This window comes from Micromonospora chokoriensis, assembly GCF_000718555.1.
Lineage (GTDB): Bacteria > Actinomycetota > Actinomycetes > Mycobacteriales > Micromonosporaceae > Micromonospora > Micromonospora chokoriensis_B.
In genome coordinates this window covers 1-56,377 of the sequence record NZ_JOAN01000025.1, presented here as the reverse complement: position 1 = coordinate 56,377, position 56,377 = coordinate 1, and the positions used below count along the sequence as shown (strand labels likewise).

The following is a 56,377-nucleotide window of genomic DNA, read 5'->3' as shown; positions in this document are numbered from 1 at the left end:
CCGCGTCCGACGACCCGGCGCGGTCGTCCGCTGCCCTGGTCATCTCGCCGATCGTGCGGCGGCTGGCCCGCGAGCACGGCGTCGACCTGGGTGCGGTGCGGGGCACCGGCCCCGGCGGGGTGATCCGCCGCGCCGACGTGCAGGCCGCGCTGACCGGGCCCGCCGCCAGACTCGCCGCCGTGCCGGACCCGCAGGTCGCGTCGACCCCGGCCGGGGACGGCGACGTGATCGTCCCCCTCACCGGTGTCCGCAAGGTCATCGCCGACAAGCTCTCCCGCAGCCGGCGGGAGATCCCGGAGGTGACCATCTGGGTCGACGTGGACGCCACCGGGCTGCTGGAGACCCGAGCCGCGATCAACGCGGCGACGCCCGACGCGCCGGTGAGCATCCTGGCCCTGCTGGCCCGGATCTGCCTCAGCGGGCTGCGTCGGTTCCCGCAACTCAACGCCCGGGTCGACACCGAGGCGCAGCGGATCGTCCAGTCCGCCGGGGTGCACCTCGGCATCGCCGCGCAGACCGACCGGGGTCTGCTGGTGCCGGTGCTGCGCGACGCCCAGCGGCTCACCACCGCCGAGCTGGCCGCCGAACTGGCGGCGACCACCGCCGCCGCACGGGCCGGCAGCCTGCCGCCGGCCCGGCTGACCGGCGGCACCTTCACCCTGAACAACTACGGGGTCTTCGGCGTCGACGGCTCCACGCCGATCATCAACCACCCCGAGGCCGCCCTGCTCGGCATCGGGCGGATCGTGGACAAGCCGTGGGTGGTCGACGGGCAACTCGCCGTCCGCAAGGTGACCCAGCTCAGCCTCACCTTCGACCACCGGGTCTGCGACGGCGGGGTAGCCGGTGGCTTCCTGCGGCACGTCGCCGACTGCGTGGAACGCCCGGCGTTGCTGATCGCCGCCGTCTGACGCGTACCCACGGCCCCGGCGCTGCCCGTGCGGCGCCGGGGCCGGCGCACGTCTGGGGCCTCCCGACGGTGCCCGGTTTTCCCGGCGGTGTGATCGGGCCGGGGTTTCCCGGCGGCGTGATCGGGAAGTCGGCCCCGCCGGAGCGCACCGAACGCGTCGAAGGGAGCCGACCCGTGGCGAACGAGCTGCTACTGAACTCGGTCCGGGTACGACGGCCGGCCTCGGCCGGCGCGCCGCTCTACTGCGACGCGCTGGAGTACGGGCTGACCGGCGACGGCTCGACCAACGACCAGCCGGCGCTGGCCGCCCTGGTGGACCGCCTCGGCGCCGGGTACGCCTCGGACGGGCGGGCCCGCGTCATCTACTGCCCGCCGGGCATCTACTCGATCCGGGACGCGGGCACGGTCTGGCGCAGCGGGGTGTCGCTGATCGGGGCCGGCCCGGCGGCGACCCGGTTCATGCTCAGCAACGAGGGCAACCGGGCCGACCCGACCCCGTTGGCCTTCTGGACCACCGTGCAGCACGGCGCGGACCGGGAGCGGCACATCGCCGACTGCACCTTCTCCGACTTCCAGATCGACGGCTCCGGCGTCGCCATGGCCGAGTACAACTACCTGGCCAAGGGCCTCGGCATTCAGTACATGGTCCGGGGCGTCTTCCGCAACCTCTACATCCACCACACCGCGGCCACCGGGCTGGGCTGCGACTTCCTCCAGGACTCCCTGATCGACGGCGTGGTGGTGGTCGGCTGTGGCCGACTGGACAACGGCGAGCAGATCGGCGGCGCCGGCATCGGGATCGGGATCGGCGGCTGGGGGGCGGTGGAGCGGCTGACCATCGCCAACTGCACCGCCCTGGCCAACGGCACCAACGGGATCTTCCTGGAGTTGCAGAAGGAACACTGGACGCCGCCGCGCGGCTACCGCATCATCGGCTGCCACAGTCAGGGCAACCGGTTCGGCATCTCCGACTGGGGCGCCGACGGCCTGATCGTCTCCGCCTGCACGATCACCGGCAACCTGGAGACCGGCTTCGACGTGTCGGCGCAGGGCACCTCGTCCGTGGCCGGCCGGGGTGGGCTGCTCACCGACTGCGTCATCGACGGCAACATGTACGACGGGGTCAGCATCGGCAACACCCCCGGCTCGTACACCGTCCGAGGCAATCGGCTCAGCAGCAACGGGCGGCACGGTTACCACGCGCACGACCTCGATCGCGGCTACCGGGGCCCGATCCGGGACGTGGTGATCGAGAGCAACGAGATCTGGGGAAACGGGCTGGACGGGGTGCGGATCGACCACCAGATGACCGACACGGTGCTGCTCAACAACCGGATCCGCAACAACGGGCGACAGTACGCCGAAGGCACCAGCGGCGCGGGCGACGCCGTCCGCTACGGCGAGCGGAGCCTGGTGGACCGGTCGGCCAACTGGGCGCACGACGGGCACCGGGGCAAGGTCCTGCGGGTCGGCCGATCCGTTGCCAAGGTGGCCTCCAACACCGGCGAGGAACTCACCCTCGCCCCGGTCCGCCCGGACGCGTTCAGCGGGTGGAGCGGGGATGTGCCGCCGCCGGGATGCGCGTACGAGCTGGCGGCCGCACCCCGACTGCGGGCCGGTATCACAATCGACGCGCCGTTCGACTCGGCCACCATCCGCGGCAACCGGATCTGGGACAACCACGACAACCAGACCCAGACACACGGGCTGTGGATCACCGGGCGCGGCAGCTGCGTCGACTGCCGGGTCGAGGACAACGACCTGGCCGGCAACGCCGACGAGGGGATGCGACTGGACACCCCGCCGGTGGGCGGACGGTGGCGGGACAACCACGTAGACAGCGACTGGAGCTGAGCGGCCACCCGTGCTCCGAGCGCGGAGCGCAACGGCGTGCGGCGGTGGCCGGAGAGATCCGACCACCGCCGCTGCCCTGATTGAGCTGATCAGCCAGCCAGACCGGCCACCGGGGTCGGGTCCAGCACCACCGTCGCCGAACCGGTCTGCGCCGGTACGCCCGGCTCGGTCGGCGCGTCGGTGTACTCCGCGACGAACACCGCGGTCAGGTTGTCCGCACCACTGTGCCCACCGTCGAGGAAGGTGGGGATGGTCCCGGAGCAACCCGTCGAGGTGGAGAGCGGGTGCCCGTGCTCGTCGTGCCCGAGCACGTAGGTGACCTTCACCCGGGAGCAGTCCACCGGCAGGTCATCGGTGACCTTCACCTCGTACGCGACCGTCTGCCCGAACTGGAAGGGCTGCCCGGCCACCGGGGCGACGAACTCGACGATCGGCGCGGTCGGCCCGACCACCAGCGGCAGGGTCGCCGAGGCGGACCGTCCGGTGCGGTCGGTCACCTTCAACGTCGGGGTGTACGAGCCGTTCTCCGCGAACGTCCAGGTCGCGTTCGCAGAGGTGCTGTCCACCGAGCCGTCCGCGTTGAAGTCCCACGCGTAGCTCAGCTTGTCACCATCCGGGTCGGTGGTGCCGGCGCTGGAGAACGCGACGGTCAACGGAGCCTGCCCGACGGTCGGGGTGCCGCTGATCTTCGGGATCGGCGTCCGGTTGCCCCGGACGAAGTCGATCCGGGACAGCTGCGCGTCCGGGTTCTCGGCGAAGTAGCCGTCGCCGTACTCCAGCACGTAGAGCGCGCCGTCCGGGCCGAACTCCATGTCCATCGGGTTGTCCACCACCAGCGAGGGCGCCACCGGACGGATGTCCGTGACGTCGCCGTCGGAGTCGAGGCGGAACTCCTTGATGTAGTCCCGGCTCCACTCGTAGAACAGCGGCACCCCGTCGTAGTAGGCCGGCCAGCGGGTACGCGACGTGCTGGTCCCGTCGTACTGGTACGCCGGGCCGCCCATCGGAGAGATGCCGCCGGTGCCCAGTTGCGGGAACTCGGCTGAGGCGGCTGCCGCGTACCAGACCTCCGGCTGCTCGACCGGCGGCAGCACGCGCTTGCCGGTGTTGTGCGGCGAGTCGTTGACCGGGCGCTTGCAGTTGAACTTGGCGCCGGACTCGCCGGTGGCGAAGTCGTAGTCGCGGTAGGCGATCGTCGGCGTCACGCAGTACGGCCAACCGTAGTTCGCCGGCTTGTCGACGCGCATCCACCGGCCGTGCCCGGCCGGGCCGCGCTCCGGGTTCGGGTTGGACGCGTCCGGGGAGTAGTCGCCCACGTACACGTCGTCGGTACGCCTGTCGACGGCGAACCGGAACGCGTTGCGCAGCCCCATCGCGTAGATCTCCGGGCGGGTCTGCGCCGTACCCGGCTTGAACAGGTTGCCGGCCGGCACCGTGTAACCACCGCCGGCCTTCACCTTGATCCGCAGCAGCTTGCCACGCAGGTCGTTGGTGTTGGCCGAGGTGCGCTGGGCGTCGTACGCCGGGTGGCGGTCGGCCCGCTCGTCGATCGGGATGTAGCCGTCGGAGGCGAACGGGTTGGTGTCGTCACCCGTCGACAGGTACAGGTTGCCCAAGCTGTCGAAGTCGATCTGGCCCCCGACGTGGCAGCAGATGCCCCGGTCGGTGGGCACGTCGATGATCTGCTGCTCGCTGGCGAGGTTGAGCTTCATCCCGTCCAGCTTGAACCGGGACAGCCGCAGCGCGCCCTTGAACCGCTGCCAGTCCGCCTCGGTGCCGGTCTCCGGGGCGTCGCCCTCGTTGACGTCTGGGGTCGCCGGGTCGTCCACCGGCGTCTGCATCGGCGGCGAGTAGTACAGGTACACCCACTTGTTCTGGGCGAAGTTCGGGTCGATGGCGACCCCCTGCAACCCCTCCTCGTCGTGCTCGTACACCGGGATGTCGGCGGCGAGGGTGTTCAGCCCGGTGCGCGGGTCGTGGATGCGGACCTCACCGGTACGGGAGGTGTGCAGCACCCGCAGGTCGGGCAGGACGGCGAGGCTCATCGGCTCACCCGGGAAGTCGTTCAGTGTCACTTTCTGGAAGCTGCTGTCCGGCGGAGCGGCCGGTGCTGCGGCCGCTGCCGACGGTGGCACGGCCAGGCCGGTCGTCACCAGCAGCAGGGCGGACGCGAATGCGGTCCTGTTCATCAGGTATGTCCCCCGAGTGGTGTCAGTATCGAAGTGAAGCGAGATAGTCGAAGCCGACCCGAGCGGTGTCCAGGGCGTCGGCGGGGGAGCGCGGCGCGGTGCCCGCGTCGTCACGCTCCACGATGTACTCCTCGATGCCGGCCTCCCGCTCGTGGGCGAAGATGCGGCCGAAATCGATGAGGCCATCGCCGAGGTCGGCGAAACCACCCTCGACGTCGAGGTCCTTGACGTGCACCTGGCGGATCCGACCCCGGTTGGCCCGGATCACGTCGACCGGGTCGTGGGCCCCCCGCCAGGTCCAGTAGAGGTCGAGCTCGAAGTGGACCAGCCGGGGATCGGTCTGCGCGGTGAGGATGTCGAACCCGGTCGAACCGCCGGTCAGCGGCACGAACTCAAGCTGGTGGTTGTGGTAGCCGAAGTCGAGCCCCGCCCGCTCGGCGAGCCGACCGGCGCGGTTCAGGTCCCGGGCCAGGGCCCGGTAGACGGCGGGGTCCCGGATCGGCTGACCGCTCGCGTCCCGACCGAAGTACGGGTGGACGATCTTCTTGCAGCCCACCACGTTGGCGTCAGCAAGGGCCTGTTCCCAGGTGGCGGCGTCGAAAGGCTGTGGGATGCCGACGTGCCCGGAGGTGGAACGCAGCCCGGCGTCGTCGAGCGCGGCCCGGAACTGTGCGGCGGTGCGTCCGACGAAACCGGCGTGCTCCACTCGCCGGTAGCCGATCCGGCGCAGTCCGTCCAGGGTGCCGGGCAGGTCGGCGGCCAACTGATCACGCAGCGTGTAGAGCTGGATGCTGATCCGGTCCACCGGCACCCGGCGCCGGCCCTGGGCCTGCCCGGCGGGCGCGGCGGTGGTGGGCGCGGCGGCGGCCGGGCCGGCGAGCAGACCGGCGGCGCCGACTGCGGCGGCGGAGACGGTCGCGGCGCGCAGCATTCCTCGCCGGCTGATCGGCTCGGACGCCGGTGTCGGCCCCGGTTCGTTGAGTTGTTGATCCATGGTGGTGGTCCCTTCCTGACGGCTGGTACGCCGTCGGCGGCGGTCGACCTGACTGCCGTCTGCCGGGCGCGCCGAACCGGCCGGAGGCGGGCTCCGGCTGGACGGTGAGGGACGGCGTGCGGGTGCGGCCCGGCCCCATCGGGAGCGGAACGCGGCGACCCGGCAGGGGTGGCGGCAAGTTGATCGACGAATGGGCAACCCTCTATCTAGATCGTGACCCTACCCGTGCCCCCGGACGAAGGCAAAGCTTCGTCGCGTTCGGCAGAAGTTTCGCTTCAGATGACAAAAGTCGGCTCCCGACATGCGCCACCGGGCCTGACCTTCCACTTCCGTGCCCACCCCGCCGCGCACCGCCCACACCCACCGCCCAGGCCCGCCCCGCGCCCGGCCGTGATCGAGCACGATCATGGCCGAGCGCATGCCTGTCATTCGGACAGTCGGTATTGCGTCGCTCAAGCGGAGCGAAACGCATGACAGAGGTCGGTTGAGCCCCTGTTCCGCCAACTGGAACATTGTCGGAAAATGCGTCGGTAAATGCGCTGACGATTATTTCTGAATACTGCGGATACTCCTGTCGGGTGCAGGTCAGAATGTGGCGGAGGGTAGTCGAAAACGGGGGGACTCAACATGACGTCTAGGCGGCGATTGACGCTGTTGGCGGTAACCATCGCAGCCGCACCACTCGTCCTGGGTGGGTGCACCGCCGGCCGGGAGTCGGCGACCGGCTCGGCCAAGAAGCACGCCGCCCCGCTGGAGCTCGCCGTGACGCCGGGGGACAAGGCCCGGGACGTCCCGGTCAGCGCCGAGGTGGGCACCGTGGTCAAGGGTGGGCGGGTCACTGGCGTACGCCTCACCGACGACAAGGGCAAGCAGGTCGGCGCCGAGCCGCGCGAGGACGGCTCCGGCTGGGTGCCGAGCGCTCCGCTGCAACCGCGACGGACCTACACCGCCGAGGTGACCGCTACCGGTGACTCCGGTGCCACCACCACCCGCACCACCACATTCACCACGATGGCGAAATCGACCAAACCACAGATCACCAGCACCCTCTATTTCAACGGCAATCGGACGTACGGCACGGCAATGCCGGTAACGGTGGCGTTCGACCCGGGAATTCCGAAAGAGGCCAGAGCGGATGTCCAGCGGCGGTTGTTCGTGAAGACGAATCCACCGCAGCCGGGCACCTGGTCGTGGCTTGCCGATGGGAGTCAGGTCTATTACCGGGCGCCCGATTTCTGGAAGCCGGGGACCACCATCAGCGTCCGGGCCGGTCTGGAGGGTCTGCCGATCGGAAAGGACAAGGTCGGCGACGCCGAGCGGCGGGCAACCTCCAAGATCGGACGACAGGTCTCGCTGGAGATCGACAACGCGACCAAGCAGATGACCGTACTGCGCGACGGCAAGCAGATCCGCCGGATCCCGGTCAGCCTGGGCAAGCCGAGCACGCCGAGTTCCAGCGGCAAGATGGTGATCATGGAGAAGCACGAGCGGGTCACCTTCGACACCCGGGGCGAGCCGAACGGGGGCTACGTGGTCGACGTCGACGACGCCCAGCGCTACACCTGGGGCGGCGAGTTCATCCACTCCGCCCCCTGGTCGGAAGGGGACCAGGGCAACACCAACGTCTCGCACGGTTGCGCGAACGTCTCCGCCACCGCGGCCGACTGGTTGATGGGGGTGACGCAGGTCGGTGACCTGGTCACCGTCAAGGGCACCGAGGTGGACCTACAACCGGGCAACGGCTGGACCGCGTGGAACGTGAGCTGGGACGAGTTCGCCAAGGGCAGCGCCCTGCCGGTGCCGCCCGGGCTCAAGCCCGCCCCGGTCGCCCCGGCGCACCCGGGCGCGGTGGCCGGCGGATCGCCCGCCCCGGCGCCCTCGGTCAGCGGCCGCTGAACCACCGCCGTCGGCAGCTCAGGGCCGGCCCGCCACAACGGCGGACCGGCCCGGTCGCGGCACACAAGCGGGTCGCGGCCGGGCATTCACCCCAGAGGTACGCGGGCCACTCCGGCCCCGGTCAGGCTGCCCAGCCAGAGTTGCTCTCCGTGCTGGCGTACCCCAGTGATCATCGAGTAGTGCCCGTTCGGACCGTGCAGCGTCCGACGGACCGTGCCCGTGCCGTCGACAAGCGCGACCAGCCCGTAGCGGCGTGGCTGCGGCTGCATCGCGTCGGGCAGCAGCGCGGCGATCTGACGCAGCCGCGGATGGGGCAGCAACCGCTCGGCGATCGGCACCCGTGGGCTGGGCAGCGCGATCCAGTACGTTCCGTCGCCGACCGAAGCGAGATTGTCCGGGTACGCGGGCAGGTCCGCGAGGACCCGCACACCGCCGCTCAGCTCGACGCGCAGCAGGCGGTGGGTGCTGGTCTCCACGAGCATCAGCGCCGACTCGTCCGGGGTCAGCGCGATCCCGTTGGGGAAGTACAGCCCGTCGGTCACCACCTCGATGCGGCCGCTGCCCGGATGGTGGGCCAGCACCCGACCGTTGGGGCGGTGCTCCAGCAGGTCCCGCTTCCAGTGCGAGACCGGAAACCGGTCGGAGCTGTCGGTGAAGTAGATGGTGCCGTCGCGGCTCACCGTCGCGTTGTTGGCCAGATGCACCGGGGGTGCCGTCCCGGTCAGTTCGCGTACATTGCCGTCGGGCGTGACCCGCAGCAACCCGCGGTACGCGTCGCAGACCACCAGCGCCTCGCCGGACGGGTCCAGCTCGATGCCGAGCGGGCGGCCACCGGTCTCGGCCAGCAACTGGGGTCGGGTGCCGGCTGACGCGTCGACCGGCCACCACCAGAGCCGACCGTCCTCGTCGCCACTGATCACCCGCCCGCCGGCGTCGACCAGCACATCCTCGGGGCCGACGGCACCCTCGGGGAGGGGCAGCAATTCGGCGTGGTCGAGCCGGCGGTCGGTGGGGGCCCACGCCCCGGCCAGCGCCGGAGGGCTGGTCGCCGGCTCGCGGACGGGACGGATCAGCCGGGGCGGCCGGGGTCGGGGGATCAGCATCGACCTATTCTCCACCCGGTGTCGGTCGACCCTCGGGTTCCTCGTCCGCGCGGCGAGCCGGCGGCCGTGATCAGCGGGGGATCGACCCGGCTGTCCCGACCTCCGCGACCGGAGGGGAGGACTGCCCCGACTCCACCCCGAGAGGGAGGCGAGGGACCTCGGGGTATGCCCCTGGGCGTACCCGGAATCACTCCCCTCAAGGGGCGAAAGTGTCGGTGGTGGCGGCTAGATTTCTGCACATGGAAGAGCACAGCGACCGGCTCGACGTGCAGGTCAGTGTGGGTGACCAGACGGTCCTCATGCGGGTGGCCGGCGAGGTCGACATCGCCACGGTGGCCGCGTTCCGGTCCGCGCTGTGGTCCGCGCCGGCCCGCCCGGTGCTCCACCTGGAGTTGTCCGAGCTGCGGTTGCTCTCCGCCGCTGGCGTCCGTGCGCTGCTCGCCGCGTTCCTGCGGGTGCGGGCCCGCGGTGGCGAGCTGGTCCTGGTCGACCCGAGCCCGGTGGTGGCACGGGTGCTGCGCGTCAGCGGTCTGCACCGGGTGATGCCGATTCTGGAGCCGGCCTCGGCGATCGAGGCCGCACGTCGTCCGGTGGCCGCGACCACAGACCTGCAACTGGCCGCCTGACCCCGCCCGAGGGGACCCTGGCGCGGCGCGGGGCCGCCGGCGTGAGCCGGCGACCCCGACAGTCGGTCAGCTCACGCCGAGCAGGTCGACGACGAAGACCAGCGTCTCGCCCGGCTTGATGACGCCGCCGGCGCCACGGTTGCCGTAACCCAGGTGCGGCGGGATGGTCAGACGGCGACGGCCGCCGACTCGCATGCCCGCGACGCCCTGGTCCCACCCGGCGATGACCTGACCGCCGCCGAGCGGAAAGTCGAACGCCTCGCCCCGGTTCCAGGACGAGTCGAACTCGCCGCCGGTGGAGTGCGACACGCCGACGTAGTGCACGCTGACCAGCTGGCCCGGCTCGGCCTGCGGGCCGTCGCCCACGGTGATGTCCTCGATCACGAGGTCGGCCGGCGGTGCACCCTCGATCGGACCAACCTCGGGCTTGCCCGACTGGGCGCCTGCTGCCTGAGTCATGCGGGGATCTCCTGCCGTGTTGGGTGATGTGTCCGGTCACCGTCGATCCTGCCGGATCACACCTCACCGATGTGCGGCGGACCCGCCACCTGCCTCGCCGTCGCCACACGCCGATCCTGCACCGACGCTCCCGTGGCGCTCCGGACCCGGGCGGTGGGACGACTGTGTGGCGGGCGCCACCGGTGCTGGTGACGCCCGCCGAGGGGTGTGCGGTGGTTCAACGGAGCCAGGGCATCCGCCGGACGATCGGCAGCGCCGCCCAGGCCCGGCCGAGGCCCCAGGTGTCGCCGGCGTTGACCAGTGCCAGGACCGCCAGCACCGCGGCGTAGATCAGGTGGTCGTCCATGAAGGGGTTGTTCTCGGGAGGCAGGACGGCGGTCCACATCATGACCAGCAGCAGCCCACCGGCCACGGCGGCGACCCGCATGCCGATGCCGAGCAGCAGGGCGACACCGATCCCGGCCAGGCCGGCCATGAAGAGCCAGTCCGCCCAGGCGGCACCGGCGATCCCGGTGTAGAGATCCTTGAACGGCCCGGTCACGCCGAAGGTCAGGAATCCCTTGGTGGGGCTGCCCCCGTTGATCCAGGCGTTCTTCGACTCGGTGGCCATCCCGAGGCCGAACATCTTGTCGACGAAGGCCCAGAGGAAGATCCAGCCGAGTGCCAGCCGGGTGCCGGCCAGGATGTACCGTACGGCCCGCTGGTGAGCGGTACGGGCCTTCGGAGCGGTGTTCTCGGCGGTGACCTGCTCGATCGTCGCGGTCATGGTCTCCACGTCCCTTCTCAGCTTCGCACCGCGCTTCCCGGTGGCATCTCCAGTGGACGCCCACGGCGTGCTCGGCGGCAGGGCCGACAGACCGCAAGGGCCCGGGACGTTCGACCCCCTCGGGTCCGGTCCGGCGACCCTGACGACGGTCGAACCCCGGCCGCCCCCGTCCGGGACCGGCCACGAGAACGGCCGATCCGACTTCGTTGGACCGCCGATGCGGGGCCGGCCGTTCACCTAGGCTCGGAAACGGCCGGCCGGCCTGGTAACGGGCGGTGCACCGCGGTCGATGCGGAGGGCGTCGGTGGCTGAGGCGACGGTCACGGTGCCGCTGTGGGCCTGGGCGGCGGTCGGCGCGGTGATCGCGGTGATGCTCGCCGTGGATGTGCTCCTGCACCGGGACAACCACGTCATCGAGCTACGCGAGGCGCTGCTGTGGAGCGCCATCTGGATCGGCGCGGGCCTGCTGTTCGGGCTGGTCGTCTGGTGGGGCCTCGGCGGTGACCCGGCCATCGCGTACTTCTCTGGCTACCTGCTGGAGAAGGCGCTCTCGGTGGACAACGTGTTCGTCTTCGCGCTGCTCTTCGGCTATTTCCAGGTGCCGCCGGGATACCAGCACAAGGTGCTGTTCTGGGGCGTCGTGGGGGCGCTCGTCTTCCGGCTGCTGTTCATCTTCGCCGGCGCCGAGCTGCTGGACCGGCTCACCTGGGCCGGGTTCGTGCTGGGTGGGTTCCTGATCTGGACCGGCTGGCGGCTGGCCGTACGCGGGAAGCCCGACGTCGACCCGGAACGCAACGTCGTGGTCCGCCTGTTCCGGCGGCTGGTCCCCACCGACGCCCGCTACCACGGCGACCGGTTCACCGCCCGGGTGGCCGACCGGCGCGTGGCGACGCTCCTGCTGGTGGCGCTCGTCGCCATCGAGGCCACCGATGTGGTCTTCGCCATCGACTCGGTGGCGGCGATCCTCGCCATCACCACCAACACCTTCCTGGTGTGGACGGCCACCGCGTTCGCCGTCCTGGGGCTGCGCAGCCTCTACTTCTGCCTCGCCGGCCTGCTGCGACACTTCGGCTACCTGCGGTACGGGCTCGCGCTGCTGCTGGCCTTCGCCGGGCTCAAGCTGATCCTCGCCGAGACGCCGGTGGGCAAGCTGCCGGTCTGGTTGACCCTCGCCGTGGTGGTGCTGACCCTGGCGGTCTCCATCGGTGCCAGCACCCTGGCCGCTCGCCGCCGAACCGATGGCTGAGCCCGTCGGGGTCAGGGACGGCTGGGCTCGATCCGGGCGGTGACGTCGAGGTGCGCGGGCTGGCAGTCGGTCGTCGCCGCGAATCGGCGGACCGCGGCGCGGACGTGCTCGCGTACGCCGGCGGCTGGCGCGTCGGCCGTGAGGTCGACCCGGATCCACAGGTCGGGGTGCGGTGGCGGGCCGGTCAGCACCACGCGGGCCCGCCGTACGCCGGGGTTGCCGGTCAGGTCGCGCACCAGCGCGTCGGCGAGTACGTCGGCGGCCAGCCGGGTCCGGCCCGGTCGGCGTCCGGGGTGGCTCAGGGTGCCGCGCAGCGTACCGCCGGGGCCCCGCGCTTCCCGGACCAGCAGGCGCTGCCCGGCCAGAGCGAACAGCGCCCCGGCGACCGCTGCGGCCAGGGTGCTCCACGGCGCGGCCATCCGCCACCGGTCCACCAGGTCGGCGCTGAGCAGCACCGCAGCCGGGTCAGCGCCGGGCAGCGCGCCGAGACTGGCCGCCAGCGCCGCCGCGCCGACCGCTATCAGCAGCAGCGCGACGATTGTCCACAGCAGTCGGTGCCCCGCGTTGGTCATGCCGGCCGCCGCCGGGGCAGCAGCCGGACGTCGATCCGGCCGGGGCGAGGCGCGGTCAGGCGGTGCAACTCCTGGTGCACGGCGAACTCGATCTCCGCTCGGGCCGCTGGGTCGCCGGTGGCGCGAACCCGGGGACGCCACTGGCCGCCGCGGCGTCGGACCCGGACCCGGGCACGGCGTACGCCCGGCACCGCGCTGGCGGCGTCGGCGAGCCGCCGCTCCACACAGCGTCGGTGCAGGTACCAGCCGTCGCGTTCGTCGGCGCGTAGTCGGACCGGCGTCCAGCGGCGTAACTGGGCGACGAGGATGGCCAGGCCCAGCAGGAGGGCCCCGCCGGCCACCGTCTGGACTGTCGGGTCGCGCCACCGGGTGCCGCTCAGCGCGTCGAACCAGCCGGCGGTGTCGAGCGGTGTGGGGCGGTCCAGGGTGAGCAGCAACGCTTGGAGGGCCAGCATCGCGCCACCGATGAGCAGGGCGCTGGCCAGCAGCAGTGAGGCGACCCGGTTGGCGCTGCGCATCTCAGTCGTCCTCCGCTGCGACGGTGCGGGCTGCGGACCCGTCGACGCCGGGGACGAGCAGGTCGTCCACGGTGACGGTCACCATCGCCACGCTGAGCCCGGTCTGGGCGGTCACCCGGTCGGCGACCACGGCCCGGACCGCCTCGGCGATCGTCGGCACGCTGTGTCCGTACCAGGTGATCAGGTGGAGGTCGAGCCCGACGGTTCGGTCGTCCAGGCGGACCGCCGCCGGTCGGACGACGGACACGCCCGGCACGAGGCTGGCCGCCTGCACCGCGATCCGCGCGACGTCGGCCGCGACGTCGGCCGCCGCACCCGGGCGGCGCTCCGAACCGGTCGTCCCGGCGCTCGGTCCGGTATTGGGGTTCGTCCCCGTGGACGGGCGGGTGGTCATCGGCGTCGCCGTGCGTCGGCGCGGCGGTCACCGAGACCGGTCACCGCGAGGTCGCCGTCGAGCACCCGGACGACGAGCCAGCCGAGCAGGCCGGCGAGCACGGCGAGGGCGGCCACGCCGATGCCGGCGAGCGCCCAGACCGCCACGGCGAGAAACCCGGCGAGGAAGCCGAACTGCTGTCGCGACATGGTCACCTCCGGGCCGGTCCGGTACCGGCGGTCGCTGGATACACCCGGCGGCCATCCCTGGAACGTCAGCGCTACTGTGATCCCGGTCACATCAGAACTCGGTGGCCCATGATCGACCACCTAGACTCGGCCCGGCTCGACCGACCGGCGGATGGATCAGGCACATGACGAGCATCGGCAGCGACGACCGTGGCTGGCTGCGGGCGGTGCCCGCCGAGACGGGCCGCGACCCGCTGCTCAGCCGTGCCGGCCAGCGCGTCTTCGCGGCCCGTCGGCTCAGTGACCTGGTCCAGGGCCGCCCACCCGGTGTCACCGGCAGCCAGTGGACCTCGGCGAGCCGCGCCAGCTTCGACTTCGTGGTCCACGCCGCCGACACCGGACGGCCGATCGTCGCCGTGGAGATCGGCCCGGTGCCGTCCGCCGGCTCCGCCCAGCAGCGCCTGGAGCGTCTCAAGGACGCGGTGAGCGCGGCCGTCGGCCTGCCCGTGCTGCGGATCGGATCGCCCACGTTGCGGGCCGCCGAACACGGCCGCCGCCTGGTGGAGTACGTCATCGACGCGCGCGCCTACGCCGCAGGCGGTGCCGGGGTCACCCCGGCCGAGACCGAGCCGGCGCCGGTGGGCTTCCGGGACATCCTGGGTCGGCTGCCGGACGGCCGCACCGGGCCGGTCAACGACCTCGGCGCGCTGACCCGCGCGGCGGCGGTCGAGGCGTACGTGGCCGGGCAGGTGGCCGACCCGATCGTGCGGGGGCTGCATGTCCGCTGGGCGGACGGGCCGGCGCAGGGGTGGAGCTGGGTGCAGGTACGCCCCGACGCCTGTCTCATCGAGCGGGTCTCGGTGACCGAGCACCGCTTCTCCTGCGGCATCGACGCGGCTCGGCTGGCCGAGGATCTCGCCACCGTCGCCGTCGGGGAGCGACTGCGGGAGAGGGCGGTCGCGGACCTGCTGCCACGCGCCGAGTTGACCGCGCAGATTGCCGCGCTGAGCCTGCGCCGCGACGAACTGGTGGGCGGGTTCGCCTTCGACCACCTCTGCGTCGACTGACTGACGCCCCGTTTTCCCTGCTGATCCCTGCTCCGCACCGGCACCTTGTCGGGTCGCGGCAATTTCCTGTGCGCCGGTTGAACCTTCCCCGTCGCCGCCCCGTACTCCTGCGCGAATGAACAGGATCTCCCCATCCGCGTCCACCGGGCGCGGGAGACGGTGCGGAAAGGGCATCGTCGGCCATCGACGCATTACCGGGTAGGTCACGGTGGGTCGCCGCCGTGGCGTGGCATCTCACATCCGTCGGTCCGCCGAGGGCAGAAATCCACTACCGGATCGAGAAGGAGAGCAATTCGATGCGCAGGTCCACTCGGGCGAGCCGGTCTTCCGGCAACGCGCGCAGCAAGCGTCTGCTGGCAGTTGTCGGCACGCTCGCGGTCTTCGGCGGAGTTGTCGCCGTGACTCAGATTTCGTCGGCCCAGGACCGGCGGACAAATAAGCCACGTCCGGCCGCGGGGCAGTGCGTGGAACCGAGCCCCGGCGCGACCGCGCCGACTGGCGGCGGTTCGACCAGCCGGACCTGGCAGAACGGTCGGTGGGTGCGTAATCACTGGGGTGACGGACAGCAGTCGGTCCCCGAGTGCGAGGACGGCAAGGACGGAACGGTGGGCCCCGGTACGGCCATTGCCTGTCCTGATGTGGCGGCCAAACTGCCGCAGGTGCCGGACCGGGCGCGGGCCGAGGTGGACCGCAACCTCGCCCAGTTGCAGACCCAGATCGCCGAGGCGGACCGCCGGCTGGCCGCAGAGGGCAACAAGGGTGAGGCGTTCATCCGCAACGCGATCCTTGCGCCGTTGGCGGCCAAGCGGCGCGCCGTGCTGGACCGGATCACGACCGCCATCGACCGGGTCGGACCCCGGCCGCAGGGCCTCGCGCAGCTCGCCGACTGCCAGGTGCAGCCGACCGGCAACACGGGCGGCGGCAGCACCCCCACCACCACCCCCGGTGGCAACAACGGTGGCGGGAACAATGGCGGTGGCAACAACGGTGGTGGCAACAACGGTGGCGGCGCCGAGCCCGGCGCCGGGCTCGGCGTGCTTGCCAACGACTGCGACGAGAGCCGGCTGCAGCCGCACGACGGTTTCCAGAACGGCAACCGCTGTGTGAAGACCGAGTTCGGTGAGGTCGGCGCGGCGGCCAACAACCCGTCGCTGCTGATCACCCAGTTCCCCGAGCAGGTCGGCCGCAGTCAGCCCTTCACCCTGCGGGTCAGCACCCGCAACCTGGTGCGGGACCGCTTCCTGGCCGCCGGTCAGGGTGGCTACTACGTGGAGAGCTCGCTGCTCAACGACCAGGGCCTGGTCCGTGGTCACTTCCACACCGCCTGCCGGATGCTGGACAGCCTGACCGCCCCGCCGGAGCCGCAGGAGGTGCCGGCGTTCTTCGTCGCGACCGAGGACGGCCGCGGCGGCGCCCAGCCCGACGAGGTGACGATTCAGATTCCGGGCCTGCCGGAGTCGGGCACCGCCCAGTGCTCCGTCTGGGCCGGTGACGGTTCGCACCGCCTGCCGATGATGGAGCGGGCCAACCAGACCCCCGCCTTCGACTCGGTGCGCATCGACGTCAACTGACCCTGACGTACCAGCGGCGGCCGGCCATCTGAGGGTGACAACCCTTCGGTGACCGGCCGCCGCGCTGTTTCGGATGCCCGGACAGACAAACGACGGGGCCCCGCCGTTTCCGGCCGGGCCCCGTCATCGAGTCGCGCGTCAGCGGTTCTTGTACGCCTCGACGACCTCAACCGGGATCCGGCCCCGCTCGGAAATCTTGTAGCCGTTCTTGACGGCCCATTCCCGGATGGCCCGGTTCTGCTCCCGATCCATTCCGGCGCCGGTGGGTCGCCCCGGGCGTCGGACTGATGAGCGGGCGCTCTCCACCGGACCACGCCCGATCCGCCGACCCGCATTGATGTACGGGTCGAGCGTCTTGCGTAGGACGCCAGCATTCTCGTCTGAGACATCGATCGTGTAGGCCACGCCGTCGAGACTGAACTCGACCGTCCGGTCGGCCTTCCCACCGTCGAGGTCGTCGGTCAGGACCGTGATTACTTTTCTCGCCATTGCCGATTACTCCCTGTGTGCGGCGGGATGTGTCCAAAGTCTGACCTATCACCCCGGTAATCCGCAACAATATGCCTTCCATTCATTCGGCGCGTCGCGATTCCGTTACCTACCAAAACCGCGAATCAGCTCCGATGGCGAGGCTCAACATTCCCCGAGGATGCCGCTGTGACCGGCGACGGCGGCCGCCTCGGCCCGGTTGGAGACCCGCAACTTGCGCAGCAACGCGGCGGTCATGCGTTTCACCGTCCGCTCGGAGACGTGCAGTTCTTCGGCGATGTCGACGGTGCTGCGGCCAGCGGCGATCGCCCGCAGCAGCCGCCGTTCCTCGCCGTCCAGGTCGACGTGCGGGGCGCGGGTGGGGCGCAGCATGGCACGCAGCAATTCGGCCGGCAGCACCGCCCAGCCGTCGAGAACGGCCAGCAGCGGGGGCAGCAACTCCTCTGGCTCGCAGGTCTTGGGCAGGAACCCCTCGGCGCCGGCCCGCAGCGCCTCCACCGCTGGCGCGGGGTCGGCCGAACCGGACATCGCGACCACCCGTACCTGCGGGGTGGTCCGCCGGATCGCGGCCACCGCCCGGATGCCCCCGGGTGGTGGCATGTGTAGGTCGACCAGGGCCAGGTCGGGGCGGCAGCGGCTGACCAGCGCCGCTGCGGCGGCGGCGTCGCCGGTCGAGGCGACCACCTCGGCGCGGCCGTTGGTGCTGAGCGGGAGCAGCAACTCCAGGCCACGGACGAAGATGGGGTGATCGTCCACGACGACGAGTCGCAAGGTGGAGGCTCCCAGCATGAGTGCGCCGTTCCCCGGCGGGTACCGATCATGCGGGTTCGCACCGAACGAGAGGAGTCGGGTGGATTGAACGGCCACCCGGCGTGGCGCTAATGGTGTTGCTGCCGACGCTGCGCTGACCCAGGCGGGACACCGGTTGGCCCGCTCGGGTCACCGGGGCGGGAACGGCCTCGCTACCCGTTGCCGAGGAGGTCGAATGTTCCGCCACGTCAGGGATCTGCAGTTCGAGGCGAAGCCGGACGGCCCGGACGCGGCGTTCGCCCGCCGCTTGCAGGAGGTGCTGGGCGGCAGGTGGGGCGAGATGACCGTCGCCAACCAGTACCTGTTCCAGGGCTGGAACTGCCGGCTGCCCGGCAAGTACCGGGACCTGCTGCTCGACGTCGGCACCGAGGAGATGGGCCACGTCGAGATGATCGTCACGATGATCACCCGGCTGCTGGACAGCGCGCCGCTGTCGCTTTCGGAGGGCATCGCGGACAACCCGATCGCCGGTGCGGTCTACGCCGGGTCGAACCCGGCGCACTTCATCCATGCCGGTGGCGGGGCGTTGCCCGTAGACGCCAACGGGGTGCCGTGGAGCGGCGCGTTCATCACTGCCAGCGGCAACCTGTTGGCCGATTTCCAGCTCAACGTCACCGCCGAAGCGCAGGGGCGGCTCCAGATCGCCCGGTTGTTCCAGATGACCGACGACCCGGGCGTCAAGCAGCTGCTGCGCTTCCTGCTGGCCCGCGACGCCGTGCACCAGAACATGTGGCTGGCGGCGATCGAGCAGCTCAAGGAGGACGGGCTGGAGGAGATGCCGGTGCCGGAGGCGTTCGGGGACTCCGGCGAGTGCGCCGACAACCCGCGCGCGTACGCCCCGGAGCCGGTGCTGCCTGCGGGGGACCCGCGGTTGTACGGCACCAGCCCGGACCGGTGGGACGACACCGTCACCTGAGGCCGACCGGAGGCCGAATGGGTGACCTGGGTCACAGATCGGAACAAGGGGAACGCTTTGTTACTTGAGCCAGACACGCTCAACCCAACGTGATGGCAGGTGTTCGATGGCAACTCTTCCGGTACTTCCCCTGACCGACGCCGTGCTGCTGCCCGGGATGGTCATCCCGGTGACCCTCGACCCATCCACTCAGGCGGCGATCGACGCCGCCCGCGCGACCGGTGACCGCAAGCTGCTCGCCGTCCCACGCATCGACGGCGAGTACGGCCCGGTCGGCGTGGTTGCCACCATCGAAAAGGTCGGCCGGCTGCCCGAGGGCGAGCCCGCCGCCGTCATCCGTGGCCTGTCCCGGGCCCGGATCGGCTCCGGTGTGCCCGGCCCCGGCGCCGCACTCTGGGTCGAGGCGACCGAACTCGACGAACCCGCCTACGCCGGTCGGGCCCGCGAACTCGCCCGCGAGTACCGCGCCCTGGTGACCTCAGTGCTCCAGCAGCGGGGCGCCTGGCAGGTCATCGACGCGGTGGAGCGGATGACCGACCTCTCCGAGTTGGCCGACTCGGCCGGTTACGCGCCCTGGCTGACCCTGGAGCAGAAGAACGAGCTGCTCGCCGCGCCGGACGTCACCGCCCGGCTGGAGTTGCTGGTCGGCTGGGTGAAGGACTACCTGGCCGAGCAGGAGGTCACCGAGCAGATCAACAGTGACGTCCGCGAAGGGCTGGAGAAGTCGCAGCGCGAGTTCCTGCTGCGTCAGCAGCTCGCCGCGATCCGCAAGGAGTTGGGCGAGGACGAGCCGGACGGCTCCGCCGACTACCGCTCCCGGGTCGAGTCCGCCGAGTTGCCGGAGAAGGTCCGCGAGGCGGCCATGCGCGAGGTCGGCAAGCTGGAGCGGGCCAGTGACGCCTCCCCGGAGGCGGGCTGGATCCGCACCTGGCTGGACACCGTGCTCGAGATGCCGTGGGGCACCCGTACCGAGGACAACACCGACCTGGCCGCGGCCCGGGCGGTCCTCGACGCCGACCACGCCGGCCTGGCCGACGTGAAGGACCGCATCCTGGAGTACCTGGCCGTGCGCAACCGGCGGGCCGAGCGCAACCTCGGCGTGGTCGGCGGTCGCGGCTCCGGCGCGGTGCTCGCCCTCGCCGGTCCTCCCGGGGTCGGCAAGACCAGCCTCGGAGAGTCCGTGGCGCGGGCGCTCGGGCGTAACTTCGTCCGGGTCTCGCTCGGCGGCGTCCGCGACGAGGCGGAGATCCGTGGGCACCGGCGCACCTACGTCGGCGCGCTGCCCGGTCGCATCGTCCGCGCGCTGCGCGAGGCCGGTTCGATGAACCCGGTCGTGCTGCTCGACGAGGTGGACAAGCTGGCCGCCGGCTACGCCGGTGACCCGGCCGCCGCCCTGCTGGAGGTGCTCGACCCGGCCCAGAACCACACCTTCCGGGATCACTACCTGGAGGTCGACCTCGACCTGTCCGACGTGCTCTTCCTGGCCACCGCCAACGTGGTGGAGTCCATCCCCGGCCCGCTGCTGGACCGGATGGAGCTGGTCACCCTGGACGGGTACACGGAGGACGAGAAGGTCGCCATCGCCCGCGACCACCTGCTGCCCCGGCAGCGGGAGCGGGCCGGGCTCACCACCGACGAGGTCGGCGTCGCCGACGAGGCACTCGCGCTGATCGCGGGGGAGTACACCCGGGAGGCCGGCGTCCGGCAGCTCGAGCGTGCCCTGGCCAAGATCCTGCGCAAGGTGGCGGTGACGCTGGCGACCGACCCGACGCCGGTTCGTGTCGGCACCGACAACCTCAGCGGATATCTGGGTCGGCCGAAGTTCACCCCGGAGTCGGCCGAGCGCACCGCCGTACCCGGCGTGGCGACCGGCCTGGCCGTCACCGGCGCCGGTGGGGATGTGCTCTTCATCGAGGCGACGAGCATGGAAGGCGAGCCGGGGCTGACCCTGACCGGCCAGCTCGGCGACGTGATGAAGGAGTCGGCGCAGATCGCGCTCTCCTACCTGCGCTCCAACGGGCGACGGTTCGGCATCGACCCGAACGCCCTCGCGGGACGCCGGATCCACGTCCACTTCCCGGCGGGCGCGGTGCCCAAGGACGGCCCGAGCGCCGGCATCACCATGGTCACGGCCCTGGCGTCGCTGGTCACCGGTCGCCCGGTCCGGCCCGAGTTCGGGATGACCGGTGAGGTGACGCTCTCCGGTCGGGTGCTGCCGATCGGTGGGGTGAAGCAGAAGCTGCTCGCCGCGCACCGGGCCGGCCTCACCGAGGTCATCATCCCGGCGCGCAACGAGCCCGACCTGGACGACCTGCCGACCGAGGTGCGCGAGGCGCTGACCGTGCACACCCTGGCCGACGTGGCCGACGTGCTCGCCCTGGCGCTGCGCCCGGCCGACGTGAAGACGCTGGACGGCCCGGCGCTCTTCGCGGTCTGACGTACGACCCGACAGGCCTCCGCCGCTTCGAGACGGCGGGGGCCTGTCCCTGTGCCTGCCCTCCGGCGGACCGTACTGTCGTGCTTGAAAATTCAACTACCTCTCCGCCATGCGGCGGTACCCCCGGAGGCAACCCCTGTGAACATGGTGCTCTGGATCATTCAGATTCTGCTCGCTGCCATCTTCGGCGGCATTGGCGTGGTTAAGCTGACCCAGCCCAAGGAGAAGCTGCACGAGACGATGGGCTGGACGAAGGCGGCCACGCCGATTCAGGTCAAGGCAATCGGCGCCCTCGAGCTGCTGGCCGCCATCGGGCTGGTGCTGCCCGCCCTCACCAGCATCGCCACCGTGCTCACCCCGCTGGCCGCGCTCGGGCTGGTCATCATCATGATCGGCGGCATCGTGGTGCACCTGCACGGTGTGCGGACGGAGACCGAGGCCCAGCGCCGCAAGGTGGAGATCCAGGGCATCGTGACGTGCCTGGTGCTGCTCGTCCTCGCCGCGCTGGTGGCATGGGGCCGGTTCGGCCCGTACTCCTTCTGATCCACCGCGCCGGCGACCGTCGTACCTCGGCGGTCGCCGGCGGCGTGCTCAGCGCTCGTCGCCCCCACGGTCGCGGCGCACCGTGGCCTTGCGGCCCTTGATCGTGCTGGAACGCAGCCCGGAGATCACGTCGTCGGCCACCGCCTGCGGCACCTCCACCAGCGAGAACCGGTCCGCGATCTCGATCGAGCCGATGTCCCGGCCACGGATGCCGGTCTCCCCGGTGATCGCGCCGACCAGATCCTGTGGGCGCACCCCGGCGCGTCGGCCCAGGCCGACGAAGACCTGGACGGTGTTGCCACCGCCGGAACGTGGCCGGCCTCCGCCGCGCCGATCACCGCCCCGTCCGCCGGTCTCCGGGCGACCCTCGCGGGGAGCGCGCACCGGAACCTGCGGGATCTCCTCCTCGTCGTCGGAGCCCGGCGACGTCGCCTCGTGGGCCAGCTTCACGGCGGCGAGGGCGACCTCCATCAGGTCGAACTCGTCGGTCAGCGTCTCCACGATCACCCGGAACGGGTCGAGGTCGTCCTCCAGCAGGCTCTCGCGCAGGGCCGCCTGGGTCAGCTCCAGCCGCCGGGTGCGCATGTCAGCCACGGTGGGGATCTTGTCGATGGTGATCCGCTGGCCGGTCACCCGCTCGATGGTCTTGAGCATCCGGTGCTCGCGGGGCTCGGCGAGGGTGATCGCCACCCCCTCGCGGCCGGCCCGGCCCACCCGACCGATCCGGTGCACGTACGACTCCGGGGCGGACGGCACGTCGTAGTTGACGACGTGGGTCAGCTGCTCGACGTCCAGCCCACGGGCCGCCACGTCGGTGGCCACCAGCAGGTCGGCGGTGCCTGCCCGCAGCCGGCCCATGACCCGGTCGCGCTGCTCCTGGCTCATGCCACCGTGCAGCGCCTCGGAGCGGTAACCCCGGCCGTTCATCGTCTCGGTCAACCGGTCGACCTCTTCCCGGCTGCGGCAGAACACGATCGCCGCCGTCGGGGACTCCACGTCCAACACCCGGCCGAGCGCGGCCGGCTTGTGCGCCCGGGTCACGATGTAGGCGCTCTGCCGCACCCGGGGCGCCTCGCCCGCGACCGGCTTCTCCCGGCCGATCTCGATCCGCACCGGCTCACGCAGGTGCTGGCGGGCCATCCCGTCGATGCGCGACGGCATGGTGGCCGAGAAGAGCACCGTCTGACGCTGCGCCGGAGCGTGCTCCAGGATCGCCTCGATGTCCTCGGCGAAGCCCATGTCGAGCATCTCGTCGGCCTCGTCGAGCACCACCGTGGCCAACCCGCCGAGGCGCAGGGTGCCCCGAGCGATGTGGTCGAGGGCCCGCCCCGGGGTGGCCACCACCACGTCGACGCCGCTGTCCAGTGCCCGCAACTGCCGCCCGATCGGCTGCCCACCGTAGATCGGCAGCACCCGCGCGCCCAGGTCCTTGCCGTAGCGGTGGAACGCCTCGGAGACCTGCACCGCCAGCTCCCGGGTCGGCACCAGTACCAGTGCCACCGGGTCGCCGCCCTGGCGGTGTGCCGTCATGAGGTTCAGCAGCGGCAGCGCGAACGCCGCCGTCTTGCCGGTGCCGGTGGCCGCCTGACCCAGCAGGTCACGACCCTCCAGTAGCGGCGGGATCGCCTCCCGCTGGATGGGGGTCGGCTCCTCGTATCCGAGGGCGGACAGGGCGCCCAGCAGCTCGGGACGCAGCCCAAGCTCGCTGAAGGCGAACACCTCTTCGGTGCCGGCGGGGGCGGCGTCAGTCGGTGCGTCAGTCGGTGCGTCGTGCTGTGCAGGTGCGGAACTCATGTGCCAAGCCTTTCATTACGCCGTCGTGGCCGCTGCGCCGACCGCCACAACAGCCCTCCCCGAGCCCGTGCTGCGTCGGTTCACGATCCTCGCGGCGGCCGTGGTCAGGCGTAGGTGGCCAGGATCGCCAGGATCATGGTGCCCCCGAGGGCCACGTCGAGCACTCCGCACCCCTCGGCGTATCCGCGCGGCACCACCCAGGCGGTGCGGTGGTGGACCAAGTCCCAGCCGGCGTGCGCCAACCAACCGAACGCCACCAGCCACGCGGCCGTCCGCCCGTCGACAGCGTCCGCGACCGCGACCAGCGTCAGGGCGACCCAGACGACCAGACCGGTATGAGCAGCAGCAGGAACGGGGCGTACATCGCGGCGGCCATCTCGCCGACCGCCGGCCAGCCGTGCGCTCGGTAGCGCATCCACACCGTCATCCCGACAGTCATGTTCGTGGCCATCACCAGCGCGGCCATCGTCACCAGCGCGCCGGACTGGCACGGGCCGCTCGGCTAGCGTGGGCCCGTGCGAACGGTGGAACTGGTCTGCTCGCCCGGGTTGGAGGTCGCGGTCCGGGCGGTCTGGGGTCGTCTGGTGGCCGCCGGGTTGCCCAGCTTGGCCCGCAACATCCATCCGACCAACCGGCCGCATCTGACCCTCGCCGCCGTCGACGAGTTTCCGCCGGGGGTCGAGCACCGCCTGGCCGAGCTGTTCGACGCCGCGCTACCGGTGCCGGTTACGCTCGACCGGGTCGTGGTCCTCGACGGCAGCGCTCCGCTGGTCTGGCTCGTCCGACCCACCCCGGCGTTGACCGCGTTGCACACCGCCGTCTGGGATGTGCTCACGCAGGCCGATGGACACCGCCCGTGGCACGCCCCGGGAGCGTGGGTGCCGCACCTGAGCCTGGCCCTGCGGTTCCGCAACGCGGACCTGCGGTTGGCCCGGGCCGTCGCCGGTGGGCAGCGCCCGACGGGCGCGTTCGACGCCGCCCGTAGCTACGACGGCACGGACCGGACGGTGACCGCGCTGACCCGGCTCGGCTGAGGTCGTCACGCGTGGTCGGGAGCCGCACCCGAGGCTGGCGTTTCGCCTTCCTAAACTGGGGCGATGAGCGTTGGTACCGACGGTCGGGGGATGGCTGAGCTGGCCGCGCTGCTGGCCGACGGCACCCGCGCCGGCATGTGCCTGGCGCTGCTCGACGGGCGGGCGTGGACCGCCGGTGAGCTGGCTCGCCGCGCCGGGGTCGCGCCGTCGACCGCCAGCGACCACCTCACCCGGCTGGTCCGGGGCGGGCTGCTGGTCGAGGAACGGCAGGGCCGGCACCGCTACCTGCGGCTGGCCGGGCCGTCGGTGGCCCAGCTGATCGAGGACCTGGCCGGGCACGCACCGGCCGCGCCCGCGCCGACCGGTTCGCTGCGCGCGGCGAGCGCCACCACCGCTCTGGCGTACGCCCGGACCTGCTACGACCACCTCGCCGGGCGGCTGGGGGTGCTGATCTACGACGCGCTGGTGGCCGACGGACGGCTGGACCGCTCCAGCGGGTTGGCACTGACCGCCACCGGGTGGACGTGGGCGACCGAACTGGGCGTACCCGAGCAGGTCCTGCGCACCGCTCGACGCCCCGTGGTCCGCGACTGCCTGGACTGGACCGAACGCCGTCCGCACCTGGCCGGAGCGCTCGGCGCGGCGCTGTGCCGTCGCTTCACCGACCTGGGCTGGATCACCCGGGGCAGTGGACGTGCGATCCGTCTCACCCCGACCGGCCGCACGGCGCTGGCCGAGACCCTGGACGTCCCGGCAAACCTTCTCGCCCCCGCCTCGACCCCGGCACCGACCAGCGGCCGCGCCTGACCCTCCGGCCGCCGCGGCTAGTGCGGTGGCGCGGGCGATTGTTCGGTGTGGACCGAAGGGTTCGGGTCCTACGGTCGGGCCGTGACTGACACCTGGCCGCACCTTGCGCCCGCCGCCGGAACGCCGCAGTGCGGCCCGCCCTCGTTCGAACCGGAACGCGGTTGGTGGGTGACCCGGCACGCCGACGTGCGGGCGGCGCTCACCGACCCGACGTTCCAGGTGCCGGCAGTCGAGAGCGGCCCGCCCGGCACACTCGCCTGGCTGCGCGCCTCGGTCAGCCGGTTCAGCCCACCTCGGCGGCACGCCGAGCGCCGGGCGGTCGCCACGAGCGCGCTGGCCTCGCTGGACCCGGACGACCTGCGACACGACGCGGCGCGGCTGACCGTGTCCGTTCTCGACCGCGTCGGCGACCGGGTCGACGTGATGCGGGAACTGGCCCGGCCGGTGCCGCTGTGGGCGTTGGCCGACCGCCTCGGTTTCGCTGATCCGGTAGCCGCCGGGACGGCGGTCGCGGTCGTCGCGGCGGCGTACCACCCGGGGGTGGACCCGGCGTTGACCGCGCGGGCCGACCGGGCGGTCGCGGCGCTGTTGGCGCTCGCGCCGCAGGGCCCGCCGGTGGTACGGGCGAACCAGATCGGTCTGCTGGTCCAGGCGTGCGACGCGACCGCCGGCCTGATCGGCGCAGCCGCCCAGCACCTGCTGCCCCCGACCGTCGCGGGAGCGCCGGCCACGGCAGGGACCGCCGACCTGCTGGCCGAGGTGCTGCGCCTCGACCCGCCGGTCCGGGCCACCCGCCGGGTCACCGTCGACGCGGTACGACTGGGCGGGCGGGATCTGCCGGCGGGCAGTCCGGTGCTGCTGCGCTTCGATGCGGCCAACCGTGACCCGCGGGCGTTTCCCGAGCCGGCGACGTTCCAGCCCGGGCGGTCCGGTGCCGGGCTGCTGACCTTCGGCACGGGGGAGCGGGGTTGCCCCGGCGACCGACACGCCCTGGCGCTGGCCACCGGGGTGCTCGACGTGCTGCGGGAACGGTGCTGGCGCAGTCCGGGCCCGGTGCGCCACGAGCCGCACCCGACCCTGCGAGTTCCGACGAGCCTGGAGGTTGGCGTCCGATGAGCGAACGTCGTGCCGCGTTCCACGCCCTGCACCACGCCGGCCGCCCTCTGCTGTTGCCCAACGCCTGGGACCATGCGTCGGCGGCGGCGCTCGCCACGCGCGGGCATCCGGCGATCGGCACCACCAGCCTCGGGGTCGCCGCGACCGCCGGTCTTCCCGACGGCGTGGCAGCCACCGCGGCGGAGACCCTCGCTCTGGCCCGCCGGCTGGCTCGGCTGCCGGTGCTGCTCAGCGTGGACGTCGAAGCCGGGTTCAGCGACGACTCGGCCGAGGTCGCCGGGTACGTGGCGGAGTTGGCCGGGCTCGGCGTGGTCGGGATCAACCTGGAGGACGGGCGTCCCGACGGCACCCTCGCCGATCCCGAGAGCCTCGCCGCCAAGGTCGCGGCGGTGAAGGCGGCGGTGCCGGACCTGTTCGTCAACGCCCGCACCGACACCTGGTGGCTCGGGGTGGACGACCCGCTGCCGCAGACCCTCGCTCGCGCTCGTGCCTACCGGGCTGCTGGCGCTGACGGGATCTTCGTGCCCGGCACCGTCGACCTGGCCACGCTGCGTGTGCTCTCCGAGCGGATCGACGCGCCGGTGAACGCGCTGTACCAGCCGGGTGGGCCAGGGCTGCTCGAGCTGGGCGCTGCCGGGGTGGCCCGGGCCAGCACCGGCTCCCTGCTGTTCCGGGCGGCGCTGGCCGCCGCGGTCGCCGCCGCCGATGAGGTACGCGCGGGCGGGCTCGCCGTGCCGCGAGGGCTGCCGTCGTACGCCGAGGTGCAGGGCCTGGTGCCAGCGGAACCCGACGGTCCGCACTCTTCGGGGGAGATAGGAGGATTGTTCGGTCCGGTCCAGCTCCGATGATTACGGTGTGTTTCAGGGCGAATCGCCCAGTGCCGTGACCGGAGAAGGGACCCCGTCATGCGAGTGCCCAGCCGTAGCTCGGGACAGCAGCCAGGTCCGCCCGCGTCGCCCACGGCCCCGGCCCGACGTCGGCCCTCCGGCACCGCCCCTCGCCGCCTCCCCGCCACCGCGCCGGATCTCGCCGCCTACCGCAGCGCGGTCGCCGAGTTGCTGGTCGAGGTCGGCGCGCTGGCCGACGCGGCGAGCACCCGGGCTCGCCAGGTGCTCATCGACGAGCGGCTGCGGGAGCCGGCGCTCGCCGCCGTCCTCGAGGCCACCCCGCAGGGGCTGATCGGCGCCCGCGAGACGCTGCTGCTGGAGATGGCCCGCTACCAGCCCAACGAGCGCACCTCGGCGGGGGACCTCAGCGCGCTCGTCCGGATCTACCTGCTCTCCCGGATCGACGTGCTGTGGTGGCAGGACGCCCCGACGTTCGTCACCGACGACCAGGTCAACGGCAGCGCCGAACTTGTCGACCTGGAGTGGCTGCGCCGTCGTGACCTGCTGCGGTTCCGCTACCAGGAGCAGCCCGCCACGATCCTGGGCCGGGCCGCGCGCGGGCTGCGTCGCCGGCTCCAACCGGACGCCACCCCGCGCACCGCCGGGCTGCTGTTCCGCCGCGCTCGGTGCGAGGTGGTGGCCCTGCTCAACGACATCGGACGCGAGTTCACCGCCGCCGTGCCGCCGGCCACCCCGCCGCTCTGGGTGACCAGCCTGGTCCGCAGCGCCGAGCATCAGTACCGGCTGCGTCGCCTGGGCTACGCCGCGATGCTGCCCAGTGGGCACTGCCTCGGCTACTCGGTCGACGTGGAGCTGACCTGGTTCGAGCGCTTCGGTGCCCGGGACACCCTGGCGGAGCTGCTGCTGGCCCGCCAGGAGGCCGGCGAGATCAACGTGATCGACGAGGGGCAGGCCTGGCACCTGTGCCTCGCGCCCACTGCCCGGCGTCGCCTACGCCGGGCGTACGAGGCCGAGATGGGGGTCTGAGCCGGTGTGCGGCATCGCGTTGAGTATCGGTCCTGAGGCCGACCCGGCGACCTTCCGGCGAATGCTCGCCGCCCTGACCCCCCGTGGTGAGGTGACCGAGACCCGGTCCGAGAGCGGGCTGCTCGCCGGCACCCGTCGGCTCCGGGTCGTCGACCGGGATCGGGCCGTGCAGCCGTGGACGTCGACCGACGAACGATGGCTGTTGTGCTTCAACGGCGAGATCTTCAACTACCGGGAGTTGCGGGCGCAGCTGACCCGCCTGGGGCAGGTCTTCCGTACCGAGAGCGACACCGAGGTGCTACTCGCCGCGTTCCAGCAGTGGGGCGAGGCGGCGGTGACCCGGCTGCGCGGTGAGTACGCCTTCGCGGTCGTCGAGCGGAGCACCGGCCGGGCGTACCTGGCCCGCGACCCGCTCGGGGTCAAGCCGCTGTACTGGTCCCGGCGGCCCGGCTGCCTGCATCTCGCCTCCGAGGTGAAGGCGCTCGTCGGGCATGGCGCCCCGATCGCCGAGGTGCCGCCCGGGCACCACGGCTGGGCGCAGGCGGACGGGCACGTGCGACTGAGCCCGTACGTCGACCTGCTCACCATCGGCGACGGCCTGTCGGTCATCGACGACCCGGACGAGGCCGCGCTGCTGGTCCGCGCCGCGCTCAGCGACGCGATCCGGATGCGGGTGGAGACCGACCTGACCGTCGGGGTGGTGCTCTCCGGCGGCCTGGACAGCTCGTTGACCCTGCGGCAGGTGCGCGACATCCACCCGGACTGCGTCGCCGTGACCGTCGGTGTGGCGGACAGCCCCGACGTGGCGTACGCCCGACGGCTCGCCGCCGACCTCGACGTGCCGCACGTGGTGGTCGAGCTGCGTCCGCGCGACATCCGGCTCGCCGACGTCCGCGAGGCCATCCGGATCTCCGAGCTGACCGAGTACGGCGACATCATCAACGCGGTCGTCTCGGTGCCGATCTTCCGGCGGCTCCGCGACCTGGGGATCAAGGTGGTGCTCACTGGCGACGGCTCCGACGAGTTGTTCGGCGGGTACCCGATGTACCACCAGGTCGGCCCGGCGGCGGCCCGCCGGCTGTTCCTGCACCGGATCCGCAACCTGTGCCGCACCGAGTTGCAGCGCGTCGACCGGGCGGCCATGGGGCACGGGGTGGAGGCCCGGGTGCCCTTCCTCGACCTCAGCGTGGTGGAGCTGGCGATGCGGCTGCCGCTGGATCTGAAGCTGCGCCACGGGCAGGAGAAGTGGATCGTCCGGCGGGCGTTCGCCGACGTGCTGCCCGACTACATCCTGCGCCGTCCGAAGAACCCGATGTCGTACTCGTCGGGGCTGCACGAGCGGGTCCGGCTGTACAAGCCGCTCTTCGCCCGGCTGCACCGCTCGTTCGGCTACGACCTGCAGGAGCCGGTCCGCCGAGACTTCGACAGCGTGCTGAGCCGCTGCGGCAACGACCTGGACCGGGCCATCACCGACGGGCTGACCCGACCCGACTACACGGTCCTGGAGCACGCCCGCGACCTGGTCGGCGCGGCCAAGTGGAACGCCGCGCCGATGGTCCGCCGGCTGGTCGGCCCGCGCCCAGCCCGCCGCTGACCCCTGCCCCGCAGGCCACGCTTGACTCTGACACGGTGTCAGGGACGAGCGTGAGGGGACCATGTTCACCATCGGAGACTTCGCCAGGCTCGGCCGGGTGTCGGTGCGGATGCTGCGTCACTACGACAGCATCGGCCTGCTGCGCCCCGCCAGCGTCGACCCGCACACCGGGTACCGCTTCTACCGCGCCGACCAGCTGCGCCGGCTCAACCGGGTGATCGCCCTCAAGGAGCTTGGCCTCACCCTCGAGCAGGTGCGCGCGATCGTCGACGACGCCGTCGACGTGGCCGAGCTGCGCGGCATGCTGCGGCTGCGTCGGAGCCAGCTGGCGGAACAGTTGGCCGCCGACACGGCCCGGTTGACGGCCGTCGAGGCGAGGCTCCGCATGATCGAGTCGGAGGGTCGGATGACCACCCAGGACGTCGTACTCAAGGAGCTCGCGTCGGTCCGCGTCGCGGAGCTGACCGCCGTCTCGCCCAGTTATCAGAGCGAGGACATCGGGCCGGTGATCCAGCCGCTCTACCCGGAGCTGTTCCGTCGGCTGGCCGCCGCCGGAATCACGCCGACTGGGCCGGGCATCGCCTGGTACGAGCCGGCCCCCGGCGACGACGGCGACGCGGTGGTCGTGCACGCCGCGGTGACGGTCGGCGTCGGCGCGAGCGCGGCGTCCGACGTGGCGGTGGTGGACCTACCGGCGGTACGCACCGCCGCGACCATCATCCATCACGGTGCGATGGACGACGTCGAGCCGAGCATGCAGGCGCTCGCCCGGTGGATCGAGGAGAACGGCTACCGCACCGACGGCTTCGCCCGGGAGGTCTACCTCGAGTACTGCGCGGACACCCCGGAGAAGGGCGTCACCGAACTTCAGCTCGCCGTGTACCGGGACTGAGCGCTCAGCTCACCAGCAGGAGCGCGCCGACCGCGGCGAGCGTGCCGGTGACCGCGAGCAGAGTGCTGGCCAGCACGAACCGGGTCACCGGCACCGCCACGCCGGCCGCCCGGCAGCGCTCGAACCACAGCAGGGTGGCCAGCGATGCCCAGGGAGCGGCCAGCGGGCCGACGTTGGTGCCGATCAACAGGGCCAGCAGGCGGGTGTGGTCGCCGGTCGGCAGCACCGACTCTCCGGCCAGGTAGGCGGGCAGGTTGTTCACCGTGTTGGCGAGCAGCGCTCCGGTGCCACCGGCGCGTAGCGCGCCCAGCGCGCCGCCGTCGGTGCCGAGCAGGTTACCGACCAGGTCGTCCAGCCCGTGCCGCCCGAGGGTCTGCACCACCAGGAAGAGGCCGGTGACGAAGAACAGCAGGCGCACCGGGACCAGCCCCGGGCGCAGCGTGGCGGGGGAGCGGACGAGGAACCCGAGCAGCACCAGCGCGAGCGCGACGGTGGAGGCGATCTCGATCTCCACGCCGGCGAGGATGCCGGCGACGAAGATCAGGCAGCCGACGAGCGCCGTACGGTGCAGCACCGGGTCGGCCGGCACGTGCCGGGTCGGCGGGACGAAACGTCCACCGGCCGGCCTGTCGGGTCGCCACCACCCGAACCAGAGCAGGGCCATGGTGACCGTCACGGCGGCGAGCTGCGGCAACGCCATCCGGGCCGCGTACGCCAGGGGCGCCAGCCCGACCCGGTCGGCGGCGAGCAGGTTGGTGAGGTTGGAGACCGGCAACAGCAGGCTCGCGGTGTTCGCCAGCCAGACCGTGGTGACCGCGAGCGGGGCGGCGGGGATCCGCAGGTTGCGGGCCAGCGCGAGCAGCACCGGGGTGAGCAGCACGGCGGTGGTGTCGAGGTTGAGCACGAGGGTGGTCAGCGTGGCGAGACCGCCGCAGAGCAGGAACAGCACGCTCCAACTGCCCCGGGAGGCGATGGCCAGTCGGCTGGCCAGCACGTCGAAGACGCCGGCCACGGCGGTCAGTTCGGCGAGCACGATGACGGTGCCGAGGAACAGCAGCAGCGGCAGGATCCGGTGCAGGGTGGCGGTGGTCTCCGCGCGGGGCAGCAGCCCGCTCAGCGCGCAGGCCGCGCCGACCACGGCAAGGATGGCCGCCACCAGGTCGAGGGGGTGGGGCCGCCAGCGCGTGGTCGGTTCGGGCGGGGCGGCAACTGTCACATCTGTTCACGTTCGCACAGCGCCTGGCCGTCCGGTTCGCAACCCCCGTCCTGGTGACCGGCCCCACCGTGCCGGCACGGTGAGCTCCGAGGGCCGAGCGTCCCGGCACGTACGCTGGGTGACCGTGAGACGCACCCTGTTCGGTCGCCCGCTGCGCGGCGTCGCCTTCGACGTGGCCGTCGCCGCCCTGGTGGTGCTCGTCTCCCTGGCCGCGGCGGTGAACCAGCCGGGCGGCTGGGCGGCCACCGGGGTCGGCGTGGGGATGGCGGTGGCGCTGCTGTTTCGTCGTACCCACCCGAGCGCGGTGACGGTCGCGGTCGCGGCGCTCGCCCTGGTCCAGGTGATCGCCCGGTGGGGTCCCCTCCTCTACGACGTCGCCGTCCTGATCGCGCTCTACAGCGTGGTGAAGTACGGCCGGCGGCTGCGCGACGGCGTACTGGCCGGGGCGGTCGCGGCCGTCGGCGTGCTGCTGGCCGCCGCACAGACCCCCAACGTCATCCAGTGGTGGGCGACCGCGCTGTGGTACGCGCTGGTCACCGGCGCGGTGTGGTTGGTCGCCCTGAACGTGCGGACCCGCCGGCTCTACGTGCTCAGCCTGGAGGAGCGGGCCGCGACCCTGGAGCGCGAGCGGGAGGCCGAATCCCGGGCGGCGGTCGCCGAGGAGCGCACCCGGATTGCTCGTGAGCTGCACGACGTGGTCGCCCACAGCATGGCCGTGATGATCGTCCAGGCGGATGGCGCCCGATTCATGTTCGACCGTGACCCGGCCCAGGCGCGGACCGCCGTCAAGGTGGTCGCGGACACCGGCCGGCAGGCGCTGGAAGAGATGCGCCGGCTGGTCGGTGTGCTGCGCGACGCCGGCCCGGCCGGCGCGGACGGCGCCGACGGGCTGACGGTGGCGGCCGACCCGGAGCACCGGCGGCTGGCCCTGGCCGAGTTGCCCGACCTGATCACCCGGTTCGACGACGCCGGGCTGCGCATCCGCAGCACCGTCAGCGGTGCGCCACCGGCCCTGCCGCCGGGCTTGGAGCTGACCGTCTACCGGGTGGTGCAGGAGGCGCTGACCAACGCGCTCAAGCACGCCGGGGTCGGTGCCGGCGTCGAGGTCGTCCTGTCGTACACCGCCGAGGCCGTCGTGGTCCAGGTGGTCGACGACGGTCGGGGCCGCTCGCTGGTCAGCTCGACGCCGCCCGGGGGTCACGGCCTGCTCGGCATGCGGGAGCGGGTGACGGTGTACGACGGCAGCCTCACCGCCGGTCCCCGACTGACCGGGGGCTGGCAGGTCGAGGTCCGGCTGCCGCTACCGTCAGAGCCGGCAACGGAGGTGATCGCGGCATGACGGTCCGGGTGGTGATCGTGGACGACCAGGCGCTGGTGCGCGCCGGGTTCCGGATGGTGCTGGACTCCCAGCCCGACCTGGAGGTCGTCGGGGAGGCGATCGACGGCGCGGACGCCCTGCGGGTGCTCGCCCGCACCGAGGCCGACGTCGTCGTGATGGACATCCGGATGCCCACCATGGACGGGGTGGAGGCGACCCGGCGGCTCTGCGCCGAGCGGCCCGCGGGCCGACCTCGGGTGCTGGTGCTGACCACCTTCGACACCGAGGCGGACGCGTTCGCGGCACTGCAGGCCGGGGCGAGTGGATTTCTACTCAAGAACGTCCCGCCGGAGGAGCTGCTGGCCGCGATCCGGGTGGTGGCCCAGGGCGACTCGGTGGTGGCCCCGTCGATCACCCGGCGCCTGCTGGACCGCTTCGCCGGGCAGCTCGGCGCCGCCCCGAGCGCCGACCCTCGGCTCGCGCAGCTCACCGACCGGGAGCGGGAGGTGCTGCTGCTTGTCGCCCAGGGGCTGTCCAACGCGGAGATCGCCGCCCGGGTGCACGTGGCCGAGGCGACGGTGAAGACCCACGTCGGGCGGATCCTGGCGAAGCTCCAACTGCGTGACCGGGTTCAGGCGGTGGTCCTGGCCTACGAGAGCGGGCTGGTCACGCCCGGCGGATGACGCCGCGTACGACCTGGGTCGTAGCGGTCGGCGGGCGTACCGCTACCCGCGGCGCACGCCTGTCGAGCGCGCAGGTGGAGATCGACAGACCGGTGCCGGCCATAGCGTCGGAGGGGTCCGATCCACCACCTGCACCGGGAGCCTCGCTTGATCCGCCTGACCCTGCGCTCGTTGCGCGCCGAGGCGCTGCGCATGCTGCTCTCCGCGCTCGCCGTCGTGCTCGGCGTCGCGTTCGTCGCTGGCACCATGATCTTCGTCGACGGGATGCGGTCCGGGGCGTACGAGCGGGCCGGCACCTTCGACCGGCACACCGACCTGGGTGTCTACTCGGCCGGCCGCGAGGTGTTGCCCCCGGCCCTGGTCGACCGGGTGCGAGCGGTCGATCAGGTGGCCGCCGCAGCCGGTGAGCTGACCAACACCGCCGGGATCGTCGGTGCCGACGGTCGGCCGGTGCTCGGCTTCACCATGCTCGTCGCCATCCCCACCGAGGACGCTCTGCGCTCGTACGACGTGGTGGCCGGCCGGTTGCCCGACCGGGCCGGGGAGGTGGTGCTCGATGCGCCGACGGCGGCTGAGGAGGGCTTCGCGCTCGGCGCGGTCGTCCGGATCGGTGCCACCGGCGGGGCGGCCCGCCCGTACACCCTGGTCGGCACCGTCGACGTGGCTGGCACCGCCCGCGACGTCGGCGGTCCGTTCGTCGGCCTGGTCGGGCCGGACGCGCTGGCCCTCACCGGCGAGCGGGGCTACGGGCGCATCCTGGTGGCGGCCCGGCCGGGCGCCGACGTCGCGGCGCTCACCGACCAGGTACGGGCCGTGGCTGGCCTCGATGCCACCGTGAAGAGTCGCCAGCAGATCCTCGACGAGGCCGTCGAGGACGCGGTCCGCAACGTGGACCAGTTCCGCATGCTGCTGCTGATCTTCGTGGGGGTCGCGATCGTGGTGGCCGGCTTCGTGATCGCCAACACCTTCGCGATCGTGCTGGCCCAGCGCACCCGACGCACCGCGCTGCTGCGCCTGATCGGCGCCACCCGGGGACAGGTCTTCCGGTCCACCCTGCTGGAGTCGGCGGTGCTGGGGCTGGTCGCCTCGGCGCTCGGGGTGCTGCTCGGGGTGGCCCTCGCCGGCGGGTTGCGGCTGCTGCTGTCCGGACTGGACGTGCCGGTCACCGGTGGCCTGACCGTGACCGGTACGACAGTGCTGACCAGCCTGCTGCTGGGCACCGGGCTCACCGTGTGCGCCGCCCTGCTGCCGGCCTGGCGGGGGACGCGGATCGCACCGGTGGCCGCGCTCACCGACGCCGCGGTGCAGCCCAGCCGGGGCGCTGGTCGGGTTCGGCTGGGCGTCGGCGCGGTGGTGCTGACCGTCGGTGTCGCCGCGCTGGCCGGCGCCGCGAGCGCCGGCCAGCTGCTACTGGTGGCGATCGGCGGGGTGCTCGCCTTCTTCGGGATCGTGCTGTTCGGGCCGGTGCTCGTTCCGGCTCTGGCCCGGGTGTTCGGCTGGCCGGTGCGTCGCGTCCTGGGCACGACCGGTGACCTGGCGGTCGCCAACACGGTGCGCAACCCGCGGCGGGTCGCCGCGACCGCCACCGCCCTGGTGATCGGGATCGGACTGGTGTCGGCGTTCATGGTCGGCGCGCGCAGCACCAAGGACGGCATCGAACGCAGCGTGGACGCACAGATCGGGACCGACTTCGTGATCAGCGGAATCGGTCAGGACCTGCCGAGCGCCCTCGTCGGTGAGGTTGCCTCCCGCCCCGAGCTGGGTGTGGTGCACGAGCAGCGCAGCAGGGTCGTCGACCACGTCGAGATCCGCGCCGCCCACCCGGCCCTGGTCGGCCGGACGCTGAGCGGGGTGCTGGCCGGCGACGCCGAGCGGGTCGGGCCGGGGCTGGTGCTGGTGCACCGCGAGTTGGCGCGAGCCCGCGGCTGGCGGGTCGGCTCCCCGCTGACCCTCGCGGGGAGACCGTTTCGGGTGGCCGCCGTGGTCACCGACGACACCACCGGCGGCGAGGCTCCCGCAGGTCACGTCATCGACCTGTCCGACCAGGACTTCGCCACGCTCTTTCCCGCTCAGCGGGGCTACCTGGCCGAGATCGACCCCGCCACCGGGGTGAGCCCCGAGCGGGCCCGCGACGCGATCGAAGCGGTGCTGGGCCGCTACCCGACGGTGAACCTGATGGACCAGGGCGCGTACAAGAAATCGCTCACCGGCACGGTGGACATGCTGCTCGCCTTCGTCACCGCGCTCCTCGGCCTGGCCGTGGTGATCGCCCTGGTCGGCGTGGCGAACACGCTGAGCCTGTCGGTGGTCGAGCGGACCAGGGAGAACGCGGTGCTGCGGGCGGTCGGGCTCACCCGAGGGCGGATGCGGGCGGTGCTCGCCGTCGAGGCGGTGCTGATGGCGCTGGTCGGCGCGGTGCTCGGGATCGGGCTCGGCACCGGCGTCAGCGCGTCCACGATGGCCCTGCTCGACCGCCTCGGCGGCGACTTCCACGTGGTGCTGCCGCTGCGCCAGCTCGGGCTGATCCTCGGCGTCGCGGTGCTGGCTGCCCTGCTCGCCTCGGTGCTGCCAGCCCGCCGGGCGCTGTCCCGCCCGGTCGTCGAGGCGCTCGCCGATCAGTGACCGGCCGTCGCCCGGACCGGCCGGGTCGTCGCCACGGCGACCGGACGGACATCCGCTGGCCGGTCCCGCCATCTTCCCCGGCGGCGGGACCGGCCAGCGGTGCCGGGTCTACAGGCGCTCGACCATCGGGCCGACGCACCGGTTGCGGGTGTCGAAGACGTAGCGGGCATGCGCGACCACGAGGTCGTAGTCGAAGGTGTCGTGATCGGTGACCACCACCACCGCGTCGGCCGCGCGTACCTCCCGCTCGGTGAGCCCGACCACGGTGACCCCGGCGGGGATCTGGTGCGCCTCCGCGTACGGCTCGACGGCGTGCACCTCGGCGCCGAGGGCCTGCAACCGGCGGGCCACGTCGACGGCGGGGGAGTCCCGCATGTCGCCGGTGTTCTTCTTGTACGCCAGACCGAGCAGCAGCAGTCGGGCGCCGCTGACGGCCCGACCGTCCCGGTTCAGCCCCGCCATGATCCGCTGCGCGACGTGCTCGGGCATCTCGTGGTTGATGTCGTTGGCCAGCTCGATGAACCGGAACTGCCGACCGAGGCGGCGCTTGACCTGCCAGGACAGGTAGCACGGGTCGATCGGCAGGCAGTGGCCGCCCACCCCGGGGCCGGGCCGGAACGGCAGAAAGCCGAACGGTTTGGTCGAGGCGGCGTCGATCGCCTGCCAGACGTCGATGTCGAGGTGGTGCGAGAGCATGGTCAGCTCGTTGATCAGCGCGATGTTGACCTGGCGGAAGGTGTTCTCGATCAGCTTGGTCAGCTCGGCGACGCGGGTCGAGTCCACCGGCACGGTGTGCTCCACGAGGCGCTGGTAGAACTCGTCCACCCGGGCCAGCGACGCCGGGTCCACGCCGGAGACCACCTTCGGGGTGTTCTCCAACCGCCAGGTCGGGTTGCCCGGGTCGATCCGCTCCGGGCTGTAGCCGAGGTGGAAGTCACCGGGGCTGCTCAGCCCGCTGGCCGACTCCAACAGTGGACGCAGCAACTCCTCGGTGGTGCCGGGGTACGTCGTCGATTCCAGGATCACCGTGCAGCCTGGGCGCACGTACGGGCCGATACCGATCCCGGCCTGCTCGACGAAGCTCAGGTCCGGGGTGCCGTCGCGCAGCGGCGTCGGTACGGTGATGACGCAGATGTCGAACCCGTCGGCATCGGTGTACTCCGTGCTGGGGTGGTAGCGGCCGCTGCCCAACGCGCGGCCCAGCCGGTCGGCCGGGATGTCCTCGACGAACGACTCGCCGGAGGCGAGACGCTTCACCCGGTCGGCGTCGACGTCGAGACCGACCACGTCGAGCCCCGCCTCGACGGCCCGCATGGCCAGTGGCAGTCCGACATACCCCTGACCGATGACGACCAGCTTTTCAGCGCTCACCCAGGCTCCCGCAGCAGATGGTGTAAATGGCCTGCTGAGAGCCTAGAGGCGTCTTCGGCGCCGTAAGTCCGTTTTGGGGATATCGGTGCTTGTGGGGCTGTCGGTGCGCACCGACAGCGGCCGGCTCAGCCCGCCGGCACCCCTGGATCGACCGGCGGGTTCGAGGTGGTGGGCGGATCAGACGGCGGCGCGCTGGTCGGCGGCGGCGCCCCGGTCGTCGGCGGTGCGGTGGTCGGCGGCGCCGTGATGACGGTCGCCGTCGGCGTCGGCGAGTTGGCGGTCTGGCTGGGCCGCATGCTCGGAGTGGCAGAGATCGGGGCCGACGGGGAGTTGCCGGGCGGGTTCTGCCGGTCGGGCCTGCCTGGGTCGACGCTGGTGATCTGCTCGTTGGCTGCCGGAAGGTCGACTGCGCCGGTCGGCGCCACCGTCGGCGAGGTGGTCGGCAGATGAATCGCCGGGTTTTCACCGACGTCGCGCGTCGCGGCCAGTGCCGCGCCGAGCCCGACCAGCGCGACCAGCACGACCACTGCCGCGCCGACCAGCGGTCCCCGCCGTCGCCCGGTCGCCACCGCCGCGCCGGCCGGCACGTCCGTGCGGGTGCCCGGCCCGGCGTCGCGCAGCGCGACCGGAGTGGCCATCGCCGTCGGCGGCTCGCCGCCGGTGACCGCTGTCCGGGCGGCCTCGGCCATCGCCGCGCCGCTGGTGAACCGCTCCAGCGGGTCCTTGGCCAGGGCCCGCGACACCAGGGCGCGGACCGCCTCCGGAATGTCGTGCGGCAGCTCTGGCGGCTCGTCGTCCAGGTGCCGGACGGCGACCTGGAGCGGATTGTCACCGGTGAACGGCGGACTGCCGGTGAGGCAGCAATAGGTGACCGCGCCCAGCGCGTAGATGTCGGTGGCGCCGCTGACCGGCCGGCCGGCGGCCTGCTCGGGAGCCATGTAGAGGGCGGTGCCGGGCACCGCGTTGGTGCTGGTGATGCTGGTGATGTCGGTGGAGCGGGCCACGCCGAAGTCCACCAGGACGACCGTGCCGTCCTCGTGCACCAGCAGGTTGCTGGGCTTGACGTCGCGGTGCACGATGCCGCCGCGGTGCGCCGCGTTGAGCGCCGCGGCCGCCTGGGCCACGATCGACATGGTCTCGGCCACCTCGAGGCGCCCAGCCGTCTCGATCCGCTTGGACAACGGCTCGCCGGCGACGAACTCCATGACGAGGTAGTCCGCCCGACTGCCGTCGGGGAGGTCGTCCGCGCCGCAGTCGAAGACCTGCACGATGCCGGGGTGCCGCAGCGCCGCCATGATCCGGGCCTCGGCGCGGAACCGGGCGATGAAGTCGGGATCGGAGACCAGCGCCGGCAGCAGAACCTTGACCGCGACCTGCCGGCCGAGGATCAGGTCGGAGGCACGCCAAACGTCGCCCATCCCGCCAGTGGCGACACGTTCGTCCAAGCGGTAGCGACCGCTGAGCACGACCTCCGATGACAACACCGCATTACCGTACCTAGAGTGGCGCGCAGCGGCTCGCCGTGGCAGGGCCGCAGACGGCTGGTACCCCCGGACTGATCCGCCTGACCTGTGTGGACGCTCCATCTCGGTGACGCTTCGAAGGCGCGGTGTCACGAAACGCGATAATTTTCGTCGTAGGGATCGTCGGCGGCGGCAAGAAAGCGCCTTCAGGCCACCTGCTGTTACGGCGACGCGCCGTCTCGCAGGGCCGATAATTGTCACCCTTCCGTGACACGACGCCGACTTGTCGCCCCGTGCGCCCGCTCCTAGCGTTAGCCCGGCTCGGGCCCTCCCTGCCACCTGGCGGGCAGCCCGCCGAGCGACAATCCTGGCGTTGGCCACGGACACACAGACCCGACAAGCGTGGTCACGGGCACAATCGGATCGACGGAGGGCGGTGCGGTGCGGGTGCTGACCCGGCGGACGACTCGTATCGCGTGGTCTGCCCCGGCCCGGCCGGCACGCCCCCGGCGATGCGCGGACCGCGAATGACCGCCGACCTGTCGGCGGCGGTCAGCGCCGCGCAGGCCGGCGACGAGGACGCGTTCCGCCTGCTCTACCGCAGCCTCCAGCCGGGGCTGCTGCGGTACCTGACCGCCCTTGTCGGTGCCGACGCGGAGGACGTCGCTTCCGAGACCTGGCTACAGATCTCCCGTGACCTGCCCGGCTTCACCGGGGGTGAGTTCCGGGCCTGGACGGTCACGATCGCTCGTAATCGCGCGATGGACCACCTGCGTCGGCTGCGCCGCCGCCCCTCGCTCTCGGTCCCGGTGCAGGCGCTCGTCGATCTGGCCAGCGACGCGGACACCGCCGAGCGAGCCAGCGAGACGATCGGCACCGAGACCGCCCTCGCGCTGATCGCCACCCTGCCGCCGCGGGAGGCCGAAGCGGTCCTGCTGCGGGCCGTGATCGGGCTGGACGCCGGGTCTGCCGGTCGGGTGCTGGGCCGGCGGGCCGGTGCCGTGCGGACCGCCGCCCACCGAGGGCTACGACGGCTCGCGGTCCTGCTGGAGGCGCAGCGACCGGCCGAGTCGTCAGTCGGGGTCGAGGGGGTGCCGCCGCCGCGTACCGGGAACGGCTCCACCGTGCGGGCGCCGCGCGCCGAACCGGCGGACGGCTGACATGAGGGGACTCCCGATGAACCCGTTCCGGCGGGCCGACCAGGCCGACACCGAACGGCTGCTCGACTCGGCCCACGACGCCCGGCTGGATCAGGGCCGCCCCACCTCCACCGTGCCCACAGCCGAGCCGGTGGCCGCGTTGCTCGCCGCTGCTGCCGCCCCCGCCCGCCCGGGGGAGTTGGCCGGCGAGGAGGCCGCGCTGACCGCGTTCCGAGCCGCCCGGGCCGACCCGACGCCGGTCGTGCCGCGCCGGCCACGCCGTCGCCGGGTGACCACCGGCGCGGTGGCCTGGATCGGCGCGCTGGCGGCTACCGCCACCGCGGGGGCCGCCGTCGCCGCGGTCACCCGGGATCGGCCAGACCCGGTGCCACCGACGCCGTCGCGCACGTCACCCGAGCCCCACCAGGGCGTACCCGGCTCCGAGGAGCCCGGTCGGTCGGTGGCCCCCGGCACTCTGTCGCCTGGAGCGCCGTCGCCGGTCACCGCCACGCCACCGGCCATCCCGCCCGCCAGCCAGGTGCACGGCCTGTGTCGCGCGTGGCGGGCCAAGAAGCCCGATCAACGGGAGAAGGCGCTGCGCACGCCGGCCTTCCAGCGGCTGGTGACCGCCGCCGGCGGCCCCGCTGAGGTCGAGGCGTACTGCCAGCGGCTGGTGCCCGAGGCGAAGCCGACCGAGTCGGCGAAGGGGAAGACCTCCGAGTCGGCGAAGGCCAAGCCGTCCGCATCGGCGAAGGTCCCGCCGTCACCGCCGCGACCGGGCCACTCCGCCGCCGGCTGAACGTCGGCGGCTGGAGCGGTTTGGTTCCGCCCTGCATCGGAAATTCGTCTGTTAGACAGAGGTTGGTGGCGCCGTGCACGCCCCCGACGGTGTCGGTGGGTGGGTTTACGGTGGCACAGTGTGCCGGAGCCGGCACGCAGAGAGGGGGCCTGACCCTTGGTGACGTCACCAGACCTGGACCGCAGCGCCATCCTGCGCGAATCCGCAGCCGCAGGCCGACACCTCGCCCGGATCTGCTTCAAGACCGGCCCACCGACCCACACCGGCGTCGAACTGGAATGGACCGTGCACGACGCCGCCGATCCCGCCCGCCCCGTCGACGCGGCGCGGCTGCGGGCGGCGCTGGGGCGGCACAGCCCCGCCACGCTGGATGCCACCAGCCCGGCCGAGCCGCTACGACATGGCGGCATGGTCACCCTGGAGCCGGGTGGCCAATTGGAGATCTCCACCCCGCCCCGCCCCTCGGTCGCCGCGTTGATTCGCGCCACCGAGGCCGACATCGCCCAGGTCACCGACCTGCTGGCCGCCGCCGGCCTGATCCTCGGCCGCAGCGGCATCGACCCTCACCGACGGCCTCGCCCGGTGGTGGAGACCCCCCGCTACCGCGCGATGCGTGGCGCCTTCGACCGGCACGGCCCGGCCGGCCGCACCATGATGTACAGCACCGCCGGCCTGCAGGTCTGCCTCGACGCCGGTGAGCCGGACCAGGTCGCGGACCGCTGGGCCGCGGCCCACGCGGTCGGGCCCCCGCTGCTCGCGGCGTTCGCCTCCGCCGCTCGACACGCCGGGCGGCGTACCGGTTGGGCCTCCGCCCGGATGGCCGCCTGGCTGGCCATCGACCCGGCCCGCACCCGCCCGGTCTGGTCGCCGGGTCGCGCCGACGACGATCCGAGGGCGAGTTGGATCAGCTACGTGCTCGCCGCGCCGCTGCTCTGCCTACGCCGACGCACCACAGACTGGGCCGCGCCGCCCGGCGTGACCTTCGCCGACTGGCTCGACGGCGCGCTGCCGCAACCACCCACCACCGATGACCTCGACTACCACGTCAGCACCCTGTTCCCGCCGGTGCGCCCACGCGGCTACCTGGAGCTGCGCTACCTGGACGCCCAACCCGGTCGGGACTGGCGGCTGCCGCTGGCGGTGCTGACCGCCCTCTTCAGCGGTCCGGGCACCGTGCGCGAGTCGTCCACGATCGCCGCACCGGTGGCGCACCGCTGGTCGGCCGCCGCCCGGCACGGCCTGGCCGACCCGGCGCTGGCCGCCGCCGCGACGGCCCTGCTCGACCTGGCCCTGACCACCCTGCCCCGACTGGAGCTGCCGGCCGGCACGCACGACGAGATCCAGCGGGGGGTACGACGGCGGCTGGCCGCCACAGAGAGGAGAGACCAGTGAGCGCGAGGAGTGAGCCGGGGTTGCGAGCCTCGCAGTCGCGAACGGAGGGCGGCCCAGTGAGCGCGAGGAGTGAGTCGGGGTTGCGAGCCTCGCAGTCGCGAACGGAGGGCGGCCCAGTGAGCGCGAGGAGTGAGTCGGGGTTGCGAGCCGCGCAGTCGCGAACGGAGGGCCGTCTCGACGGGGAGCAGTTGCGCGACCGCATCGCGGGGGAGTTGGCGCGGGCCCGGGCTCGCACCACGTTGCTGACCGAGGTGGTCGACGACGCTGATCTGACGCGTCAGCACTCACCGCTGATGTCGCCGCTGGTCTGGGACCTCGCCCATGTCGGTAACCAGGAGGAGCTCTGGTTGGTCCGTGACGTCGGGGGCCGCGAGCCGGTCCGGTGTGACATCGACGAGCTGTACGACGCGTTCAAGCAGCCGCGTCGGGACCGCCCCGCGCTGCCCCTGTTGCCGCCCGCCGAGGCGCGCGCCTACCTGGCCACCGTCCGGGACAAGGTGCACGACCTGCTCGACGCGGTGGCCTTCACCGAGCGGCCGCTGGTCGCCGACGGGTTCGCGTTCGGAATGATCGTGCAGCACGAGCAGCAGCACGACGAGACCATGCTCGCTACCCACCAACTGCGCTCGGGGCCGGCGGTGCTGCACGCCCCGGCGCCGCCCGAGCCGTCGGTCCGGGTCGGCACGGAGGTGCTGGTGCCGGCCGGCGAGTTCACCATGGGCACCGACACCGACCCGTGGGCGCTGGACAATGAACGCCCGGCGCACCGCGTGGACCTCCCCGCGTACGCCATCGACGCCGCTCCGGTGACCAATGGCCAGTACGCCGCCTTCATCGCCGACGGCGGCTACACCGAGCAGCGCTGGTGGAGCCCGGCCGGCTGGGCCCACCGGGTGCAGGAGCAGCTCAGCGCGCCGATGCACTGGCGTCGAGACGGCGACGAATGGTCGTATCGGCGCTTCGGTCAGCAGGCTCGGGTCCGCGCCGACGAGCCGGTGGTGCATGTGTGCTTCTACGAGGCGCAGGCGTACGCGGCGTGGGCCGGCAAGCGGCTGCCGACCGAGGCGGAGTGGGAGAAGGCGGCCCGGTGGGATCCGACGACCGGGCGCTCGCGCCGTTACCCCTGGGGGGACGACGACCCGACCGAGGCGCACGCCAACCTCGACCAGCGCCATCTGTGGCCGGCGCCGGTGGGCGCGTACCCGGCCGGCGCCTCGCCGTTGGGCGTGCACCAGCTCATCGGTGACGTCTGGGAGTGGACGTCGAGCACGTTCGACGGGCATCCCGGCTTCGCCGCGTTCCCCTACCGCGAATACTCGGAGGTCTTCTTCGGCGACGACTACCGGGTGCTGCGCGGTGGCTCGTTCGGCACCGACCGGTCGGCCTGTCGGGGCACCTTCCGCAACTGGGACTATCCGATCCGCCGGCAGATCTTCAGCGGTTTCCGCTGTGCCCGCGACGTGCGACCGGACGAGTCGTACCGGTGAGTCGCGCCAGGACCGGCGGCCCGGTGGTGGGTCGGGGGCGCTGATGTGTCGCCACCTGGCCTACCTGGGGCCGCCGGTCACCCTGGCCGAGGTGCTGTTCGACCCTCCGCACTCGCTGGTGCGGCAGTCCTGGGCGCCCCGCGACATGCGTGGCGGCGGCACGATCAACGCCGACGGGTTCGGCGTCGGCTGGTATCCGGGCGAGGGTGAGCCGGTGCGCTACCGGAGGGCACAGCCGATCTGGAGTGACCCGACCATCGCCCAGCTCGCGGCGGTGACCCGCAGCGGGGCGGTGGTGGCGGCGGTGCGCTCGGCCACGGTCGGGATGGCGGTGCTCGACGGTGCCGCGGCGCCCTTCGCCGAGGGGCGGTGGCTGTTCAGCCACAACGGTGTGGTCCGCGGCTGGCCGGACGCCGTGGTGCCGCTCGCCGCCGGTCTGCCAGTGCGTGACCTGCTCACTCTGGACGCCGCCACCGACTCGGCGCTGCTCTGGGCGCTGGTGCGGCATCGGTTGCGCGCTGGCATCGACCCGGCTGCGGCGGTGGGACGGACGGTGGCCGACGTCGCCGCCGCCGCGCCGGGGTCGCGGCTCAACCTGCTGCTCACCGACGGGCACCGGGTGGTGGCCAGCGTGGCGGGGCACGCGTTGTCGGTCCGCGAGGCACCGGGTTCGGTGCTGCTCGCCTCCGAGCCGTACGACGACGATCCCGGGTGGCGGTCGGTGCCGGAGGGGCACCTCGTCGTCGCCACCGCGGGCGAGGTGCGGACATGTCCACTGCCAACCCGGTGAGCCGCGCCGGGCGGGCACGCAACGTTGATCGAGCAGAGAGGTGAACCGATGACCGCGGAACCCCTGGAGATCTACCTCGAAGAGGGTGACCTGGAGCGCGGCCTGCGCGACGACGTCCGGGCCGGGCTGAGCGCCGAGCAGAAGTGGCTGCCGCCGAAGTGGTTCTACGACGCCCGGGGCAGCGAGCTGTTCGAGGAGATCACCCGACTCGCGGAGTACTACCCGACCCGGGCTGAGCGGGCCGTGCTGGCCGCGCACGCCCCCGATATCGCGGCGTTGACCGGGGCCAAGACGCTGATCGAGTTGGGTTCCGGCTCGTCGGAGAAGACCCGGCTGCTGCTGGATGCCTTCACGCGTCGGGGTGGGCTGGGCACGTTCGTCCCGCTCGATGTGTCGGTGAGTGCGCTGCGCGGGTCCACCGCCCAGATCGCCGCCGACTATCCGCGCCTGCGGGTCCGGGGCATCGTGGGGGACTTCACCCGGCAACTGGACCGGCTGCCCACCGGCGGTCGCCGGCTTGTGGTGTTCCTCGGCGGCACGATCGGCAATCTGCTGCCCGCCGAGCGGGCCGAGTTCCTGACGGCGATGCGGGCCGCGCTGGAGGTCGGTGACTGGCTGTTGCTCGGCACCGACCTGGTGAAGGATCCGTCGGTGATCGTGCCCGCGTACGACGACGCGGCCGGGGTCACCGCCGAGTTCAACCGCAACGTGCTGCACGTGATCAACCGGGAGTTGGGCGCCGACTTCGACCCGGCGGCCTTCGCGCACGTCGCCCGCTGGGATGCCGAGCGCGAGTGGATCGAGATGCGGTTGCGGGCGACCCGGCCGATGAGCGTGCGGGTGCTGGGCCTGACCGTCGACTTCGCGGCGGGGGAGGAGCTGCGCACCGAGGTCTCGGCGAAGTTCCACCCGGAGGGGATCGCCGCGGAGCTGGCCACGGCGGGCTTCGCCACGGCGGAGTTCTGGACCGACCCGGACGTGCTCTTCGGCGTCACGCTGGCGCGGGCCCGGTGAGCCTGTTCACCCGACTCGACCTGGCGGGGCGGTGATCCGATAGGCTGATCACGCGAAGGGGAGTAGCCCCCAATGTCGTGGTCGACATACTGGTGCGTTCCGCATCCGGCCACGCGGCCCCGGTTCTTCCGGGGCGGGCGAGACCTTCGACTCAGGCTGTTGCAGCCGGGTCGAGGGCACCCCTGTACCTCCTCCCGGCGTGAACGGGAAGGACGTCATGGAGGGATTTTTCGCCGCGCTGGTCATCAGCTTCGGCGTCATCTTCGTCGCCGAGCTGGGGGACAAGTCCCAGCTGATGGCGCTGACCTTCGCCACGCGGTTCAAACCGATCCCCGTGTTGATCGGCATCACGGTCGCCACGGCGGTGGTGCACCTGGCGTCGGTCGCGATCGGCGTGGGTCTCGGGGCGGTGTTGCCGACCGACTGGATCTCCCTGGTGGCCGGCGTGGCGTTCCTCGGTTTCGGCGCGTGGACGCTGCGCGGCGACAAGCTCACCGAGGAGGAGAAGCGCAAGGCGGAGAAGACCAGCAAGACCGCGATCGTGGCGGTGTCGGTGGCGTTCTTCCTCGCCGAGTTGGGCGACAAGACGATGCTCGCCACGATCACGCTCGCCACCAAGTACGGCTGGTTCGGCACCTGGCTCGGCTCGACCATCGGCATGGTGGCGGCGGACGCGTTGGCCATCCTGGTCGGCCGGATGCTCGGTCGCCGACTGCCGGAGAAGACGATCAGGTACGGCGCCGCGATCCTCTTCGCCATCTCCGGTCTCTGGTTGATCCTGGAGGCGGTGAACGAGCTGACCTGAGCCGACTAGCTGCCCCGATGCCGGGTAACGGCCCGGGGTGGAGCCGGCCGAGTTGTTGCGCCACGGCGACCAGGTGCTGGTTGCCGTGGTGGAGGTGGCCGGCGCACTGGTGATCTTCGTTGGCGCGGTCTGGGCGGCGGTGCGGTTCGTGGTCGAGGGGCTGCGACACCGCACCGCCGCTCGCTTCACGCCGATTCGGCTCTCGCTGGGTCGCTTTCTGACCTTGGGCCTGGAATTCCAGTTGGCGGCCGACGTGCTGCGTACGGCGGTGTCCCCGTCGTTCGCGCAAATCGGTCAACTGGCCGCGATCGCGACGATCCGAACGGCTCTGAACTACTTCCTGGGTCGCGAGATCCGTCAGGAGCAGCGTCAGGTGGCCGAGGGGGAGCGTCGGACGTGATGGGCGCTCTGGTCACGGCGGTCACCGCGCTGGCCCTGGTCACCGGTGTGGTCACCGCGCTCAGCACCGGGGCGCTGCGGACGGCCGTCCGGGTGTTGCTGGATCTGCTCACCGCAGCCGGTCTGCTCCGGCTCGCCGCCGATCCGGGGTGGAACGGCCTGGCCGGCGCGGTGGCGATCATCGCCCTGCGTCAGCTGCTCGGGGCGGCGCTGAGCAGCCCACCACCATGGTCCGGGCGACAATCCCCGGCACCCTGCGCCGATCACGATCACCACCTACCGTTGGCGTCAACAGGTGAAACGGGAAAAGCGGGAGGATAGCCACATGAGGCGGCACGACGAACCGAACGAGTACGGCTTCGCCGGCGATGGCACCGCTCCGGAGCCGACGCCCGCGGGCAAGCCCGACGAACAGGACCGTGCCGAGGAGGTGGCGGTGCCGGGCGACGACCTCACCGGGCCGGCGGCCGAGGCGCTGGTCGAGGAGACCGAGGACCTGCCGCCCGCCGAGCGTCGCCACTGACCCGAGGCCCCGCCGCCGCGTTCACCGGGCGTCGGGGTGCTGGTAGACGTCGGGTACGCCGTCGCCGTCGGAGTCCAGCCGCTCCCGTTGCGCCACCCTCCGGTACGCCGCGTTGCGGCGGACGAGCACCGTGGCGGCCAACCCGGCGGAGATCAGCGAGCCGAGCAGCACGGCCGCCTTGACCCGGTCGTCGGTGGTGCTGCCGGCCCCGAAGGCCAGGTCGCCGATGAGCAGCGAGACGGTGAACCCGACGCCGGCCAGCAGGGCGATCCCGAGCAGGTCCACCCAGGTGATGTCCTCGTCCAGTTCGGCGCGGGTGAACCGGGCCAGCAGGTACGTCGAGCCGAAGATGCCGATGCTCTTGCCGAGCACCAGGGCGGCGACGATGGCGATCACGATCGGGTCGCCGAGCAGGGCGCCCAGGTCGGTGCCGCGCAGGGTGACCCCGGCGGCGAACAGGGCGAAGACCGGCACCGCGAATCCGGCCGACACCGGCCGCCAACGGTGCTCCAGACGCGCGGCGAGCCCACCCTCACCCGCCACCGTGTCGCCAGCGGTCGGCTGGTCGCCGCCCACCTGCCGGCGGGCGAGCACCGGGACCGTGAAGCCGAGCAGGACACCGGCCACCGTGGCATGCACACCCGAGGCGTGCATCAGGGTCCAGGCGGCGACCGCGAGCGGGATCAGCGCCCACCACCAGGTACGCCCCCGCTGCACCAGCAGCGCGAAGAGCCCGATCGGCGCCAACGCGGCGAGCAGCGCGACGAGTTGGAAGTCGGCGGTGTAGAAGATCGCGATGATGGTGATCGCGAACAGGTCGTCGACCACGGCGAGGGTGAGCAGGAATGCGCGCAGGCCCTGAGGTAGATGTGAGCTGACCACCGCGAGCACGGCGAGCGCGAAAGCGATGTCGGTGGCGGTCGGAATGGCCCAACCGCGCAGGCCCTCCCCGCCGGCGCTCAGCACGACCACCACGTAGATCAGCGCCGGCAGCAGCATCCCGCCGAGTGCGGCCGCCACGGGCAGCGCGGCCCGGCGCGGGTCGCGCAGGTCACCGGCGACGAACTCCCGTTTGAGCTCCAGGCCCACCACGAAGAAGAAGATCGCCAGCAGGCCGTCCGCCGCCCAGGTGGCCAAGTCCAGGTCGAGGTGCCAGGGCGCGCCGCCGGGCCAGGGCACGACATCGCCGAGCCGGGTGTACGAGTCGGACCACGGGGAGTTGGCCCAGATCAACGCGAGCACGGCCCCCGACAGCAGCAGCGCGCCACCGACAGTCTCGGTACGCAGCACGTCGGCCAGGTGCCGGGCTTGGGGCCAGGATGATCGGGAGAACAGCCGGGGCCTCGGTGGACGCGGCCCCGATGCTGGGGGGTGGGAGGTCATCTGCGGGGCCTCACTACGGGAATCGGGACGGCAGGAATCCACTCGCCGACCAGACTTCCCGGCACACCGCTGCTGACCCTATCTGGTGTCGCGGTCGGCGGTGACGGCTGGGCCGATCGGACGCCATCCGATCGGCCTTTGACTTTTTCCCCGTTGTCGCCGCTGCCGAATGGACGTTTGTCGGGTTGGTCATGCGGGCGCACTTCTCGGTGCCGGAAAATAGGTATCTCCGGACATAAGCCGTATGAACCGCTTTAATGGTTTCACGAGTTTAGAGACGACCTTGGGGGTTTTCGTGAAGTTCTTTGCCGTAACCGGACCGGCACGGGGGCGCTCCTGATGGACCTGCTCCGCCAATTGCGCCACGTGCGTCGGCACTGGTGGGTCGCGCTGGTCACGGTCATGGTGGCTCTCGGCGTCTCGGCGTTTCTGACCGTACGGGCCCAGCCTCGGTACGTCGCCTCGGTGACCTTCTTTGTCACCACCCCCAGCACCGGCGTGACCGACGCCTACCAGGGCGGGCTCTTCCTCCAGCAGCGCGTCAAGTCCTACGCCGACCTGCTCAGCAGCGACCGGCTGGCGCAGAGCGTGGTGGCCGAGACCCCGGTCGGCCTCACCGCGGACGAGGTGCAGCGCCGGGTGAGTACCTCCACCGAGACCGGCACCGTCCTGCTGCGGGCGACGGTCACCGACACCGACCAGACCCGCGCGTTGCGGGTGACCGAGACCCTCGCCAAGAAGTTCGTCGAACTCGTCGAGAAGGTCGAGACGACGCCGGAGGGCAAGACGCCCATCAAGATTGAGATGGTCAGTGGCCCGCGGGTCAGTGCCAGCCCCGTCTCGCCGCAGCCGGTCCGCAACCTCACCCTCGGCGGCCTGGTCGGCCTGATCCTCGGCATCGGTCTGGCGATCCTGCGGGGCGTCGCCGACGTCCGGCTGCGCGACGCCGCCGGCCTGCAACGCGCCACCGGCAGCCCGCTGCTCGGTGAGATCCCGTTCGAGGCCAACGCCCGCAGTGCCCCGCTGATCGTGGGCGACGCGGCGACCTCGGCGCGCGCCGAGGCGGTCCGCAAGCTACGGACCAACCTGCGCTTCGTGGACGTCCACGAGCCGGCCCGGGTCATCGCGGTGACCAGCGCCCTGCAGGGCGAGGGCAAGACCACGCTCTCCTGCAACCTGGCCATCGCGTTGGCCGAGGCGGGCTGGCGGGTGTTGCTGGTCGACGCGGATCTGCGCCGCCCCAAGGTCGACGACTACCTGGGCCTGGACGCTGGCGTCGGCCTCACCGACGTGCTGGTCGGCGACGTGAAGGTGGGCGACGTCGTGCAGCGCTGGGGCGACAAGTCGCTGCTGGTGCTGCCGAGCGGTTCGGCGCCGCCGAACCCGAGCGAGCTGCTCGGCTCCAAGGCCATGTCGGACCTGCTGCTGGCGCTGCGCGAGTCGGCGGACATCGTGATCATCGATACCGCGCCGCTGCTCGCGGTGACCGACGGCGTGGTCGTGGCAGTGCAGGCCGACGGCGCGCTGCTGGTGACCCAGCAGGGCCGTACCTCGCGGACCCAGGTGGCCGCAGCGGCCCGTTCACTGCACTCGGTCTCGGTCCGGCTGCTCGGCTGCGTGCTGAACATGGCCAAGGTGGCCAAGGCCGAGGCGTACCAGTACGAGGCCTACCGGGTGGTCGCCTCGACCGGCGCGGCGTCGGTGCCGGCCGACCGGGCTGCGTCCGGTCGGCACAGCGCTACCGCCGACGGGGTCAACGGCGTCCCCGACCACACCCAGGAACTCACCCGGCTGCCCCGATGAGCGCGGCGAGGGGTCGCAGCGACCTTTCGATCTCCTCGGCGCAGCGTCGGAAGTCGACAGCGGTTCCGCCGATCGGGTCCCGCAGGTCGTCCTCGTCCGGGGCGGCGGGTTGCAGCCGTCCCCGGGCCTGGGCGGCGGCGGCGATCGCCGCCCGCAACGGGTCGTCGGCCGAGTCGACGGGCGGTTCGGCCGCCGCGGCCAGCCGGCCGAACTGGCGCAGTGTGAACGTCCGGTGCAGCGCACCCGGCGCCAACGCGGTGCAGACCGAGCGTTGGCGCCGGGTCGCGGTCAACACGAGCGTCGCGTCGATCAGATACTCGGCAAGCAACGCCCGGGTCCGGAACGCCGCCGGGTCCGCGCCGCTCTCGGTCGCGACCTCCATGGCGTACGGGTGCATGGCCAACCCGTCGATCGCGTCGGTGCCGGCGCTGGCCACCTCGACGGGTCGGTCGGCCAGCAGCCGGCGGGCCAGATACTCGGCCATCGGCGACCGGCACAGGTTGGCATGGCAGACGAACAACACGCGATCAGCCATCGGTGCCCCTCTCATCGATACGGACACGGACGCCCGCGCCGCGGGGGCGGTGCGTCGACGCCGGTGGCCGTGCGGGGAGGGGTTGTCGGCATCGTACGCGGGCTGGACGCGCGCCGGTCGTGGTGCCGCGCCGGCTGCCGGCGATCCCTGCGGGACGGGGGCGTACCGATGAAGATCGGCATCCTGTCGTACCACTTTCCGCCCGAGCCGGCTTTCATCCCCGGGAGCCTCGCCGAGGAGTTGGCCGCGCGGGGGCACGAGGTGCGGGTCCTCACCGGTTTTCCGGACTATCCCGGCGGGCACGTCTACCCGGGCTGGCGGCAGCGGTGGCACCACGAGACGCACAGCCAACGGCTCAGCGTCCGCCGGGTGCCCCGCTACCCCGGGGGCGGCGCGTCCACCGGCGCGCGGATGGCCAGCTACCTCTCCTTCGCCGGCAGCGCGGGGCTGGTCGCCCGCCGGTTCCTCAGCGACGTGGATGCGCTCTACGTCTTCCAGCTGCCGGCCACGACATTCGCCGCCGCCGGGGTGCTCCGGTTGCTCGGGCGGGTGCCTGCGGTGCTGCATGTGCAGGACGTCTGGGCCCGCGACGGCGCGGACGAGGCGGGCGAGGGGCGCTGGGCGACGCGGATGGGCAGCACGATGGCCCGGCTCTACCGGTCCGCGGCACGGATCGCGGTCGCCGCGCCGTCGATGCGGGACCTGGTGGTGGCCGCCGGCGCCGACCCGGGTCGGGTCCACCTGGTGCTGAACTGGACCGACGAGCGGATCTTCTACCCGGCGACGCCCGGCGCGGCGGCCCGCCAGCTCATTCGTCGAGACGGTCGGTGCGTGGTGATGCACGCCGGGACCATCGGCGCGCGGCAGGGGCTGGAGACCGCCGTCCGGGCGGCTGCGGCGCTGGACCGGACGATGGATCTGGTCCTGGTCGGTTCGGGTGCGGCGGAGCGGCGGGTGCGGGGGCTCGCCGCCGAGTTGGGCGCGGAGAACGTCCGCTTCGTGCCGCGGCGGTCGCCGGTCGACATGCCCGAGCTGTACGCCGCCGCCGACTACCAGCTGGTCATGTCGCGCGACCTTCCGGAGCTGCGGGGCACGGTGCCCGGCAAGCTCCAGGCGGCGCTGTCCTGTGCCGCGCCGGTGATCGCGTCAGCCGGCGGGGACACGGCCGAGCTGGTCGAACGGGCTCGAGCCGGGCTGTCCTGTCCACCTGAGGACTGGGCGGCGTTGGCCGACCGGTTCTGGTTGGCCGCGACGATTCCGCCGCCGACCCGCACCGAGATGGGGCGCCGGGGACGGGCTGCGTACCTGCGGGAGATGTCGTTGCCCGCGGGCGTGGACCAGATCGAGCAGCTCCTGCATGAGGCCGCCGGACGAGTCGCGCAGCCCGTCACCGAACAGCGAAGAAACCTCGCTTAAAGGGCGACGAGCGCAATAACGGTACGAAGCCACCCGCGACATGCTAAGAACGTCAGGGAATCGACTTTCTGTCCGGTTCCGCGAACGGGAGTGTGGTGTGACGGAGAGCGAACGACCGATCCGGCGGCGTAGCCGGTCCCGGCGTCGTCGGCGTGCCCGACTGCGACGGGCCCTTCTTGGCGCCCTGGTGGTCGGCTCGCTGCTGCTGGCGACCGGCGGATGGATCGGCTTCCGCGGCTGGCAGGCGCGTGCTCACCTGCTCAACGCCGCCGGCCTGGCCCGAGAGCTGAGCGCCCAGGTGGTCGGTGGCGACACCGACCGGGCCCTGCGGACCCTCGCCGCCCTTCAGGAGCAGGCCAGCGCGGCCCGGGCGGCGACCACCGACCCGAGTTGGCAGCTTGGCCGGCGGACGCCGATCGCCGGTGACGACCTTGACGCCGTCGCGCAGATCGCCGTCGCCATCGACGAACTGGCCCGGCACGCGTTCCCGACCCTGCTCCGGGCGGATCTGACCAGCCTGGTGCCGACCGGCGGTCGGGTGGATCTCGCCCGGCTCACCGCCGTCTCCGCCCAGCTGACCGAGGCGCACGAGTCGGTGCAGCGTACGCGCCAGAACCTGGCGGCGGTGCCGGCCGACAGCCTGGTCAGCCAGATCCGGAAGGCGCTGGGCGACCTGCGCGACGAGATCGACCGGCTGGCCAGCCTCACCACGGCCGCCGACCAGGGGGCCCGCCTGCTGCCGCCGCTGCTCGGCGCGAGCGGCCCGCGACGTTACCTGCTCGTCTCGCAGAACCTCGCCGAGCTGCGGGCCACCGGCGGCATGTTCGGCGCGTACGCGATGATCGAGGCGGAGAACGGCAAGGTGAAGATGGGCAAGCAGGGCAGCAGTGCCTCGCTCGGCCGGTTCACCCCGGCGGTGAAGGTGCCCGCCGAGACCCGGGCGCTCTGGACGGACCTGCCCGGCATCTACCCCGCCGACGTCAACCTGTCCCCGCACTTCCCGACCGCCGCAACGCTGTACCGGGAGATGTTCCGCCGCAAGACCGGCACCACGGTCGACGGCGTGCTCGCCGTCGATCCGGTGGTGCTGTCCTATTTGCTTAAGGCGACCGGCCCGGTGCTGGTGCCCGGTGGTGTCCCGCTGGCCAGCGAGAAGGTCGTGCAGACCCTGCTCAACGACAGCTACCAGCGCCTCGACGTCAAACAGCAGGACGACTTCTTCGCGGCGTCGGCCGCCTCGGTGTTCGACGCCTTTTTCAAGAAGAATGTCAACCCACGGGTGTTGTTGTCCGCATTTGACCGTGCTATCACCGAACGACGGATATTGTTCTGGAGTGCCCGACCTGAGGAACAGCGGACATTCGGCGAGAGCCGGATGGCCGGGACGCTTCCGGAACAGGACACCGTGCCGACCGTCGGCGTGTTCCTCAACGACGGCAGCGGCGCGAAGCTCGGCTACTACCTGCGGCCGACGGCGAACCTGACGGTCGGCGAATGCCGGTCGGACGGCCGCCGTGAGCTCCGGCTGCGGGTGACTCTGCGCTCAACGGCGCCGAAGTCCGGACTTAGCGAATCCGTGCTCGGCCTCGGTCTGGCTGGCGACCCGTACACCGCCCGCACGTTGGTGTCGATCTTCAGCCCGGCTGGTGGAGCGGTGCTGGAGGCCCGGCTGGATGGGGCCGAGACGGCGCTTGGCAGCGGCACCGAACGCCGCCGCCAGGTGGCGACGGCCAGCGTCGACATCGGCCCCGGCGTCGAGAGGGCGCTGGAGGTCACCGTCCTGACGGCCAAGACCGGCGTCGGGCAGGCCGAGCTGTGGCTGACCCCCACCGCCAGCCCCTGGACCACCCAAGTTCATTCCGCACCAAGCTGTGATCAGTAGGAGGGAACCAATCATGCGGCTATCCCGCATCATCATGGCGCTCACGGTCGGCCTGGCCGTGGTTGCCGTGCCGACGGCAGCGGGGGCGGCAGCGCCGCAGCCGCAGCCCACCGCGACCACTGACCCGCCGCAACCGCCGCCCTACCCGCCGACCGTCGCGTCGCTGACCGTCAACCGGCCGACGATCTACCTCGGCGAGACGGTCGTGCTGACCGGTACCAACTTCGGCCCGAACGAGACCGTCGACATCAACGTGACGGTCACTCCGCAGGCCGCTCCGGCCGGTGGTGCGGCTCCGGCTCGCCGCAGTGACGGCAGCACCGTGGCCATGGCACCGGTGGCCTACCAGGCGAGCGCGCCCCTGCACTTCACGGCGTACACCGACGGTCAGGGCCGCTTCACCAAGAACTACAAGCCGTCGGTGACGGGTCTGCTGACCTTCACCGCCACCGGCCGGGAGTCCGGCCGTACCGCCAGCACGGAGCTGCGGGTGCTGCACAAGAAGCAGCCGCTGCCCGTCACGGGTGACAGCATCGGCACGCCCATGAAGCTCGGTGGCGGCCTGGTCGGCGCCGGAGCGGTCATGCTGCTGCTGACCCTGGCCTGGCGTCGCCGCCAGCGCCTCGGTGGTGCGGCGCACTAATCCGCACCACCGGGCAACGCCCGGATCGCACTGAAGCTGGCGCCCGTCGGAACACTCCGACGGGCGCCAGCCGTTTGGGCCCACCGGTCCGCGTTGCGGATCACTGGTCGCCGGAGGTGTCCGCTTTGCGGGGATTCGGCGCGGTGGCCTGCTGTGATCGGCTCGGGTGTCACGGGTGCTTCTTCCAGACACGGACGGGCCGCGCAGCGGATGTCCTGCGGCCGGATCGAACTCCTCCTTCTCTGCCTTTGCTCTGCACCCGCGGATGCGACACCCGGCGTTCGCCACCCGATGCCGGATGCCGGATGCCGGGTGGTGCGCCCGCGGGTGCAGAGCAAAGGGGGCGGAAGTGGAGTTGGACTCCTCGGCGCGGAGCGGGCTCGACGTCCGGTTGGGCCGGGCCAGCACCGGGCCGGGGGTGGTCACCGGCCGGTGACCGCGTCCGGTGCCGCCGTTCTGGCCGCCGCCCAAGCGGCGGCGCGGACCAGGGCCGGGCCACGGTAGATGAAGCCGGTGTAGAGCTGCACCAGGGCTGCGGCGGAACCGAACATCCGGGCCGCGTCGTCCGGGTCTAGCGGGGTCGTGCACATGGGCGGCGTGGGAAGTTTTGTCCGGTTGTGGGGTTTGTGGGCTGTGACCGGTCGCACCCGTGGGCTGGAATCATGGCCGGGCCGGGGTCGTTACACATCCTGACGATCGCAGCACCACCGCCCGAGCTGGGGTTGGGGTGCGGGCCCCGCGGGTTGGAATGCCCACCCCCGCCCGGTCGTTACAGTCCCCACGAACGACCGCCAGGCACCGCCGTGATGTGGGTGCCGATGGATCGGGCCTCCCCGGAATGACCTCGGCCCCCTGGTCGTTACATCTGGACCCGGCGCCACGAGCCCCCCGCTTGGCGGTCGCCGCCCCTGGCGCCACGAGCCCCCCGCTCGCAGGCCGCCACCCCTAAGACTTTTTCTTGTGTTGTTGCAGCGCCCGACGAGGTGCTCGACATCCGCACCACTGTTCCCCCGATGTGGTGTGGGTGTTCTACCCCCGAAGGAGCTACCCCATGAA

52 protein-coding genes and 1 pseudogene (1 of these 53 cut by a window edge) are annotated in these 56,377 nt (G+C 72.2%); 34 read left to right on the top strand and 19 right to left on the bottom strand.

The features are described from left to right. Positions 1 to 911: the 3' portion of a dihydrolipoamide acetyltransferase family protein gene (locus tag IF46_RS0127640; RefSeq protein WP_420063597.1), read on the top strand. Its footprint begins 460 nt before the window's first position; 911 of the gene's 1,371 nt are visible here — the last part of the coding sequence; its start codon lies beyond the left edge, outside the window; its stop codon occupies positions 909 to 911. 173 nt (positions 912 to 1,084) lie between these two features. Then, complete coding sequence (locus IF46_RS0127635) at positions 1,085 to 2,764, top strand: right-handed parallel beta-helix repeat-containing protein (protein WP_030491319.1); 1,680 nt, start codon at positions 1,085 to 1,087, stop codon at positions 2,762 to 2,764. An 89-nt stretch (positions 2,765 to 2,853) separates the two neighbouring features. Here the strand turns inward: IF46_RS0127635 and IF46_RS0127630 are convergent, their stop codons facing one another. Both IF46_RS0127630 and IF46_RS0127625 read right to left on the bottom strand, forming a co-directional pair. Then, on the bottom strand, positions 2,854 to 4,953 hold the full coding sequence (locus IF46_RS0127630; protein ID WP_030491318.1) for a PQQ-dependent sugar dehydrogenase: 2,100 nt from the start codon (positions 4,951 to 4,953) through the stop codon (positions 2,854 to 2,856). Between the two features lie 22 nt (positions 4,954 to 4,975). Next, the gene (locus tag IF46_RS0127625; protein WP_051724224.1) at positions 4,976 to 5,947 is read right to left on the bottom strand and encodes a sugar phosphate isomerase/epimerase family protein; all 972 of its coding nucleotides are present in this window, start codon (positions 5,945 to 5,947) and stop codon (positions 4,976 to 4,978) included. A 627-nt stretch (positions 5,948 to 6,574) separates the two neighbouring features. On the opposite strand from IF46_RS0127625, the gene IF46_RS0127620 reads away from it, so the two are divergent. Beyond that, complete coding sequence (locus IF46_RS0127620; RefSeq protein ID WP_030491316.1) at positions 6,575 to 7,843, top strand: L,D-transpeptidase; 1,269 nt, start codon at positions 6,575 to 6,577, stop codon at positions 7,841 to 7,843. Positions 7,844 to 7,929: 86 nt separating this feature from the next. Here IF46_RS0127620 and IF46_RS0127615 read toward each other — a convergent pair whose 3' ends face one another. After that, positions 7,930 to 8,946, bottom strand: a complete 1,017-nt coding sequence (locus tag IF46_RS0127615; protein ID WP_030491315.1) for an SMP-30/gluconolactonase/LRE family protein — start codon at positions 8,944 to 8,946, stop codon at positions 7,930 to 7,932. Between the two features lie 239 nt (positions 8,947 to 9,185). On the opposite strand from IF46_RS0127615, the gene IF46_RS0127610 reads away from it, so the two are divergent. Then, positions 9,186 to 9,572, top strand: coding sequence for an anti-sigma factor antagonist (locus tag IF46_RS0127610; RefSeq protein ID WP_030491314.1), 387 nt, complete (start codon positions 9,186 to 9,188; stop codon positions 9,570 to 9,572). A gap of 66 nt (positions 9,573 to 9,638) precedes the next feature. Here the strand turns inward: IF46_RS0127610 and IF46_RS0127605 are convergent, their stop codons facing one another. Together IF46_RS0127605 and IF46_RS0127600 are read right to left on the bottom strand one after the other, a co-directional pair. Further along, positions 9,639 to 10,031: an FKBP-type peptidyl-prolyl cis-trans isomerase gene (locus IF46_RS0127605; RefSeq protein WP_030491313.1), complete on the bottom strand. Its 393-nt coding sequence runs from the start codon at positions 10,029 to 10,031 to the stop codon at positions 9,639 to 9,641. A gap of 217 nt (positions 10,032 to 10,248) precedes the next feature. Continuing rightward, on the bottom strand, positions 10,249 to 10,806 hold the full coding sequence (locus tag IF46_RS0127600) for a DoxX family membrane protein (RefSeq protein WP_030491312.1): 558 nt from the start codon (positions 10,804 to 10,806) through the stop codon (positions 10,249 to 10,251). A gap of 280 nt (positions 10,807 to 11,086) precedes the next feature. Between IF46_RS0127600 and IF46_RS0127590 the strand changes: the two genes are divergently transcribed. Continuing rightward, positions 11,087 to 12,043: a TerC/Alx family metal homeostasis membrane protein gene (locus tag IF46_RS0127590; protein ID WP_030491310.1), complete on the top strand. Its 957-nt coding sequence runs from the start codon at positions 11,087 to 11,089 to the stop codon at positions 12,041 to 12,043. An 11-nt stretch (positions 12,044 to 12,054) separates the two neighbouring features. On the opposite strand, the gene IF46_RS33460 is transcribed toward IF46_RS0127590, so the two are convergent. From IF46_RS33460 to IF46_RS0127570, 4 genes are read right to left on the bottom strand one after another with little or no spacing between them, the layout of a single operon-like run. Then, positions 12,055 to 12,615: a hypothetical protein gene (locus tag IF46_RS33460; protein WP_030491309.1), complete on the bottom strand. Its 561-nt coding sequence runs from the start codon at positions 12,613 to 12,615 to the stop codon at positions 12,055 to 12,057. After that, positions 12,612 to 13,133: a DUF6286 domain-containing protein gene (locus IF46_RS33455; RefSeq protein WP_030491308.1), complete on the bottom strand. Its 522-nt coding sequence runs from the start codon at positions 13,131 to 13,133 to the stop codon at positions 12,612 to 12,614. The genes IF46_RS33460 and IF46_RS33455 overlap by 4 nt, the downstream gene beginning before the upstream one ends. 1 nt (position 13,134) lies before the next feature. Next, positions 13,135 to 13,527 carry an Asp23/Gls24 family envelope stress response protein gene (locus tag IF46_RS33450; protein ID WP_051724223.1) on the bottom strand — a complete coding sequence of 131 codons (393 nt, stop codon included), beginning with the start codon at positions 13,525 to 13,527 and terminating at the stop codon, positions 13,135 to 13,137. After that, on the bottom strand, positions 13,524 to 13,715 hold the full coding sequence (locus IF46_RS0127570; protein ID WP_157563577.1) for a hypothetical protein: 192 nt from the start codon (positions 13,713 to 13,715) through the stop codon (positions 13,524 to 13,526). Before IF46_RS0127570 ends, IF46_RS33450 begins: the two co-directional genes overlap by 4 nt. A 164-nt stretch (positions 13,716 to 13,879) precedes the next feature. Between IF46_RS0127570 and IF46_RS0127565 the strand changes: the two genes are divergently transcribed. Further along, positions 13,880 to 14,761 (top strand): DUF2726 domain-containing protein, encoded by an 882-nt coding sequence (locus IF46_RS0127565; RefSeq protein WP_030491305.1) that lies wholly within the window; start codon positions 13,880 to 13,882, stop codon positions 14,759 to 14,761. 296 nt (positions 14,762 to 15,057) lie between these two features. Next, the gene (locus IF46_RS0127560; protein WP_030491304.1) at positions 15,058 to 16,332 is read left to right on the top strand and encodes a hypothetical protein; all 1,275 of its coding nucleotides are present in this window, start codon (positions 15,058 to 15,060) and stop codon (positions 16,330 to 16,332) included. Between the two features lie 138 nt (positions 16,333 to 16,470). Here the strand turns inward: IF46_RS0127560 and IF46_RS0127555 are convergent, their stop codons facing one another. Further along, a complete protein-coding gene (locus tag IF46_RS0127555) occupies positions 16,471 to 16,821 on the bottom strand; it encodes a histone-like nucleoid-structuring protein Lsr2 (protein ID WP_030491303.1) in 351 nt (116 codons plus the stop codon). A gap of 144 nt (positions 16,822 to 16,965) precedes the next feature. After that, complete coding sequence (locus IF46_RS0127550; RefSeq protein ID WP_232234191.1) at positions 16,966 to 17,577, bottom strand: response regulator; 612 nt, start codon at positions 17,575 to 17,577, stop codon at positions 16,966 to 16,968. 229 nt (positions 17,578 to 17,806) lie between these two features. On the opposite strand from IF46_RS0127550, the gene IF46_RS0127545 reads away from it, so the two are divergent. The 3 genes from IF46_RS0127545 (at position 17,807) to IF46_RS0127535 (ending at position 21,527) form a co-directional block, all read left to right on the top strand. Beyond that, entirely contained in the window at positions 17,807 to 18,547 is a 741-nt protein-coding gene (locus IF46_RS0127545) for a manganese catalase family protein (protein WP_030491301.1), read from the top strand. Positions 18,548 to 18,653: 106 nt separating this feature from the next. After that, positions 18,654 to 20,984 (top strand): endopeptidase La, encoded by a 2,331-nt coding sequence (gene lon / locus IF46_RS0127540; RefSeq protein WP_030491300.1) that lies wholly within the window; start codon positions 18,654 to 18,656, stop codon positions 20,982 to 20,984. A gap of 144 nt (positions 20,985 to 21,128) precedes the next feature. Next, complete coding sequence (locus IF46_RS0127535) at positions 21,129 to 21,527, top strand: DoxX family protein (protein WP_332261505.1); 399 nt, start codon at positions 21,129 to 21,131, stop codon at positions 21,525 to 21,527. Between the two features lie 48 nt (positions 21,528 to 21,575). On the opposite strand, the gene IF46_RS0127530 is transcribed toward IF46_RS0127535, so the two are convergent. Together IF46_RS0127530 and IF46_RS34065 are read right to left on the bottom strand one after the other, a co-directional pair. Beyond that, positions 21,576 to 23,321, bottom strand: a complete 1,746-nt coding sequence (locus tag IF46_RS0127530; RefSeq protein ID WP_030491298.1) for a DEAD/DEAH box helicase — start codon at positions 23,319 to 23,321, stop codon at positions 21,576 to 21,578. Positions 23,322 to 23,425: 104 nt separating this feature from the next. Beyond that, positions 23,426 to 23,740: a hypothetical protein gene (locus tag IF46_RS34065; protein WP_198041557.1), complete on the bottom strand. Its 315-nt coding sequence runs from the start codon at positions 23,738 to 23,740 to the stop codon at positions 23,426 to 23,428. A gap of 96 nt (positions 23,741 to 23,836) precedes the next feature. On the opposite strand from IF46_RS34065, the gene IF46_RS0127515 reads away from it, so the two are divergent. The 7 genes from IF46_RS0127515 (at position 23,837) to IF46_RS0127485 (ending at position 30,638) form a co-directional block, all read left to right on the top strand. Then, a complete protein-coding gene (locus tag IF46_RS0127515) occupies positions 23,837 to 24,355 on the top strand; it encodes a 2'-5' RNA ligase family protein (protein ID WP_030491296.1) in 519 nt (172 codons plus the stop codon). 63 nt (positions 24,356 to 24,418) lie between these two features. Next, positions 24,419 to 25,162, top strand: coding sequence for an ArsR/SmtB family transcription factor (locus IF46_RS0127510; RefSeq protein ID WP_030491295.1), 744 nt, complete (start codon positions 24,419 to 24,421; stop codon positions 25,160 to 25,162). Between the two features lie 81 nt (positions 25,163 to 25,243). Further along, positions 25,244 to 26,278 (top strand): cytochrome P450, encoded by a 1,035-nt coding sequence (locus IF46_RS0127505; RefSeq protein WP_084598083.1) that lies wholly within the window; start codon positions 25,244 to 25,246, stop codon positions 26,276 to 26,278. Next, positions 26,275 to 27,126, top strand: a complete 852-nt coding sequence (locus IF46_RS0127500) for an isocitrate lyase/PEP mutase family protein (protein WP_051724222.1) — start codon at positions 26,275 to 26,277, stop codon at positions 27,124 to 27,126. Before IF46_RS0127505 ends, IF46_RS0127500 begins: the two co-directional genes overlap by 4 nt. Before the next feature lie 57 nt (positions 27,127 to 27,183). Further along, the gene (locus tag IF46_RS0127495) at positions 27,184 to 28,152 is read left to right on the top strand and encodes a DUF5715 family protein (RefSeq protein ID WP_030491292.1); all 969 of its coding nucleotides are present in this window, start codon (positions 27,184 to 27,186) and stop codon (positions 28,150 to 28,152) included. A 4-nt stretch (positions 28,153 to 28,156) separates the two neighbouring features. Then, complete coding sequence (locus tag IF46_RS0127490; RefSeq protein ID WP_030491291.1) at positions 28,157 to 29,746, top strand: asparagine synthetase B family protein; 1,590 nt, start codon at positions 28,157 to 28,159, stop codon at positions 29,744 to 29,746. A gap of 61 nt (positions 29,747 to 29,807) precedes the next feature. Further along, on the top strand, positions 29,808 to 30,638 hold the full coding sequence (locus IF46_RS0127485; protein ID WP_030491290.1) for a MerR family transcriptional regulator: 831 nt from the start codon (positions 29,808 to 29,810) through the stop codon (positions 30,636 to 30,638). Between the two features lie 4 nt (positions 30,639 to 30,642). On the opposite strand, the gene IF46_RS0127480 is transcribed toward IF46_RS0127485, so the two are convergent. Beyond that, on the bottom strand, positions 30,643 to 31,854 hold the full coding sequence (locus IF46_RS0127480; RefSeq protein ID WP_030491289.1) for an SLC13 family permease: 1,212 nt from the start codon (positions 31,852 to 31,854) through the stop codon (positions 30,643 to 30,645). A 118-nt stretch (positions 31,855 to 31,972) separates the two neighbouring features. Between IF46_RS0127480 and IF46_RS0127475 the strand changes: the two genes are divergently transcribed. The 3 genes from IF46_RS0127475 (at position 31,973) to IF46_RS0127465 (ending at position 36,477) form a co-directional block, all read left to right on the top strand. Continuing rightward, positions 31,973 to 33,193 carry a sensor histidine kinase gene (locus tag IF46_RS0127475; protein WP_030491288.1) on the top strand — a complete coding sequence of 407 codons (1,221 nt, stop codon included), beginning with the start codon at positions 31,973 to 31,975 and terminating at the stop codon, positions 33,191 to 33,193. Further along, complete coding sequence (locus tag IF46_RS0127470) at positions 33,190 to 33,855, top strand: response regulator (protein WP_030491287.1); 666 nt, start codon at positions 33,190 to 33,192, stop codon at positions 33,853 to 33,855. The genes IF46_RS0127475 and IF46_RS0127470 overlap by 4 nt, the downstream gene beginning before the upstream one ends. Before the next feature lie 147 nt (positions 33,856 to 34,002). Continuing rightward, positions 34,003 to 36,477 (top strand): ABC transporter permease, encoded by a 2,475-nt coding sequence (locus IF46_RS0127465; protein ID WP_030491286.1) that lies wholly within the window; start codon positions 34,003 to 34,005, stop codon positions 36,475 to 36,477. 108 nt (positions 36,478 to 36,585) lie between these two features. On the opposite strand, the gene IF46_RS0127460 is transcribed toward IF46_RS0127465, so the two are convergent. Both IF46_RS0127460 and IF46_RS0127455 read right to left on the bottom strand, forming a co-directional pair. Then, a complete protein-coding gene (locus IF46_RS0127460) occupies positions 36,586 to 37,848 on the bottom strand; it encodes a nucleotide sugar dehydrogenase (RefSeq protein ID WP_030491285.1) in 1,263 nt (420 codons plus the stop codon). Between the two features lie 125 nt (positions 37,849 to 37,973). After that, a complete protein-coding gene (locus IF46_RS0127455; protein WP_030491284.1) occupies positions 37,974 to 39,332 on the bottom strand; it encodes a serine/threonine-protein kinase in 1,359 nt (452 codons plus the stop codon). Between the two features lie 506 nt (positions 39,333 to 39,838). Between IF46_RS0127455 and IF46_RS0127450 the strand changes: the two genes are divergently transcribed. The 10 genes from IF46_RS0127450 (at position 39,839) to IF46_RS0127405 (ending at position 47,659) form a co-directional block, all read left to right on the top strand. Then, positions 39,839 to 40,471 carry an RNA polymerase sigma factor gene (locus IF46_RS0127450; protein WP_030491283.1) on the top strand — a complete coding sequence of 211 codons (633 nt, stop codon included), beginning with the start codon at positions 39,839 to 39,841 and terminating at the stop codon, positions 40,469 to 40,471. A 1-nt stretch (position 40,472) separates the two neighbouring features. After that, positions 40,473 to 41,249 (top strand): hypothetical protein, encoded by a 777-nt coding sequence (locus IF46_RS0127445; RefSeq protein ID WP_232234190.1) that lies wholly within the window; start codon positions 40,473 to 40,475, stop codon positions 41,247 to 41,249. Between the two features lie 156 nt (positions 41,250 to 41,405). Beyond that, positions 41,406 to 42,641 carry an ergothioneine biosynthesis glutamate--cysteine ligase EgtA gene (egtA, locus tag IF46_RS0127440; RefSeq protein WP_030491281.1) on the top strand — a complete coding sequence of 412 codons (1,236 nt, stop codon included), beginning with the start codon at positions 41,406 to 41,408 and terminating at the stop codon, positions 42,639 to 42,641. A 140-nt stretch (positions 42,642 to 42,781) separates the two neighbouring features. Continuing rightward, positions 42,782 to 44,128 (top strand): ergothioneine biosynthesis protein EgtB, encoded by a 1,347-nt coding sequence (gene egtB / locus IF46_RS0127435; RefSeq protein ID WP_030491280.1) that lies wholly within the window; start codon positions 42,782 to 42,784, stop codon positions 44,126 to 44,128. A 43-nt stretch (positions 44,129 to 44,171) separates the two neighbouring features. Further along, positions 44,172 to 44,918, top strand: a complete 747-nt coding sequence (gene egtC, locus IF46_RS0127430) for an ergothioneine biosynthesis protein EgtC (RefSeq protein ID WP_030491279.1) — start codon at positions 44,172 to 44,174, stop codon at positions 44,916 to 44,918. Positions 44,919 to 44,966: 48 nt separating this feature from the next. Next, on the top strand, positions 44,967 to 45,932 hold the full coding sequence (gene egtD / locus IF46_RS0127425; RefSeq protein WP_030491278.1) for an L-histidine N(alpha)-methyltransferase: 966 nt from the start codon (positions 44,967 to 44,969) through the stop codon (positions 45,930 to 45,932). A 217-nt stretch (positions 45,933 to 46,149) separates the two neighbouring features. Next, positions 46,150 to 46,737 (top strand): TMEM165/GDT1 family protein, encoded by a 588-nt coding sequence (locus IF46_RS0127420; protein WP_030491277.1) that lies wholly within the window; start codon positions 46,150 to 46,152, stop codon positions 46,735 to 46,737. Between the two features lie 37 nt (positions 46,738 to 46,774). Beyond that, complete coding sequence (locus IF46_RS0127415; protein WP_051724220.1) at positions 46,775 to 47,137, top strand: DUF1622 domain-containing protein; 363 nt, start codon at positions 46,775 to 46,777, stop codon at positions 47,135 to 47,137. After that, entirely contained in the window at positions 47,137 to 47,457 is a 321-nt protein-coding gene (locus IF46_RS32890; RefSeq protein WP_157563555.1) for a hypothetical protein, read from the top strand. The genes IF46_RS0127415 and IF46_RS32890 overlap by 1 nt, the downstream gene beginning before the upstream one ends. 4 nt (positions 47,458 to 47,461) lie before the next feature. Beyond that, the gene (locus tag IF46_RS0127405) at positions 47,462 to 47,659 is read left to right on the top strand and encodes a hypothetical protein (protein ID WP_030491275.1); all 198 of its coding nucleotides are present in this window, start codon (positions 47,462 to 47,464) and stop codon (positions 47,657 to 47,659) included. A 21-nt stretch (positions 47,660 to 47,680) separates the two neighbouring features. On the opposite strand, the gene nhaA is transcribed toward IF46_RS0127405, so the two are convergent. Next, positions 47,681 to 49,042: a Na+/H+ antiporter NhaA gene (gene nhaA / locus IF46_RS0127400; RefSeq protein WP_051724219.1), complete on the bottom strand. Its 1,362-nt coding sequence runs from the start codon at positions 49,040 to 49,042 to the stop codon at positions 47,681 to 47,683. Positions 49,043 to 49,381: 339 nt separating this feature from the next. Here nhaA and IF46_RS0127395 point away from each other — a divergent pair, with 339 nt between their 5' ends. Beyond that, positions 49,382 to 50,845 carry a polysaccharide biosynthesis tyrosine autokinase gene (locus tag IF46_RS0127395; RefSeq protein WP_030491273.1) on the top strand — a complete coding sequence of 488 codons (1,464 nt, stop codon included), beginning with the start codon at positions 49,382 to 49,384 and terminating at the stop codon, positions 50,843 to 50,845. Here the strand turns inward: IF46_RS0127395 and IF46_RS0127390 are convergent. Continuing rightward, positions 50,826 to 51,380 (bottom strand): protein-tyrosine-phosphatase, encoded by a 555-nt coding sequence (locus IF46_RS0127390; RefSeq protein WP_030491272.1) that lies wholly within the window; start codon positions 51,378 to 51,380, stop codon positions 50,826 to 50,828. The genes IF46_RS0127395 and IF46_RS0127390 overlap by 20 nt on opposite strands. 168 nt (positions 51,381 to 51,548) lie before the next feature. On the opposite strand from IF46_RS0127390, the gene IF46_RS0127385 reads away from it, so the two are divergent. The 3 genes from IF46_RS0127385 (at position 51,549) to IF46_RS0127375 (ending at position 55,321) form a co-directional block, all read left to right on the top strand. Further along, the gene (locus IF46_RS0127385) at positions 51,549 to 52,796 is read left to right on the top strand and encodes a glycosyltransferase family 4 protein (RefSeq protein ID WP_030491271.1); all 1,248 of its coding nucleotides are present in this window, start codon (positions 51,549 to 51,551) and stop codon (positions 52,794 to 52,796) included. 97 nt (positions 52,797 to 52,893) lie between these two features. After that, a complete protein-coding gene (locus IF46_RS0127380; protein WP_030491270.1) occupies positions 52,894 to 54,678 on the top strand; it encodes a DUF4012 domain-containing protein in 1,785 nt (594 codons plus the stop codon). A 13-nt stretch (positions 54,679 to 54,691) separates the two neighbouring features. Next, entirely contained in the window at positions 54,692 to 55,321 is a 630-nt protein-coding gene (locus tag IF46_RS0127375; protein WP_030491269.1) for a hypothetical protein, read from the top strand. Positions 55,322 to 55,743: 422 nt separating this feature from the next. Here the strand turns inward: IF46_RS0127375 and IF46_RS34560 are convergent. After that, positions 55,744 to 55,896: pseudogene (locus IF46_RS34560) on the bottom strand (dihydroorotate dehydrogenase (quinone)); the annotation flags it as partial. Between the last annotated feature and the right edge of the window lie 481 nt (positions 55,897 to 56,377).

Coding starts and splice junctions, on each gene's coding strand:
- IF46_RS0127630 (WP_030491318.1), bottom strand. CDS start 4,953: ATGAACAGGACCGCATTCGCGTCCGCCCTGCTGCTGGTGACGACCGGC.
- IF46_RS0127625 (WP_051724224.1), bottom strand. CDS start 5,947: ATGGATCAACAACTCAACGAACCGGGGCCGACACCGGCGTCCGAGCCG.
- IF46_RS0127620 (WP_030491316.1), top strand. CDS start 6,575: ATGACGTCTAGGCGGCGATTGACGCTGTTGGCGGTAACCATCGCAGCC.
- IF46_RS0127615 (WP_030491315.1), bottom strand. CDS start 8,946: ATGCTGATCCCCCGACCCCGGCCGCCCCGGCTGATCCGTCCCGTCCGC.
- IF46_RS0127610 (WP_030491314.1), top strand. CDS start 9,186: ATGGAAGAGCACAGCGACCGGCTCGACGTGCAGGTCAGTGTGGGTGAC.
- IF46_RS0127605 (WP_030491313.1), bottom strand. CDS start 10,031: ATGACTCAGGCAGCAGGCGCCCAGTCGGGCAAGCCCGAGGTTGGTCCG.
- IF46_RS0127590 (WP_030491310.1), top strand. CDS start 11,087: ATGCGGAGGGCGTCGGTGGCTGAGGCGACGGTCACGGTGCCGCTGTGG.
- IF46_RS33460 (WP_030491309.1), bottom strand. CDS start 12,615: ATGACCAACGCGGGGCACCGACTGCTGTGGACAATCGTCGCGCTGCTG.
- IF46_RS33455 (WP_030491308.1), bottom strand. CDS start 13,133: ATGCGCAGCGCCAACCGGGTCGCCTCACTGCTGCTGGCCAGCGCCCTG.
- IF46_RS33450 (WP_051724223.1), bottom strand. CDS start 13,527: ATGACCACCCGCCCGTCCACGGGGACGAACCCCAATACCGGACCGAGC.
- IF46_RS0127570 (WP_157563577.1), bottom strand. CDS start 13,715: ATGTCGCGACAGCAGTTCGGCTTCCTCGCCGGGTTTCTCGCCGTGGCG.
- IF46_RS0127565 (WP_030491305.1), top strand. CDS start 13,880: ATGACGAGCATCGGCAGCGACGACCGTGGCTGGCTGCGGGCGGTGCCC.
- IF46_RS0127560 (WP_030491304.1), top strand. CDS start 15,058: ATGCGCAGGTCCACTCGGGCGAGCCGGTCTTCCGGCAACGCGCGCAGC.
- IF46_RS0127555 (WP_030491303.1), bottom strand. CDS start 16,821: ATGGCGAGAAAAGTAATCACGGTCCTGACCGACGACCTCGACGGTGGG.
- IF46_RS0127545 (WP_030491301.1), top strand. CDS start 17,807: ATGTTCCGCCACGTCAGGGATCTGCAGTTCGAGGCGAAGCCGGACGGC.
- lon (WP_030491300.1), top strand. CDS start 18,654: ATGGCAACTCTTCCGGTACTTCCCCTGACCGACGCCGTGCTGCTGCCC.
- IF46_RS0127535 (WP_332261505.1), top strand. CDS start 21,129: ATGGTGCTCTGGATCATTCAGATTCTGCTCGCTGCCATCTTCGGCGGC.
- IF46_RS0127530 (WP_030491298.1), bottom strand. CDS start 23,321: ATGAGTTCCGCACCTGCACAGCACGACGCACCGACTGACGCACCGACT.
- IF46_RS0127510 (WP_030491295.1), top strand. CDS start 24,419: ATGAGCGTTGGTACCGACGGTCGGGGGATGGCTGAGCTGGCCGCGCTG.
- IF46_RS0127500 (WP_051724222.1), top strand. CDS start 26,275: ATGAGCGAACGTCGTGCCGCGTTCCACGCCCTGCACCACGCCGGCCGC.
- IF46_RS0127495 (WP_030491292.1), top strand. CDS start 27,184: ATGCGAGTGCCCAGCCGTAGCTCGGGACAGCAGCCAGGTCCGCCCGCG.
- IF46_RS0127485 (WP_030491290.1), top strand. CDS start 29,808: ATGTTCACCATCGGAGACTTCGCCAGGCTCGGCCGGGTGTCGGTGCGG.
- IF46_RS0127470 (WP_030491287.1), top strand. CDS start 33,190: ATGACGGTCCGGGTGGTGATCGTGGACGACCAGGCGCTGGTGCGCGCC.
- IF46_RS0127450 (WP_030491283.1), top strand. CDS start 39,839: ATGACCGCCGACCTGTCGGCGGCGGTCAGCGCCGCGCAGGCCGGCGAC.
- IF46_RS0127445 (WP_232234190.1), top strand. CDS start 40,473: ATGAGGGGACTCCCGATGAACCCGTTCCGGCGGGCCGACCAGGCCGAC.
- egtC (WP_030491279.1), top strand. CDS start 44,172: ATGTGTCGCCACCTGGCCTACCTGGGGCCGCCGGTCACCCTGGCCGAG.
- egtD (WP_030491278.1), top strand. CDS start 44,967: ATGACCGCGGAACCCCTGGAGATCTACCTCGAAGAGGGTGACCTGGAG.
- IF46_RS0127420 (WP_030491277.1), top strand. CDS start 46,150: ATGGAGGGATTTTTCGCCGCGCTGGTCATCAGCTTCGGCGTCATCTTC.
- IF46_RS32890 (WP_157563555.1), top strand. CDS start 47,137: ATGGGCGCTCTGGTCACGGCGGTCACCGCGCTGGCCCTGGTCACCGGT.
- IF46_RS0127405 (WP_030491275.1), top strand. CDS start 47,462: ATGAGGCGGCACGACGAACCGAACGAGTACGGCTTCGCCGGCGATGGC.
- nhaA (WP_051724219.1), bottom strand. CDS start 49,042: ATGACCTCCCACCCCCCAGCATCGGGGCCGCGTCCACCGAGGCCCCGG.
- IF46_RS0127395 (WP_030491273.1), top strand. CDS start 49,382: ATGGACCTGCTCCGCCAATTGCGCCACGTGCGTCGGCACTGGTGGGTC.
- IF46_RS0127390 (WP_030491272.1), bottom strand. CDS start 51,380: ATGGCTGATCGCGTGTTGTTCGTCTGCCATGCCAACCTGTGCCGGTCG.
- IF46_RS0127385 (WP_030491271.1), top strand. CDS start 51,549: ATGAAGATCGGCATCCTGTCGTACCACTTTCCGCCCGAGCCGGCTTTC.
- IF46_RS0127375 (WP_030491269.1), top strand. CDS start 54,692: ATGCGGCTATCCCGCATCATCATGGCGCTCACGGTCGGCCTGGCCGTG.